Source organism: Bradyrhizobium erythrophlei (genome assembly GCF_042430365.1).
Taxonomy (GTDB): Bacteria; Pseudomonadota; Alphaproteobacteria; order Rhizobiales; family Xanthobacteraceae; genus Bradyrhizobium; species Bradyrhizobium erythrophlei.
The window spans coordinates 658,844-713,096 of record NZ_JBHMET010000274.1 but is presented as its reverse complement, the minus strand read 5'-3'; the positions used below and the strand labels follow the sequence as shown (position 1 = coordinate 713,096).

At 64.8% G+C, this 54,253-nt stretch carries 45 protein-coding genes and 1 pseudogene; 24 read left to right on the top strand and 22 right to left on the bottom strand.

The features are described from left to right. Positions 1–230 precede the first annotated feature (230 nt). The 3 genes from ACFFWD_RS45225 (at position 231) to ACFFWD_RS45215 (ending at position 7,675) form a co-directional block, all read left to right on the top strand. The gene (locus tag ACFFWD_RS45225) at positions 231–2,033 is read left to right on the top strand and encodes an adenylate/guanylate cyclase domain-containing protein (RefSeq protein ID WP_376975962.1); all 1,803 of its coding nucleotides are present in this window, start codon (positions 231–233) and stop codon (positions 2,031–2,033) included. A 290-nt stretch (positions 2,034–2,323) separates the two neighbouring features. Further along, entirely contained in the window at positions 2,324–5,686 is a 3,363-nt protein-coding gene (locus tag ACFFWD_RS45220; RefSeq protein ID WP_376975961.1) for an adenylate/guanylate cyclase domain-containing protein, read from the top strand. Between the two features lie 216 nt (positions 5,687–5,902). Beyond that, complete coding sequence (locus ACFFWD_RS45215; RefSeq protein ID WP_376975960.1) at positions 5,903–7,675, top strand: adenylate/guanylate cyclase domain-containing protein; 1,773 nt, start codon at positions 5,903–5,905, stop codon at positions 7,673–7,675. Between the two features lie 127 nt (positions 7,676–7,802). Here the strand turns inward: ACFFWD_RS45215 and ACFFWD_RS45210 are convergent, their stop codons facing one another. Both ACFFWD_RS45210 and ACFFWD_RS45205 read right to left on the bottom strand, forming a co-directional pair. Then, the gene (locus ACFFWD_RS45210) at positions 7,803–8,417 is read right to left on the bottom strand and encodes a LysE family translocator (RefSeq protein WP_376975958.1); all 615 of its coding nucleotides are present in this window, start codon (positions 8,415–8,417) and stop codon (positions 7,803–7,805) included. Positions 8,418–8,432: 15 nt separating this feature from the next. Next, positions 8,433–9,059: an FMN-binding negative transcriptional regulator gene (locus tag ACFFWD_RS45205; RefSeq protein ID WP_376975957.1), complete on the bottom strand. Its 627-nt coding sequence runs from the start codon at positions 9,057–9,059 to the stop codon at positions 8,433–8,435. An 87-nt stretch (positions 9,060–9,146) separates the two neighbouring features. Here ACFFWD_RS45205 and pdxR point away from each other — a divergent pair, with 87 nt between their 5' ends. Together pdxR and plsY are read left to right on the top strand one after the other, a co-directional pair. Further along, entirely contained in the window at positions 9,147–10,652 is a 1,506-nt protein-coding gene (gene pdxR / locus ACFFWD_RS45200; RefSeq protein ID WP_376975955.1) for a MocR-like pyridoxine biosynthesis transcription factor PdxR, read from the top strand. 190 nt (positions 10,653–10,842) lie between these two features. Continuing rightward, complete coding sequence (gene plsY / locus ACFFWD_RS45195) at positions 10,843–11,502, top strand: glycerol-3-phosphate 1-O-acyltransferase PlsY (protein ID WP_376975954.1); 660 nt, start codon at positions 10,843–10,845, stop codon at positions 11,500–11,502. Positions 11,503–11,564: 62 nt separating this feature from the next. Here the strand turns inward: plsY and rcdA are convergent, their stop codons facing one another. Together rcdA and ACFFWD_RS45185 are read right to left on the bottom strand one after the other, a co-directional pair. After that, entirely contained in the window at positions 11,565–12,077 is a 513-nt protein-coding gene (gene rcdA, locus ACFFWD_RS45190) for a protease adaptor protein RcdA (RefSeq protein ID WP_376975953.1), read from the bottom strand. Between the two features lie 576 nt (positions 12,078–12,653). Then, positions 12,654–12,845, bottom strand: a complete 192-nt coding sequence (locus ACFFWD_RS45185; protein WP_376975952.1) for a DUF1192 domain-containing protein — start codon at positions 12,843–12,845, stop codon at positions 12,654–12,656. A gap of 244 nt (positions 12,846–13,089) precedes the next feature. Here ACFFWD_RS45185 and ACFFWD_RS45180 point away from each other — a divergent pair, with 244 nt between their 5' ends. Then, the gene (locus tag ACFFWD_RS45180; protein WP_376975951.1) at positions 13,090–14,091 is read left to right on the top strand and encodes an NAD(P)H-quinone oxidoreductase; all 1,002 of its coding nucleotides are present in this window, start codon (positions 13,090–13,092) and stop codon (positions 14,089–14,091) included. 120 nt (positions 14,092–14,211) lie between these two features. Then, positions 14,212–17,088, top strand: a complete 2,877-nt coding sequence (locus ACFFWD_RS45175) for an EAL domain-containing protein (protein WP_376975949.1) — start codon at positions 14,212–14,214, stop codon at positions 17,086–17,088. A 113-nt stretch (positions 17,089–17,201) separates the two neighbouring features. On the opposite strand, the gene ACFFWD_RS45170 is transcribed toward ACFFWD_RS45175, so the two are convergent. Further along, a complete protein-coding gene (locus ACFFWD_RS45170) occupies positions 17,202–17,480 on the bottom strand; it encodes a hypothetical protein (protein ID WP_376975948.1) in 279 nt (92 codons plus the stop codon). 125 nt (positions 17,481–17,605) lie between these two features. Between ACFFWD_RS45170 and ACFFWD_RS45165 the strand changes: the two genes are divergently transcribed. Together ACFFWD_RS45165 and ACFFWD_RS45160 are read left to right on the top strand one after the other, a co-directional pair. Continuing rightward, complete coding sequence (locus ACFFWD_RS45165; RefSeq protein WP_376975947.1) at positions 17,606–19,099, top strand: sensor domain-containing diguanylate cyclase; 1,494 nt, start codon at positions 17,606–17,608, stop codon at positions 19,097–19,099. 141 nt (positions 19,100–19,240) lie between these two features. Then, positions 19,241–19,438: a hypothetical protein gene (locus ACFFWD_RS45160; RefSeq protein ID WP_376975945.1), complete on the top strand. Its 198-nt coding sequence runs from the start codon at positions 19,241–19,243 to the stop codon at positions 19,436–19,438. 129 nt (positions 19,439–19,567) lie between these two features. Here the strand turns inward: ACFFWD_RS45160 and galU are convergent, their stop codons facing one another. Next, positions 19,568–20,443 (bottom strand): UTP--glucose-1-phosphate uridylyltransferase GalU, encoded by an 876-nt coding sequence (gene galU, locus ACFFWD_RS45155; RefSeq protein WP_376975944.1) that lies wholly within the window; start codon positions 20,441–20,443, stop codon positions 19,568–19,570. A 220-nt stretch (positions 20,444–20,663) separates the two neighbouring features. Between galU and ACFFWD_RS45150 the strand changes: the two genes are divergently transcribed. After that, a complete protein-coding gene (locus ACFFWD_RS45150; protein ID WP_376975943.1) occupies positions 20,664–22,070 on the top strand; it encodes a lytic murein transglycosylase in 1,407 nt (468 codons plus the stop codon). 344 nt (positions 22,071–22,414) lie between these two features. Beyond that, positions 22,415–24,112 (top strand): SGNH/GDSL hydrolase family protein, encoded by a 1,698-nt coding sequence (locus tag ACFFWD_RS45145; protein ID WP_376975942.1) that lies wholly within the window; start codon positions 22,415–22,417, stop codon positions 24,110–24,112. Between the two features lie 153 nt (positions 24,113–24,265). Here ACFFWD_RS45145 and ACFFWD_RS45140 read toward each other — a convergent pair whose 3' ends face one another. After that, positions 24,266–25,000 (bottom strand): SDR family NAD(P)-dependent oxidoreductase, encoded by a 735-nt coding sequence (locus tag ACFFWD_RS45140; RefSeq protein ID WP_376975941.1) that lies wholly within the window; start codon positions 24,998–25,000, stop codon positions 24,266–24,268. A gap of 182 nt (positions 25,001–25,182) precedes the next feature. Between ACFFWD_RS45140 and ACFFWD_RS45135 the strand changes: the two genes are divergently transcribed. Together ACFFWD_RS45135 and ACFFWD_RS45130 are read left to right on the top strand one after the other, a co-directional pair. After that, complete coding sequence (locus ACFFWD_RS45135; protein WP_376975940.1) at positions 25,183–25,962, top strand: SDR family NAD(P)-dependent oxidoreductase; 780 nt, start codon at positions 25,183–25,185, stop codon at positions 25,960–25,962. Positions 25,963–26,064: 102 nt separating this feature from the next. Further along, complete coding sequence (locus ACFFWD_RS45130; protein WP_376975939.1) at positions 26,065–26,952, top strand: TauD/TfdA dioxygenase family protein; 888 nt, start codon at positions 26,065–26,067, stop codon at positions 26,950–26,952. A gap of 149 nt (positions 26,953–27,101) precedes the next feature. Here the strand turns inward: ACFFWD_RS45130 and ACFFWD_RS45125 are convergent, their stop codons facing one another. Continuing rightward, on the bottom strand, positions 27,102–27,761 hold the full coding sequence (locus tag ACFFWD_RS45125; RefSeq protein ID WP_376975938.1) for a YqgE/AlgH family protein: 660 nt from the start codon (positions 27,759–27,761) through the stop codon (positions 27,102–27,104). 136 nt (positions 27,762–27,897) lie between these two features. On the opposite strand from ACFFWD_RS45125, the gene ACFFWD_RS45120 reads away from it, so the two are divergent. From ACFFWD_RS45120 to ACFFWD_RS45105, 4 genes are all read left to right on the top strand, one after another. After that, positions 27,898–28,734 carry a protein-disulfide reductase DsbD domain-containing protein gene (locus ACFFWD_RS45120; RefSeq protein ID WP_376975937.1) on the top strand — a complete coding sequence of 279 codons (837 nt, stop codon included), beginning with the start codon at positions 27,898–27,900 and terminating at the stop codon, positions 28,732–28,734. A gap of 128 nt (positions 28,735–28,862) precedes the next feature. Further along, positions 28,863–30,245: a lipopolysaccharide biosynthesis protein gene (locus ACFFWD_RS45115; protein WP_376975996.1), complete on the top strand. Its 1,383-nt coding sequence runs from the start codon at positions 28,863–28,865 to the stop codon at positions 30,243–30,245. A 33-nt stretch (positions 30,246–30,278) separates the two neighbouring features. Beyond that, positions 30,279–30,515, top strand: coding sequence for a hypothetical protein (locus tag ACFFWD_RS45110; protein WP_376975935.1), 237 nt, complete (start codon positions 30,279–30,281; stop codon positions 30,513–30,515). Beyond that, positions 30,512–30,811, top strand: coding sequence for a type II toxin-antitoxin system RelE/ParE family toxin (locus ACFFWD_RS45105; RefSeq protein ID WP_376975933.1), 300 nt, complete (start codon positions 30,512–30,514; stop codon positions 30,809–30,811). Before ACFFWD_RS45110 ends, ACFFWD_RS45105 begins: the two co-directional genes overlap by 4 nt. Before the next feature lie 116 nt (positions 30,812–30,927). On the opposite strand, the gene ACFFWD_RS45100 is transcribed toward ACFFWD_RS45105, so the two are convergent. The 12 genes from ACFFWD_RS45100 to cysG all read right to left on the bottom strand — a co-directional run bounded on the left by ACFFWD_RS45100 (position 30,928) and on the right by cysG (position 42,339). Further along, positions 30,928–31,716 carry a 3-hydroxybutyrate dehydrogenase gene (locus ACFFWD_RS45100; RefSeq protein ID WP_376975931.1) on the bottom strand — a complete coding sequence of 263 codons (789 nt, stop codon included), beginning with the start codon at positions 31,714–31,716 and terminating at the stop codon, positions 30,928–30,930. A 12-nt stretch (positions 31,717–31,728) separates the two neighbouring features. After that, positions 31,729–32,898, bottom strand: coding sequence for a DUF3734 domain-containing protein (locus tag ACFFWD_RS45095; RefSeq protein ID WP_376975930.1), 1,170 nt, complete (start codon positions 32,896–32,898; stop codon positions 31,729–31,731). A gap of 104 nt (positions 32,899–33,002) precedes the next feature. Continuing rightward, complete coding sequence (locus ACFFWD_RS45090; protein WP_376975928.1) at positions 33,003–33,488, bottom strand: CAP domain-containing protein; 486 nt, start codon at positions 33,486–33,488, stop codon at positions 33,003–33,005. A gap of 208 nt (positions 33,489–33,696) precedes the next feature. Continuing rightward, positions 33,697–34,740 carry a sulfate/molybdate ABC transporter ATP-binding protein gene (locus ACFFWD_RS45085; RefSeq protein ID WP_376975927.1) on the bottom strand — a complete coding sequence of 348 codons (1,044 nt, stop codon included), beginning with the start codon at positions 34,738–34,740 and terminating at the stop codon, positions 33,697–33,699. Further along, positions 34,730–35,695: a sulfate ABC transporter permease subunit CysW gene (gene cysW / locus ACFFWD_RS45080; protein ID WP_376975926.1), complete on the bottom strand. Its 966-nt coding sequence runs from the start codon at positions 35,693–35,695 to the stop codon at positions 34,730–34,732. The genes ACFFWD_RS45085 and cysW overlap by 11 nt, the downstream gene beginning before the upstream one ends. 11 nt (positions 35,696–35,706) lie before the next feature. Next, on the bottom strand, positions 35,707–36,513 hold the full coding sequence (gene cysT, locus ACFFWD_RS45075; protein WP_376975995.1) for a sulfate ABC transporter permease subunit CysT: 807 nt from the start codon (positions 36,511–36,513) through the stop codon (positions 35,707–35,709). Between the two features lie 66 nt (positions 36,514–36,579). Then, the gene (locus tag ACFFWD_RS45070; protein ID WP_376975925.1) at positions 36,580–37,581 is read right to left on the bottom strand and encodes a sulfate ABC transporter substrate-binding protein; all 1,002 of its coding nucleotides are present in this window, start codon (positions 37,579–37,581) and stop codon (positions 36,580–36,582) included. A 109-nt stretch (positions 37,582–37,690) separates the two neighbouring features. After that, on the bottom strand, positions 37,691–38,416 hold the full coding sequence (locus ACFFWD_RS45065) for a phosphoadenylyl-sulfate reductase (RefSeq protein ID WP_376975994.1): 726 nt from the start codon (positions 38,414–38,416) through the stop codon (positions 37,691–37,693). 2 nt (positions 38,417–38,418) lie between these two features. Then, positions 38,419–38,934, bottom strand: a complete 516-nt coding sequence (locus ACFFWD_RS45060) for a DUF934 domain-containing protein (RefSeq protein ID WP_376975924.1) — start codon at positions 38,932–38,934, stop codon at positions 38,419–38,421. Beyond that, positions 38,921–40,576 carry a nitrite/sulfite reductase gene (locus ACFFWD_RS45055; RefSeq protein ID WP_376975922.1) on the bottom strand — a complete coding sequence of 552 codons (1,656 nt, stop codon included), beginning with the start codon at positions 40,574–40,576 and terminating at the stop codon, positions 38,921–38,923. Before ACFFWD_RS45055 ends, ACFFWD_RS45060 begins: the two co-directional genes overlap by 14 nt. A gap of 12 nt (positions 40,577–40,588) precedes the next feature. Beyond that, positions 40,589–40,906 carry a DUF2849 domain-containing protein gene (locus tag ACFFWD_RS45050; protein ID WP_376975921.1) on the bottom strand — a complete coding sequence of 106 codons (318 nt, stop codon included), beginning with the start codon at positions 40,904–40,906 and terminating at the stop codon, positions 40,589–40,591. Then, positions 40,903–42,339 carry a siroheme synthase CysG gene (gene cysG / locus ACFFWD_RS45045; RefSeq protein ID WP_376975920.1) on the bottom strand — a complete coding sequence of 479 codons (1,437 nt, stop codon included), beginning with the start codon at positions 42,337–42,339 and terminating at the stop codon, positions 40,903–40,905. The genes ACFFWD_RS45050 and cysG overlap by 4 nt, the downstream gene beginning before the upstream one ends. 266 nt (positions 42,340–42,605) lie before the next feature. Between cysG and cysD the strand changes: the two genes are divergently transcribed. The 4 genes from cysD (at position 42,606) to ACFFWD_RS45025 (ending at position 50,101) form a co-directional block, all read left to right on the top strand. Then, positions 42,606–43,400, top strand: coding sequence for a sulfate adenylyltransferase subunit CysD (gene cysD, locus ACFFWD_RS45040; protein ID WP_376975993.1), 795 nt, complete (start codon positions 42,606–42,608; stop codon positions 43,398–43,400). 58 nt (positions 43,401–43,458) lie between these two features. Beyond that, positions 43,459–45,378 carry an adenylyl-sulfate kinase gene (cysC, locus tag ACFFWD_RS45035; RefSeq protein WP_376975919.1) on the top strand — a complete coding sequence of 640 codons (1,920 nt, stop codon included), beginning with the start codon at positions 43,459–43,461 and terminating at the stop codon, positions 45,376–45,378. Between the two features lie 168 nt (positions 45,379–45,546). Beyond that, entirely contained in the window at positions 45,547–47,709 is a 2,163-nt protein-coding gene (locus tag ACFFWD_RS45030) for a malate synthase G (RefSeq protein WP_376975918.1), read from the top strand. A gap of 298 nt (positions 47,710–48,007) precedes the next feature. Further along, entirely contained in the window at positions 48,008–50,101 is a 2,094-nt protein-coding gene (locus tag ACFFWD_RS45025; RefSeq protein ID WP_376975917.1) for a methyl-accepting chemotaxis protein, read from the top strand. A gap of 7 nt (positions 50,102–50,108) precedes the next feature. On the opposite strand, the gene ACFFWD_RS45020 is transcribed toward ACFFWD_RS45025, so the two are convergent. After that, entirely contained in the window at positions 50,109–50,741 is a 633-nt protein-coding gene (locus tag ACFFWD_RS45020; protein ID WP_376975916.1) for a DUF2865 domain-containing protein, read from the bottom strand. 10 nt (positions 50,742–50,751) lie between these two features. Next, positions 50,752–51,548, bottom strand: a pseudogene (locus tag ACFFWD_RS45015) (L,D-transpeptidase). A 231-nt stretch (positions 51,549–51,779) separates the two neighbouring features. On the opposite strand from ACFFWD_RS45015, the gene ACFFWD_RS45010 reads away from it, so the two are divergent. From ACFFWD_RS45010 to ACFFWD_RS45000, 3 genes are all read left to right on the top strand, one after another. After that, entirely contained in the window at positions 51,780–52,892 is a 1,113-nt protein-coding gene (locus ACFFWD_RS45010) for an AI-2E family transporter (protein WP_376975915.1), read from the top strand. Positions 52,893–52,967: 75 nt separating this feature from the next. Continuing rightward, positions 52,968–53,339, top strand: coding sequence for an ElaB/YgaM/YqjD family protein (locus tag ACFFWD_RS45005; protein ID WP_376975913.1), 372 nt, complete (start codon positions 52,968–52,970; stop codon positions 53,337–53,339). A gap of 128 nt (positions 53,340–53,467) precedes the next feature. After that, positions 53,468–53,911 (top strand): hypothetical protein, encoded by a 444-nt coding sequence (locus ACFFWD_RS45000; RefSeq protein WP_376975992.1) that lies wholly within the window; start codon positions 53,468–53,470, stop codon positions 53,909–53,911. Positions 53,912–54,253 lie beyond the last annotated feature (342 nt).

Here is a 54,253-nt window from a genome sequence, read left to right as displayed (position 1 = left end):
CTCGTTGCAACATCGAGGGTGAGTCGCCTCATTTTGTGGAGGGGACATACAGTCTAGCGGTCATCTCCGTGTGTCAAGTTCGCAGAAGGCTGGGAAGCAGACGCTCGGGCCGTCGCGATCGACGAAAAGTCTTACCGGACCATCGCCTGTAGCCGCCGGACTCTGAACCTTCCCGCTGCGGGGGCCGAATGTGCTACAGTCTTTAGTGCATCTGGGGTGATCCAGGGAGGATGCGTCTGGAGCGGAAACGCACCTCAATGGCTTCGGAACCGGTCAAACGCAGGCTTGCCGCTATTCTTGCCGCCGACATCGCCGGCTATAGCCGGCTGATGGGCGCGGACGAAGAAGGCACGCTCGCCCGCCTCAAGGCCTATCGCAGCGAGCTGATCGACCCCAAGAACAAAGAGCACCGCGGTCGCATCGTGAAGACGACGGGTGATGGAATACTGATCGAATTTCCGAGCGTGGTAGAAGCGGTGCGCTGTGCAATCGAGGTGCAGCAGGGCATGCTTGAGCGTAATGCTCAGGTGCCAAAGGACAAGCGGATCGAATTTCGTGTCGGGATCAACCTCGGTGACGTGATAGTCGAGGGCCGCGATCTCTACGGCGATGGCGTCAACATCGCGGCCAGGCTTGAGGCGCTCGCCGAACCCGGCGGCATTTGCATCTCTCAGACGGTCCTCAATCATGCGCGCGATAAGGTGTCTTTCGAAGTAGAGGATGCGGGCGAGAAAACTCTGAAGAACATCGCCCGGCCTGTCCATGTTTACCGCATAATCGTCGATCCCAGCCGGCGGCAGCCGACGCCATCGGCCAGGTCCGCGCTCGCGCTGCCCGACAAGCCTTCGATCGCCGTTCTGCCCTTTACCAATCTCAGCGGCGACCCCGAGCAGGACTACTTCGCCGACGGCATCGTCGAGGACATCATCACGGCGCTCTCGCGGGTGCACTGGCTCTTCGTGATCGCGCGCAACTCGAGCTTCACCTACAAGGGCAAGGCGGTCGACGTGAAGCGGGTCGGGCGCGAGCTCGGCGTGCGCTACGTGCTCGAAGGCAGCGTGCGCAAGGCGAGTGACCGCGTGCGCATCACGGGACAGCTGGTCGATGCCATGACCGGGGCTCACGTCTGGGCCGACCACTTCGACGGCGCGCTGGACGACATTTTCGACCTCCAGGACCGAGTCGCCGCGAGCGTCGTGGGCATCATCGAGCCCAAGGTGCGTCACGCGGAGATGGAACGCGCGCGGCGCAAACCCACCGAGAACCTTGACGCCTATGACCTCTACCTGCGCGCCCAGGCACAATTCATTGTTAGCCATGAAGGTAACCGCGAGGCGCTGCGGCTCCTCCGTCACGCCATCGAGATCGATCCGCAATACGCTGCTCCGTACGGGCTCGCCGCGTGGTGCTATGTGATGCAGAAGGCGAGGGGGTGGGTGTTTCCCTCGGACCCCGCGCTTGCGGAGGGTATCCGCTTGGCGAAGCTCGCGGCCTCGCTGGGACAGGACGATTCCGAGACATTGTGGATGGCAGGGCATACGCTCGCCCTGATGAATGGCGATCTTGAGGGCGGCATCGCGCTCATCGACCGGGCGCTCGCGCTCAATCCGAACTCGGCGAATGCATGGAGAGCCAGCGGTTTGGTGCACGCGTTCCGCGGCGATACCGAGCTGGCGGTCGCTCATTTGGACCGATCCGCACGGTTGAGCCCGATGGATATGTTCGCGTATGTCGGCTCGATAGGTTTCGTGTACGCGCATTTCATGGCGGGCCGCTATGAGGAAGCTTCGGACTGGTGCGACAAGACGTTTCATCAGCAGCCGGATTATCCGACCGCGCTGCGCATGAAGGCGGCGACCTGCGGCCTGCTCGGACGGCTGGAGGAAGGGCACATATGGGTGAAACGGCTGCTCGCGGTTAATCCCGATACCACGGTTTCCAGCATGCGGCTCCTCTACGGAGTCTTCATAAAGAAGCCGGGATGCCTCCAGGCGTTCCTTGATGGCCTGCGCAAGGCGGGGTTGCCGGAGTGATCGGTCGCTGACGCAAGGCTGCGTGCAGGAGCATCAGCTCATCACTCGCTGAATTTTTCCACTCGGCCTAAGGTCCGTTCATGGCCCGAATGCGAAGTCTGGACGGGCCAATAAGCTGTCTGCTTGTCGAGTTAGACCGGAAACGGCAAGCCGCCCGTCTGAATGGCGCTGATGACCCTGACCGGACATGCAACCCGCCTTGCGGGCGCTGCAATAAGTCGGCACGCGTGATAGACTTTCTGTTCTCGTCGATACGGACCGGATAGCGCAAAAATCCGTAGGGGTCCGCGATGCAGCAGATTGCCGAATGGCTCGAAAAGCTCGGCATGGCCGAATACGCCCAACGTTTTGCCGAAAACCGCATTGATTTCTCGGTCCTTCGCGACCTGACCGATCAGGACCTGAAAGAACTCGGTGTCGTCCTCGGTGATCGCCGAAAAATATTGCGCGCCATTGCCGACATCGACGGCATCGAAAAGAACGCGCCGGCCGCGCCCGCCAAGGCAACTGCCGCGCCGCGTCGCACAACCGTCGCGGCAGAGCCAATCCCGACCGCGACACCACCGCCGATCTCCGCCGCGGCTGAGGCCAGCGGCGAGCGCCGCTACATCACGGTGATGTTCTGTGATCTCGTCGGCTCGACCAGCATTGCCGCGCAGCTCGATGCCGAGGAATGGCGCGACCTCGTCAGCGCTTATCTCGATGCTGCCTGCGCTGCCGTGACCGAGATGGGCGGCCATGTCGCCAAGAAGTTGGGCGACGGGCTAATGGTGTTGTTCGGTTACCCGGTGGCGCAGGAGAACGACGCCGAACGCGCGGCGCGGGCGGCGCTCTCGATCCAACAGGCCCTCGTTGGGTTGAACCGCAAGAGCGCTGACGCAGGCAAGCCGGTGCTTAACGCGCGCATCGGGATTGAAACCGGACCGGTCGTGATCGATACGGCGGGCGAGATATACGGTGACGCGCCTAACATTGCGGCGCGGGTGCAGGCGCTAGCAGAGCCAGGCACGGCGGTGGTGACAGCACGGGTGCAGCATCAGGTCGCCGGTCTGTTTGTCGTTGAGGAGCGCGGCAGCCATGAACTTAAGGGTGTGCCGGAGCCAGTGACGCTCTACCGGTTGGTACGAGCGAGCGGTGGCGGACGCCGCGGGAGACAGCGCCATCTCACGCCGCTGGTGGGTCGCGAGGAGGAGATCGCGATGCTAGTGCGGCGCTGGGAAAGGGCTCGGCGGGGCGAAGGTCAGTTGGTGATGATCGTGGGCGAGCCAGGATTGGGGAAATCCCGCCTGATCGAGGAATTCCATCCCCGGCTGCGCGAGGTGCCCCACACTTGGGTAGAATGGAGTTGCTCGCAGCTTCTGCAAAACACGCCGCTGCACCCGATCGGTGATTGGGGCCGCCAGCGCTTCGGCGGCGCCGATGTACCCGCTGAGCAGCGTCTCGCCGACTTAGAGAATACGCTGGCACTGGTCAGGCTCGACCCGGCGGAGAATGCTCCCTTACTGGCGCCATTATTGGACATCCCCTTGCCGCAGGACCGTGCAGCGAACTTAGAGCCCGAGGTGTTGCGCCGCCGCCAGCTGACAGCACTCACTAATTGGGTCATGGCTGGCGCGCGAACTCAGCCGGCGGTGCTGGCATTTGAAGATGTGCATTGGGCTGATCCGACCACGCTCGATGTCTTGCGCGGCATCGCCGAGCGCGGTGCGCTAGCGCCTCTCTTCGTTGTGATCACCGCCCGACCTGAGTTCCGGCCGCCATGGGACATGCGCTCGCATCACACCACGATCTCCTTGGCTCCGCTTGATCGCTCGCAGGTGCGCCACATGGTTGGCGAGCTCGCGGCCCGCCATGCGCTGCCGAAGGAGGTGGTTGATGACGTGGCCGAGCGCACCAGCGGTGTACCGCTATTCGTCGAAGAGGTGACGCGACTTTTGTTGGAGCGCGGCGATCAAGGCGCCGCCCAAGGAGTTCCGCCGACACTCCAGCAGTCGTTGATGGCGCGGCTCGATCGCCTCGGCTCTGCGCGTGAAGTGGTGCAGATTGGCTCAATCATCGGCCGTGGCTTCTCCTATCCGTTGCTGCGCGCTGTTGCCGGCATGGATGACGCACCCCTTCAGGTGGCACTTGAAAAGCTCGCTGAAGCCGACATCTTCCTGGTACAGGGCCTGCCGCCGGACACCGGCTATCGCTTCAAGCACGCCCTCATTCAGGACGCCGCCTACGAAAATCTTCTGAAAAGCCGCCGTCACGTTTTGCATCGTCGCGTGGCGGAAATTCTGCGCGACCGCTTTGCCGCGGCGGCCGACGCCGAGCCGGAAGTGATGGCGCATCACTTCACGCAAGCGGGCATGACCGACGCGGCGATCGAGTGGTGGGGCAAGGCCGGCGACCAGGCGCTGCGCCGCTCCGCCTTTCAGGAGGCGATTGCACATCTCGGCAAAGCTATCGAGATGGCTGACAAGAGTGCGGGTACCACAACGCCCGAAGTCGCACGGGCAAGGCTCCAGACTAGTTTCGGCCATGCGTTACTCGCGGCACGCGGCGACGCCGCGCTTGAAACGACGGCCGCCTTTGCGCGTGCCCGGGAGTTGGCCGCTTCGGTTGATGACTTAATTGAACAGCTCTCAGCCAATTACGGCCTTTGGGTCGGGTATCTCAGCCGCGGAGAGGCCGGCCCATTGCGGGCAATCACCGAAGTCATCCTGCGCGACATCGAGGGCAAGCCGCTGTCGCCAGAAGCCGCCGTGGCGCACTGCCTTGCCGGCGTGACGGAGTGGTATCTTGGAAATTTCGAGCTGGCGCGCGCCCACATGGAGCAGACGCTCGCCGTGTTCGATGCGCAGCGCGACCGTGATCTGGCCTACCGCTTCGGCCGGGACACGGGCGTCCGTGCGATGGTGTTTATGGCTTTGGCGCTGTGGCCGCTGGGCGAGACCGACCATGCGCGGCGGATTGGCGAGAAAGCGCTCGCCCGGGCGGTGGCAAGCGGCCATATGCTGACAATGGTCTACGGGCATTTTCAATATGCGCTGCTCCATGTCGCCCGGCGGGATGCGGCCACAACGGCGCCCCTAGCCGAGACGGTGGTGAGGTTGGCGCGCGAACATGGCATGCCACTCTACAGCGCCTATGGCGAGTTCCTGCAGCCATGGGCGCGGTGGCACCTTGGCGATCGGGAGGGCGGTCTTGACGCAATGCGCCGCGGCATCGCCGCGTGCCACGATATGGGCAACCTCCTCTTTACGACACTCTTAGAAACGGCCCTTGCTGAGGCAGAAGCAGAAGCGGGCGAGATCGAAGCGGCGCTCGCTCGTATCGATCACGCCGTTGCCCTGACAGAACGCACCGGCCAGCGCTGGAATGAAGCCGACACCCATCGCGTCCACGGCGAGATTTTATTGAAGCGCGATCTGGCGAACACGGGGCCTGCCGAAAACGCGTTCCTTACTGCCATTGCCATCGCGCAGCAGCAAAAGGCAAAGAGCTTCGAGCTGCGTGCGGCGCTGTCGCTGGCCAAGCTTTACCAATCGACCGGCCGTCTCGCCGATGCGCACGCCGTGCTCGCGCCTGCGCTGGAAGGCTTTTCGCCGACGCCGGAATTTCCGGAGATCGCGGAAGCTCAAGCGCTGCTTACCACGTTGCCGTCATAAGCCATCAAAGGGAGGCGACGACTTCCGGGTTTGGCCCGATGGCGAAGTCCACCATCGGGCTGAGGTGGTCTGGTTTTTGGTGAACACCGGAAGAGGCCAACTGATGCCCAAAACGACGGGATTGACCCACAGCGGTCATTGCTGCGAGGGGATGGACACACCCCGATATTGCCCCATAGACTTGAGCCGTTATTGCCTTGGACCGGAGCACACCGGATGGCCGAAGCGCGGGTCGGACGCAGGTTGGCGGCGATAGTGGCCGCTGACGTGGCGGGCTACTCGCGGCTCATGGGGCTCGACGAGGTCGGCACCGCCCGCACACTCCGCGAACACCGCAAGGTCACCGATGCGCTAGTTGCAAAGCATGGCGGTCGCATCGTCAAGACCACGGGAGACGGCGTGCTCCTAGAGTTTCCCTCCGTGGTCGATGCTGTTGAATGCGCAGTAGCTGTGCAAGCCGTGATGGCCCAGAGGAACGAAGGTGTCCCACAGGACCGGCGAATGCTCTTTCGGATCGGGGTCAATCTCGGAGATATTCTGATCGAGGGCGATGACATTCTTGGCGATGGCGTCAATGTCGCGGCTCGGCTTGAGGGGATCGCTGAGCCAGGGGGCATCTGTATCTCGTCGTCAGCTTATGAACAGGTTCGCGGCAAGGTCCCGGTCGAGTTCACTGACCTTGGCGAGCAAACCCTCAAAAACATTGCCTGTCCGATCCGCGCCTATTCGGTTGGCCCGAGCGCAAGTGTTCATCAAACGGCACCGTTGCGGTCTTTAGCTCCGCGTTTGTCCATAGTGGTGCTGCCGTTCGCAAACATTGGCGGCGGTCCCGAGCAGGAATATTTCGTCGATGGGGTGACCGAGAGCCTGACTACGGACCTGTCGCGTATCCGTGGCGCGTTCGTGATTGCGCGAAACACTGCGTTCACGTTCAAGGGCAAAGCTGTGGACGTGAAGAAGCTGGGACGTGAGCTGACCATCCGCTATGTGCTTGAAGGTTCGGTGCAACGCGGCGGCGATCGTCTCCGGGTCAACGTGCAATTGATCGACGCCGAAAACGGAGAACACCTGTGGGCTGAGCGTTTTGATAAGCCGGTCGCCGACCTCTTCGACATGCAGGACGAAATTGTATCCAGACTGGCAAACCAGCTACAGGCTGAACTCGTTGCAGCAGAGGCGCGGAGAGCAGAGCGTTCGTTGCATCCGGACTGCATGGATCTGGTTTTCCAAGGCAGGGCTCGGTTGAACAAGGGATTGACCGCGGAAAACTTACCGCAAGCGCGCAGCTTCTTCGAGCGGGCCATGTCCATCGATCCTGGCAACATCGAGGCAATGGTGGGCTTAGGGATGGTCGATGCGTCAGTTGCGGCGGTGCTCACGACTGACGACTGGTCGGGGCGGTGCAAGACAGCAGAGGCGAGCTTGACCAAGGCCTTGTCCCTCGCACCGAACTACGCTGTCGTGCACGTATATTTGGGCCTGATCTACATGTACACGAGACGCATAGCTCAGGGCATCGCTGAGTGCGAGCTGGCCTTGGAATTGGACCCCAATCTGGCGGGTGCTCACGGTCTCATCGGGTACGCCAAATTTCTCCTTGGACGGGGAGCAGAAACCGAGGCCCACATCAACGAAGCATTCCGTCTTTCTCCTCACGACACACTGTCGCACAGATGGTTGGTATGGATCGGCTTGGCCAAAGCACAGCTCAATTTGGATGAGGAAGCCGTTATCTGGCTGCGCCGAGGCATCGACGTGAACCGAAATTATTCCCTCGCGCACTTCCATCTAGCTTCTGCGCTGGCGCGGCTCGGAGAGTTGGACCTCGCGCGAGAGGCGGTGCAAGCGGGCCTTGAGGTCGACCCAACTTTCACAGTGCGCCGATACATCGACGGCACTGGTGTATGGGCATTGTCCGATCCGACCTACCTCGCAGGGCGCGAGCGCGCGATCAAGGGTATGCGCTTGGCCGGGGCGCCTGAGGGCTGACGTTCAAGGAGACCCGTTCTGCTTGTTGCAGTGCATGAGTCCAGGCCCAAGGCCGACATAGGCTGTGTCGGCTTCAACGTCGCCTTCCGAGAGTAAAGTGGACGCGACGAGTTCATGAGTACACGACCTAGCGATCCAGCGCGAGCCGCGCGCCGAGCCCGACTAGGATGCCGCCGCCGATCCGCTGCATGATCCGCCGCGAGGAGCGCGAGCGCTCAAGCTTCGCCATCACGGCGCTCGCGAAGCACACGCAGACGACGTCGACCAGCGAGAAGGTCAGATTGACGGTCGTGCCGAGCAGGAAGAGCTGCGCCCATACCGGCAGGCTCGCCGAGGCATGGATGAACTGCGGCAGGAAAGCGAGGAAAAAGATCGCGGTCTTCGGATTGAGCACCTCGACGACGATGCTCTGCACGAAGGCGCGCCGCGCGGACACCGGCGCAAGCGCGACGGGCGCTGTGCCGTCGCGATCGCGAAACAGCGACAGCCCAAGCCAGACCAGATAGGCCGCGCCGGCGAACTTCATCGCCATGAACAGCGGCGGCACCGCGTGAAACAGGAACGCCAGCCCGGCGGCCGCCGCGATCACATGGACATAGCCGCCGAGATGAAGGCCGAGCGAGGCCATCAGGCCCGCCCGCCTGCCGCCCGCCAGCGTGCGCGCCGCGGCGTAGAGCATCGCCGGCCCCGGCATCAACGCGAAGGTCGCGGTCGTGACGGCGAAAGCGAGATACAATTCCATTCGCAGTCACTCGCCTCAGGTGGTCGGGATCATTGCCGCGACCTCGCGGTCGAGCGGATCGTTGCTTGCTCTGAGGCCCGCGGCGACACCTGCGCGATCCTCAAGCTTGCGGTTCTGGCTCATCTTCTTCTTGGCGTCGATCCGCGTGATCGGCAACCGGAAGCCGACAATGCCGCGCAGTTGCGCGCGGATGAAGTCGTCGGGCGCATCGGTGACCTGCCAGGCTTCTGCGCGCGAACTTTCGTGCAGATTGGTCAGCCGTGTCACCACATCAAGCAAGCGATCGGCATCCTCGAAGAATTCCGCCACGCCATAGGCGTGTACGGCGACATAGTTCCAGGTCGGCACGACCTTGCCGTGCTCGGCCTTGGTCACGTACCAGGACGGCGTCACATAGGCGTCGGGCCCGCTGAAAATCGCCATCGCCTCGCCAACTGCCGGCGTCTTCCACTGCGGATTCGGCCGCGCGACATGGCCATAGAGCGTGCCGTACTGGCCCTCGCGCTCATCGAGGATCAGCGGCAGCGGCGTCCCGATCAGCCCGTCCGCGGTCGCGGTGACCAGCGTCGTCAACCGCGACGCCCGCATCGCGGCGTGGATCGCGGCCAACTCGTCCATCTTGAAGTGCGGCGGCAGATACATGGCAAACCTCGTGCGTTATTGGCTCGCACATTAGCGCCGAAGTGGCCTATCATAAGGTCCACTTTCAACAAATCTGACTGGTCCACTATGCCACGCAGTCGCGCCACATCGGACATTCCCTCGCTCGGAGCGGTCGACCGCGCCGCCGGCGGGGTCGGCCGCCAGATTGCGCGGGCCCTGCGCGCGGCCATCGCCAGGGGCGAATTGAAGGCCGGCGAATTGCTGCCGTCGACGCGGGCGTTGGCGGCAGCGCTCGGCATCGCGCGCGGCACGGTGACGGAGGCCTTCGATCAGCTCCGCGCCGAGGGCTATCTGGAATCGCAAATCGGCGCCGGCACCCGCGTCGCACCGACACTTGCCGACCAGCCGCCTGTGGCGCGCCCGCCGCGCAGCCGTGGACCGCAGATCGCTCCGGTGCAACTGCCGCCGCGCGCAAGCCGGCTGGCGGAGGTCGCCCGTGCCTTCACGCCGATGCCGGAAGTCCCCTTTGCGATCGCGGTCCCCGGCGGCAGCGTCGCGCCCGATGACAATTGGCGGCGTCTCGGCAACCGGGTGCGGGCATCGCGTGCGGCGGCGCCATCGAGCTACGGCGATCCGCGCGGCCTGAAGGAATTGCGCCAAGCGATCGCCGATTATGTGCGCAAGTCGCGCGCGGTGCATTGCGAGCCCGACCAGGTCGTGATCACGGCCGGCACGCAGCAGGGCCTTTACCTCACGGGCCGCGTGCTGCTGTTGCGCGGCGATCATGTCTGGGCGGAGGATCCCGCCTATCCGGGCATGACGGCCGTGCTCGACGACCTCGACCTCATCACGACGCGCGTGCCGGTCGACGCGCAGGGCATCGACGTCGATGCCGGCGTCACCGCGTGCCCGCATGCGCGTGCGGCGTTCGTGACGCCGTCGCATCAATATCCGCTGGGCATGCCGATGAGCATGGCGCGGCGCAACGCGCTGCTCGCATGGGCACAGCGCCGCGATGCCTGGATCGTCGAGGACGATTACGACAGCGAGTTGCGCTATGCCGGGCATCCCTTCCCGTCGCTGCAGGGTCTCGATCCCCCGCGCGTGATCTATCTGGGCACACTGAGCAAGGTGCTGTTCCCCTCGCTGCGGCTCGGCTACGTCGTTGCACCGGCGCCGCTGGTCGATGCCTTTGCCGGCGCGCGGGCGTTGCTCGACCGGCATTCGCCGACCTCCGACCAGCACGTGCTCACGGCCTACATGCGGGAGGGATTCTTCGAAGCCCATATCCGGCGCATCCGCGCCGTCTACGCGGCGCGACGCGCGACGCTGATCGCGGCGCTCGAACGCCACATGCCTGGTGATGTCACCTTGCAGCCGAGCGATCAGGGCATGCATCTGCTGCTGTGGCTGCCAAAGGGCACGGACGATGTGCGACTGGTGAAGGCCGCGCTTGCCGATGGCATCGTCGCGCGGCCGATCTCGCCGATGTACAAGGCCGCACCGCTGCCCGGCCTGATGCTCGGCTTCGGCGGATTCGCGCCGGAGGAACTGGAGGCGGCGGCGATGCGTCTGCGCAGGATCATGGATCGATACGGATCGCAGCGGAGTGCCAAGGCGTGGGCTCGCTAGAGCCATTTCCGTTCCGATGGAATCGGAACGGGGCTCTAGATTCTTGTTTTGACGCGTTTTCTTTACGCGAACCGGTATCCACTTCGCTCGAAAACGCTCTTAAAGCGCGATGGGATCGGAATGCCCCATCGCGGAAGACGTAGACAACCAGATGACATTCGCCTGAAATGAAAGCGTCGAGGTGAATCCCATGGTTTTTTGGATTGCCAGTATCGCCGGATTAGCGGTCGCTTATCTCTTCGGGTCTACGCCCACCGGCTATCTGGCGGGCAGACTGCTCAAGGGCATTGATATCCGCCAGCATGGCTCCAAATCCACCGGGGCGACGAATGTCTTGCGCACCCTGGGGACATGGCCTGCGTTGGTGGTTCTGCTGGTCGATGTGCTGAAAGGTGCGGGGGCGATCGTCTTTGCGCGCTGGTTCTATCCTTGGCTCGCTACTGTCACGCCACCGACCGCTCTTGATCAGCAGAGCTGGGCGCCTTGGGCTGTCGGCCTGGCCGGACTTGCCGTGTTGCTGGGGCACGGCCGTTCGATTTGGTTGAATTTTACAGGCGGCAAATCCGCTGCGACGGGGCTCGGCGTGTTGCTGGCGCTGTCCTGGCCAGTGGGCTTGGCGGCTGCGACCGTCTTTGGCGTTGTGCTGGCTATCTTTCGGATCGTGTCCCTGAGCTCGATGCTGGCGGCGTTGACTGCGATTGCCCTCATCTGCGGCCTGGAGCAACCGTTGCCGTACCGCTTGCTGGTGATTGCAGGCGGCCTTTACGTGATTGCGCGCCATCGCGCCAACATCCAGCGGCTAAAGGCCGGGACAGAGCCACGCCTGGGGCAAAGTGCACGCCCGACCTGATTCATCAGGGCACGGCCCACGCCGCGCGGCGCGGCACGTCGCGACGACGCCTCACGCTGGCCTTACTGCTCGAACGCCGCCTTCAGGCGGTTGAGCTGCGGCACCAGCGGATTGCCGATCGTGGAACGATCGGGCGCCGGCGCATGGATCGTGATGTCGAGCCGGCAAACCCGCGACTGCAGGTCCATCGAGCGCGCGATCAGGTCCTGCAATTGCTGCGGCAGTTTCGCGATCATGTCGGCTGGGCCGGGATCGGCGGCCGAAAGCTTGACCTTGGTCTTCTCGCGATTGGCCTGGGTCAGCGTCATCTCGCCTTCCTTGACCGCGCGATGCAGCAGCAGCCAGGACGCAAGCTGCATCAGCCGCGTGGTCAGGCGCATGCTTTCAGTTGCGTAAGTCAGGCTGACCGAACGTTCGAGCGCCTTGGCCTCGTTGCGACCGTCGCCGTCGAGATAGGCGGCGGTCTGTTCGACCAGATCCATGCCTTCCCGGAACAGCACTCCGAATGCCGCAGAATTGGTCAGCCGTTCACTGAACAGCACAAGCCCGGATTCGCCCAGCGAACGATCCGCCATGGTTAACGCCCTCACACCACTATTACCCGGGCCGGCGTCTTTGCGCGCCGGCTTATGATGAACAAATCATTGCGCGGGCGCAGCGAAGAGTCCAGCCGCAACCCGAATTATGGTTTCCAGCTGATGGGGCGCACAAAAAAGAGCCGCCGTTTCCGGCGGCTTTTGAAGTTGATAACAGGGAGGCGTCAAACAGAGTGGACAGGAGCCACTCGGTGTCCAAACGAGGACAATGTAGTCATAATCGAGAAAGCTTAATCGATCGTAAATGAACGGCTTTCTTTATGTTTTGTTTGCCATGTCGGCCATTGGCCTAGTTTGGGACGGCGCGGCGTAGCGCGGATGAGTGCGTACCCCGGATGCAGCGAAGCTAGATCCGGGCTGCGATTCTTCTCCTTCCCCCTGCAAGGGGGAAGGTCGGGATGGGGGTCAGCCGCAGGCAACGGTGCATGCGGAGAGACCAGATCCCCACCCGCTTTGCTCGGACGAGCAAAGCGACCTCCCCTTTTCAAGGGGAGGTTGGAGCTCTTACGACCCGGTGGCCCGCTTGTCCGCGACGACGTAACTTGAGATCGCGCGCTACGACTTGAAGAAGCTGTTCGCGGCATCCTTGGACGCCCGCTTCTTAGTCATCGCCTCCTTCAGGCGATCGACCTCCGCGTTCAACAGCGCGATGCGCTCGGTCAATTCCTCGACCGACAACAGCGAGAGATCCTGCCCGATCTCGTGGCTGATCTTCTTGCGCGGCCGGTCCTCGTCCTCAATCGGCATACTGTCCTCCGGCAGTGATCTGGCGCCTTGCGTCCAGAGATCAAAAATCATTGGCAAGAGGAATTTTGCAGTGCCTTTCACGCGCGCGCAACGTCGGAGCAAATGCCCCGGGCCACTGGTTGAGAAGATCACGTCTGAGAAAGCCAGCCATTTGGCGGCACGGTTCGGCGCTTAATGGCGTTCCACTCCGGCGGAAAAGGCGATATGCCATCCGCCAATCCTCATCACAGACCAAGGACGAACCATGCCCAAGCTGCCCGCGCAAATGACCGTTGTCGGCATCAGCAAGCCCGGTGGCCCCGAGGTGCTGGTACCGGAGACCCGCGCGGTGCCGGTTCCGGGTCCCGGCGAGATCCTGGTCAAGGTCGAGGCCGCCGGCGTCAACCGGCCCGACGTTGCGCAGCGCTCCGGCGCCTATCCGCCGCCGCCCGGTGCAAGCGACCTGCCCGGCCTCGAAATCGCAGGCGAAGTGGTGGCGCTCGGCGAAGGCGCGACGCGGCACAAGATCGGCGACAAGGTGATGTCGCTCGTCGCCGGCGGCGGCTATGCGCAGTATTGCATCGCGCAGGACGCACAGGCGATGACGGTGCCGCCGGCACTCTCGATGCAGGAAGCCGGCGCGCTTCCGGAAACGTTGATGACGGTCTGGCACAATGTGTTCGAGCGCGGCGCGCTGAAGCCGGGCGAGACGCTGCTGATCCATGGCGGCTCGTCGGGCATCGGCACGTTGGCGATCCAGCTTGCCAAAGCGTTCGGCTCCAAGGTGATCGTCACCGTCGGCGCGCAGGACAAGGCCGATGCCTGTCTCAAGCTCGGCGCCGATCACGCCGTGAACTACAAGACCGAGGATTTCGTCGACGCGGTGAAGAAGCTCACCGGCGGCGCCGGCGTCAATGTCATCCTCGACATGGTGGGCGGCGACTACATCGATCGGAACTATGACGCCGCCGCTATCGAGGGCCGCATCGTCCAGATCGCGTTCCTGTCGGGCCCCCCCAAGGCGACGGCGAATTTCGCCAAACTGATGACCAAGCGGCTGCATCACACCGGCTCGACACTGCGCCCCCGCAGTCATGCGGACAAGGCGGCGATGGTCGCGGCGATCGAGGCCAGAGTGATGCCGCTGCTGCGCGACGGCCGCATCAAACCGCTGATGGACAGCACTTTCCCGCTGGAAAAGGCGGCGGACGCGCACCGGCGCATGGAGACGTCAGCACATATTGGCAAAATTGTGTTGGTGGTTTAACGATCGCGACCGAAGCAAGGGCGGAAACCCTTTGATTTCCTTCGCTTTCGTGTCATTTATCGCGCCAATGCCGGGCCGGTCGCCGAGCCCGGCCCTCTTGTCGATCGCGGAGTACTGACATTGCGTCTGATCAGGTGCCTTGCGCTCATGGCGCTGGGTCTCATGATTTTTGCCGCTGCGCCTGACGCGTATGCGATTGACGCCGTCAGCGTCCGTAGCGACGCGCCTGCGATCGACCTCACCGCCGTCCTCGACCATCAGCGCAGCGAAACCGACCGCATCCAGGTGTCCACCGCACCCGGCACCGACGGCATCGTGCGCCGCATCGAGGTTCGCGCCCGCGAAGGCGGCCAGAACTGGGTGGTGTTCGCGCTTGCCAACAACACCGACGACCAGCTCGACCGCCTGATCGTTGCACCGCACTATCGCATCGTGTCGTCGGGCCTGTTGTGGCCGGACCTCGGGCTGTCGCGCATCGCGACCATCACGCCATCGGTCGGCGACCGCCCCGAGCGGCAGGAGAGCCCGACCGCCGACGTGTTCCGTATCACGCTCGATCCCGGAGCTGTCGTCACCTATGTCGCGGAACTGCGCACCGACAAGCTGCCGCAGCTCTATCTCTGGGAACCCGACGCCTACAAGGACAAGGTCAACTCGTTCACGCTCTACCAGGGCATCGTGATCGGCATCTCCGGCCTGTTGGCGCTGGTGCTCACCATCCTGTTCGTGGTGAAGGGCTCGATCATGTTCCCGGCCGCCGCGGCGCTGGCCTGGGCGGTGCTGGTCTATATCGGCGTCGATTTCGGCTTCTGGGGCAAGGTGCTCGACATGTCGAACAACGCCGAGCGCGTCTGGCGCGCGGCGGGCGAGGCGATCCTCGCGGCAACGCTGCTTGTGTTCCTGTTCGCCTATCTCAACCTGAGCCGCTGGCACGTGCGCTACTCGCACATCACCATCGGCTGGCTCGCCTTCCTCGGCTCGCTGGTGGCGCTCGCGCTGTTCGATCCGGCGGTCGCCTCCGGCATCGCGCGCATGTCGCTCGTCATGATCGCCTTCGCCGGCTTTGCGCTGATCGTCTATCTCTCGACCCACGGCTTCGACCGTGCGGTGCTGTTGATCCCGACCTGGTTCCTGCTGGTGGTCTGGGTGGTCGCGGCCGGCATGACGGTCGCGGGCTCGGTCACCAACGACATCGTCGGCCCGGCGCTGCTCGGCGGCCTCGTGCTGATCGTGATGCTGATCGGGTTTACGGTGATGCAGCACGCCTTCGCTGGCGGCGGCGCCACCACCGGCGTCGTCTCCGACGTCGAGCGCCGCGCCTTGGCGCTGACCGGCTCGGGCGATTTGATCTGGGACTGGGACGTCTCCGCCGACAAGGTGTTCACCAGCCCGGAGACCGAGGCTCTGCTCGGATTGAAGCGCGGCACGCTGGAAGGCCCGGCCGCGAAATGGCTCGAGGTCTTGCACCCGCTCGATCAGGACCGTTTCCGCGCGGCGCTCGACAGCGTGCTCGACCAGCGCCGCGGCCGCCTGGTGCAGGATTTCCGCCTGCGCACGCCGGACGGCCACTTCATGTGGTTTGCGCTCAAGGCGCGCCCCGTGGTCGGCTCCGACGGCGAGGTCTCACGCGTGGTCGGCACGCTGACCGATGTCACCGAGATCAAGAATGCCGAAGAGCGCATGCTTCATGACTCCGTTCATGACAACCTCACCGGCCTGCCGAACCGCAAGCTGTTCATGGACCGTCTCAGCGCGGTGGCGAACCTTGCCAAGACCATGCCGACGCTGCGGCCGACGCTGATGGTGATCGACCTCGACCGCTTCAAGCAGGTCAACGATTCCGTCGGCATCGCGGTCGGCGATTCCATCCTGCTGACGCTGGCGCGGCGGCTGACCCGCATCCTGAAACCGCAGGACACGCTGGCGCGGCTCGCCGGCGACCAGTTCGGCCTGATCCTGTTGTCGGAGCAGGACCCGGCGCGGATCACCAATTTCGCGGAGACCATCCGCAAGACCATCCGCGCGCCGATCGCGTTCAACGACCGCGAGATCTTCCTGACCGCCTCGATCGGGCTAGCGCTGTCCGACCCGCAGGCGCCGCTGACCGACGAGATCATCAAGGACGCCGAGCTTGCGATGTATCACTCCAAGCGGATCGGCGGCGACCGCATCGACGTCTACAAGCCGGCGATGCGCGCGCGGAAGACCGACCGCCTGACGCTGGAAAGCGAACTGCGCCGCGCCATCGAGCGGCAGGAGATCACGATCCTTTACCAGCCGATCGTGCGGCTGGAGGATCGCTCGATCGCCGGGTTCGAGGCGCTGGCACGCTGGGACCATCCCAAGCTCGGGCGGATGTCGCCGTCGGAGTTCATCTCGATCGCCGAGGAGATCGGGCTGATCGTCGACCTCGGTATGTTCGTGATGGACCAGACCGCGCGCCAGCTCGCGGTGTGGCAGCGCGCGATGCGCTCGCGCGAGCCGATCTTCGCCTCCGTCAACGTCTCGTCGCGGCAATTGCTGCGCCACGACCTGATCCACGATATCAGAACCGTGCTGTCGCGCTCGTCGGTGGCGCGCGGCACGCTGAAGCTGGAATTGACGGAATCGCTGGTCATGGAGAACCCGGAGCACGCCGCCCAGATGCTGGCGCGGATCCGCGAGCTCGGCACCGGGCTGTCGCTCGACGATTTCGGCACCGGCCATTCTTCGCTGTCCTACCTGCAGCGCTTCCCGTTCGACACCATCAAGATCGACCAGTCCTTCGTCCGCACCACCAGCCGCGGCACCCGCCCGGTGATCCTGAAATCGATCATCGCGCTCGCGCACGACCTCGGCATGGAGGTGGTCGCCGAGGGCGCCGAGACCGATTCGGATGCGGTCGAGCTCTACCAGCTCGGTTGCGAATACGCGCAGGGCTTTGCCTTCGGCGAACCGATGGACGCCGACGCCGCGATGCGGCTCCTGACCGAGGAGCGGCTCGAGGCCGCGAACTAGGTCTTGTCGTCCCGGCATCGTGCGCAATTGCGCACGGGAGCCGGGACCCATACGCCGCGGCCCATCCATGACATGCTGGGGCCTGCGGCCTTCGCGACAACAACGCCCTGTGGTTATTGGTCCCGGCGTTCGCCGGGACGACGGTTGGGGATCTTCTTGAACTTGACGCTCTTGCCGTCCGCCTGGCGCGTCGCGATATAGCCGCCGTCGAGGCAGGCTTCGCGCTGCGGCATCTTCTCCTGCGGGCTGCGCAGCGTGTCCCACCACGACGCACGGTGCGCGGCGCGCGGCAGCGCCGCATCGATGATCGCCTCGATCTCGTCGAAGGTCAGCACGAATTCGGGAAGGTGCTGCTTCTTCAGATAGTCCCGCAGCGCGTCGTAGTCGTTCACGTCAGCCCTCGAATGCGCAGAACCGGCAATCCCGGCAACCACCCGTTAACTCATTCGGAGATCGCTGTCGCCACTTAAGGCGTCAACAATGTTTGGCGTGCATGACGGGCGCTTCGGAGCGGTCCATGGCATTTCGACGGGTACGAGACGTAAGGCGGCACTGGCGGCTGTCGGCAAAACTGCTGATTGCCTCGTCGGTTGCTACCGTCATCGGCTTCTCCGCGATCTGCGCCAGCGTGATGCTCGACATGCGCCGCGGCGAGGAAGAACTGGCCCGCCAGACGCTGGAGAATCTCGCCTCGGGCATCGATGCCGACATCAGTCGCAACATCGAGCTCAACGACCTGTCGCTGCGCGCCGTCGTCAGCAACCTGGTCATGCCGGAGATCAGCCGCGTCAGCAAGGAGCTCCGCCACCTGATCCTGTTCGATCATGCCGCGACCGCCAAGCATTTCGGCGTGATCCAGGTGTTCGATGGCGAGGGCAATCTGACCATCGACGCTGCGAGCCTCGATCCGAGGCCGGAGAACCGTAGTGACGAGGAATATTTCACGGTTCACCGCGACCATCCCGATGCCGGGCTGTTCATCAGCCGCCCGATGTTGCATCGCGGGGCCTATTCCATCGTGCTGAGCCGCCGCATCACCGGCGACAACGGCCGCTTCCTCGGCGTCGTCGTCGGCGCGATCCGCTTCAGCTATTTCCACGAGCTGTTCGAGCGGCTGAACCTCGCCCCCGGCGACACCATCACCGTGCTGCGCCGCGACCGCACCATCATCATGCGGACGCCGTTCGACCTCGACGTCATCGGCAGACGCCTCGCGGAGCAGACGAACTGGAAGGCGGAGAATCTGAAGGAGGGCACGTCGTTTGCCGGCAAGGGACCGGTCGACGCGACGCCCCGGCTCTATGTCAGGCGGATCGGCACCAGCCCGCTCTATGTCGTGGTCGGAAAGCCGCTGGAGAGCATCTTCAACCTCTGGCGCACCGAGGCGATACGGATCGGCGCCATCATGGCCGCCCTGGTTGCGTTCGTGGTCGGCACCGCATTGTTCCTCGCCCGCGAGATCGGCCGTCGCGCCGACGCCGAGGACAGGCTCGAGGAGCTGGCGACGACCGACGCCCTCACCGGCCTGAAGAACCGCCGCAAGTTCGACGCCGAGATCGAGCTGGAATGGCGCCGTGCAACGCGACAGGGCCTCCCGATCGCGCTGTTGATGATCGATGCCGATCACTTCAAGGCCTACAACGACACAAACGGGCATCAGGCCGGCGACCAGGTGCTGGTCGGGATCGCGATCTGCATCTCGGATTCGGTGCGCCGCGCCGGCGATTGCCCCGCCCGTTTCGGCGGCGAGGAATTTGCCGTGCTGCTCCCCGGGACCAACGCGGTCGACGCGCTCAATGTCGCCGAGTCGATCCGCCTCAAGGTGCAGCAATGGTCCGAGGGCGAGACCATCACGACGGTGAGCGTCGGCGTCGCCAGCATGAAGCCCAGCGCGGGCCAGCAATGGTCCGACCTCGTCGAAGCCGCCGACCGGGCGCTCTACGCCGCCAAGGCCAACGGCCGCAACCAGTCGGTGGTCGCCAGCATGCCGAAATTCTCGCTGGTGGCCTAGACCGCGGATTGCGCGCGATGACAGGCCCCGAGGCAGCCAGCAGCATCGGCGTTAACCATCATGGGCTATAGCGGTGGGCGGCCGGCCGGCGTAGGCTGATACTCGTGGGCGCGTATTCATCAACGGCAGCGAGGTGTCGCCATGCCATTGTTGGAATTGCCACACTGGCTGATCATTGCCGGAGCCCTTCTTGTGGTGGTTGGGCTCGTTGGGCTGGCCTTCGGCCCAAGGAAGGACGCTGATGCTGAGCTCGAACCCGAGCTGCTTCCCGGCGACCTCGAGGCCTGGAAGGCCGAGCAGCACCGATCACCGGAGGAGCACCACAGAAGTGCAGCCTGACCGGCTTGTGCCCGGTCGGACGCGTGGTGCGTAGGGCGGATTCGCCGAAGGCGTAATCCGCCATTTCCTGTTCAGCCGGTGGCGGATTACGCTTACGCTAATCCGCCCTACAGAGTCGCGCTCACCGATTCACGTCTCCAGATACTTCTTCATCTCGGCGCGCAGGCCATCGCGCAGATCGTCGCGCTTGAGGCCGTAGGCGATGTTGGCGCGAAGGAAGCCGGCTTTCGAGCCGCAATCGTGGCGCTCGCCCTCGAACTCGACGCCATAGAATTTCTGCGTCTTCGCAAGCCCGATCATCGCGTCGGTGAGCTGGATCTCGCCGCCGGCGCCGCGCTCCTGGGTCTCCAGGATCTTGAAGATCTCGGGCTGCAGGATGTAGCGGCCGGTGATGGAAAGGTTGGAGGGCGCGGTGCCCTTCGGCGGCTTCTCCACCATGCCGTCGGCCTCGAAGATCTTGCCGGTGCGTTTTCCCACGCCGACGATGCCGTATTGGTGGGTGAGATGGTCGGGCACCGCCTCGACCGCGATCAGATTGGACTTGTCCCCGAGCTTGGCCGCCGCCTCGATCATCTGCTTGAGGCAGCCCGGCGTGTTCAGCACCAGTTCGTCAGGCAGCACCACCGCGAACGGTTCGTTGCCGACGATGTCGCGCGCGCACCACACCGCGTGCCCGAGGCCGAGCGGGGCCTGCTGGCGGGTGAAGCTCATCGCGCCGGCGTCCGGCTGGTTCGCGGCGAGGATTTCCTGCTCGGCCTTCTTGCCGCGCGCGGCGAGTGTGGTGTCGAGCTCGAACATGCGGTCGAAGTGATCCTCGATCACGCCCTTGTTGCGCCCGGTGACGAACACGAAATGTTCGATGCCGGCTTCCTTCGCCTCGTCGACCACGTACTGGATCAACGGCTTGTCGACGATGGTCAGCATCTCCTTCGGCATCGCCTTGGTGGCGGGCAGCACGCGGGTGCCGAGACCGGCGACGGGAAAAACGGCTTTGCGGATTTTCATGGGATTATCGGAAGCCTTGAAACGAGTGGGACGGCACGAAAGTAATCGCACCTTGGTAACCGGTTTGCAGCCGGTAACAAAGGCGGATGTGTGGTGCGGATGACCTCCACCGCCTTGAGCCTGCCAAATAGAGGCGACATCAAAATCTCGCCTTTGTTAAGTTATTGGAAACCGTGACAGGGCCTTCTGAAACGTCACGTTTTAAAGGCAGGCGCACCCCATGCGGTCGACGGGAACATCGAGGACCAACCTGAACTGCGCGGTTGTGATCGCGCTGGCGCTCGTGGTGCCCGGCGCGATCCTTGCCGTGCCCGGCGCGGCCCTTGCCCAATCGCCGGGCAGCAACGGGCTTTCGAACCTGTTTGGCAACATCTTTTCCGGACCGAAAGCCGCAAGCCCCGCGCAAACCGCGCCCGGACCGGACGGCGCGCCGCCGCCCTGGAGCGGCGAGGACGGCGCATCGGGCCATCCCCTGATGACGGCGGATGCGATCCGCCAGTCGGCAGCCAATTTTCAAAATTGTGTCGCATCGATGTGGCCAGATGCCGCACGGCGCAACATCAGCCAGCAGAATTTCGAACGCTTCACCGCGGGGCTCGAGCCAGACCTGCGGATCATGGACCTCTTGGATTCTCAGCCCGAATTCACCAAGGCGATCTGGGACTATCTCGACATCCTCGTGAACGATAACCGGCTCGCCAAGGGGCGGGAGATCCTCGCCAAGTACAAGGCGCAGTTCGATGCGACCGAGAAGGCCTACGGCGTCGATCGCTACATCATCGCGTCGATCTGGGGCATCGAGTCGAATTACTCGACGCAGATGGGCGACCGCAGCGTGGTGCAGTCGACCGCAACGCTGGCCTGCATCGGCCGCCGCCAGGCCTATTTCAAGGACGAATTCCTCTCCGCGCTGGAGATCCTCAATCGCGGCGACCTGCGCCCCGAACAGATGCGCGGCTCCTGGGCCGGCGCATTCGGCCCGACCCAGTTCATGCCGACCGCGTTCAAGCGCTTCGCGGTCGATGGCGATGGCGACGGCCGCCGCGACGTCGTCGACAATCCGACCGACCTGATCGCGTCCACCGCCAACAACCTGAAGAAGGACGGCTGGCAGAGCGGGGCAAGCTGGGGCTATGAGGTCGTGGTGCCGCAGGGCTTCAACTACATGCTGGCCGACCGCGCCAAGGCGATGCCGCTGTCGCAGTGGGAGCATCTCGGCCTGAAGCGCGCCAACAACCAGCCGTTCCCGCACCCCGCCGAGAAGGCCTATCTGCTGGCGCCGGCCGGCGCGTCCGGCCCTGGTTTCCTGATGCTGCAAAATTTCCGGGTGATCATGAAATACAACCCTGCCGAGGCCTATGCGCTCGCCATCGGCCATTTCGCCGACCGGCTGCGCGGCGGGCCGCCCTTCGTGCAGCCCTGGCCGCGCCAGGAGCGGGTGCTGTCGCGAGCCGAGCGGCTGGAACTGCAACAGCTGCTCGCCCAGCGCGGTTACTACCGCGGCACGCCCGACGGCCAGCTCGGCGGCCAGACCCGCGAGGCGCTGCGCGGCTTCCAGGCCTCGATCGGGGCCCCGGCCGACGGATTTGCCTCGGCTGAGGTCCTCGAGCGGCTGCGGGGCCGGTAGGGCGCGGGTTGTTCAAGGCTCGCCCTGTCCACGATCTCGCTCCACCTCTCCCGCTTGCGGGGGAGGTCGGATTGCATCGAAGATGCAATCCGGGTGGGGGCTCTCCACTAGGTGACTCGCGGCGACACCCCCACCCCAGCCCTCCCCCGCAAGCGGGAGAGGGGGCGCAGTTCCGCCGCGGCGACATCAGGCCTCATCAACTCTCAAAAGTAACTGTGAAATCCGATATTTGGCCGGCGTCTTGACGGCAGGCAGCCGGAACCATTTATGATGGAAAACCTGCCCGCTTGCGGCCCGATTCCGCTATTATGTCTGGCACTTCCAGACCATTGCGACCGAACTCAATGCCGAAGCCGAAATCCTTCTTGCGCGTGTTCACCGAAGCCGGCCCGCTGGTCACGCTTCTGGTTGCGGTCGCGCTGCTGCTTGGTGTCGCCGCGCCCGCCTCCGCGCAGTTCTTCAACTTCCCGAGCTTTGGCGGACCACCGCAGCGCCCGGCGCCGCAGCGCGGTGGCGGTGGCGGCTGGTTCGGGTCCGACTTCTTCTCGCCGTTCCAGCAGCCGCAACAGCAACAACAGGCACCGCGCCAGGATTTCTCCCGCGCGCCGCCGCCGGCCAAGCGCGAGACGGTGCCGGAGCGCAACGTGCTGGTGCTAGGCGATGCGATGGCCGACTGGCTCGCCTACGGCCTCGAGGACGCCTATTCCGAACAGCCCGACATGGGCGTGATCCGCAAGCACAAGACGGTGTCCGGCCTGATCAAGTATCAGCCCAAGGGCGAGCCGGCGGATTGGGCCGCCGCCGCAAGGGGCATTCTCGCGACCGAGAAGGCCGACGCGATCGTCGTCATGCTCGGCCTCAACGACCGCACCGCGATCCGCGAGCCGGTCGTCGACAAGTCGAACGACAAGAAGGGCGACAAGGACAAGAAGGACGCCCGCGCCAAGCCGGACGCCAAGCCCGGCGAGGCCAAGCCGGACGCTGCGGCCAAGGCTGACGACAAGCCAGTCGACACCGAGCTGTCGCCCGACGACGCTGAGAACGACACGGCGCAGCACACAGCACCGGAAAAGACCGCGCGCACGCCGAACGGCCTCTATGAATTCCGCGACGACCGCTGGGTCGAGCTCTACAGCAAGAAGATCGAGGAGATGATCAACGTGCTGAAGAGCAAGGGCGTGCCGGTGCTGTGGGTCGGCCTGCCCGCGATCCGCGGCCAGAAGGGCACGGCCGACATGCTGTTCCTCGACGCGCTGTATCGTGACGCCGCCGGCAAGGCCGGCATCACCTATGTCGACGTCTGGGACGGTTTCGTCGACGAGGCCGGCCGCTTCATGCAGAAGGGCCCTGACTTCGAAGGCCAGATCCGCCAGCTGCGCAGCTATGACGGCGTGTTCTTCACCAAGCCAGGCGCGCGCAAGCTCGCGCATTATGTCGAGCGTGAGGTGACGCGCCTGCTCGCGGCACGCTCCGGTCCGATCGCGCTGCCGAGCGAGCCGGCGACGCCCGAGGTCAGTGCCGAGCCCGGCAAGCCGGCGCCGCGTCCGCTCGCCGGACCGATCCTGCCGCTGGTCGCCTCCTCGGTCGGCACCGATCAACTGCTCGGCGGCCCCGGCTCCCGGCCGGCCGCCGTCGATGCGCTCGCCGCGCGCACGCTGGTGAAGGGTGAAGCCCTGGCGGCGCCCGCCGGCCGCGCCGACGACTTCGCCTGGCCGCGGCGCGAGATCGGCCGCGAGCAGGCCAGGGGCGATACGCCGGTTGCCGCGACCACCCCGACGACGCCGGCCTCGCCCGGCAGCGCGAATCCGCCACCGACGACCACGGCGATCGCGCCCGACGGCAGCATCATCACGACGCCGCAGAAGCCGGCGCAGAAGAAGCTGTTCCGGCCGGCCCAGACCCAGCCCGCGACGCCGTCGCTGCGCGATTTCTTCGGCTTCGGCTCGCCGCCGCAGCGGCCGCTGGTGACCCCGCCGCCGCGGGCGCCGGGAGGCCCACCGCGCCCGCCGGCCAATGTCGGCCGCTCCGCCGCCGTGCAGTGAGTGCCACACGAAGTGGCGTAATCGTAGCAAGCGTAGGGCGGATTAGCGCAGCGTAATCCGCCGATACCGCCCCGCGTGACAGCAAGGCGGGTTACGCGGAGCCTGTCATCGGGCCGCGCGTTCGCGCGGACCCGCTGGCTAACTCGCCCACAGCTACAGGATCAGCCCGCCGTCGACCACGATGGTCTGGCCGACGATATAGGACGACAGCGGCGAGGCCAGGAACAGCGCGGCGCCGGCCATGTCGGCGGGTGTGCCGAGACGCTTGAGCGGAATGCGCTCGAGCGCGCCTTCGAGACGTTTGGGATTTGCCGTCGTCACCTTGGTCATCTTGGTGTCGACGAGGCCCGGCGCGATGCCGTTGACCCGGATACCGTCCTCGGCCCAGGCCTCGCCGAGCGTGCGCGTCAAACCGACCGCGCCGGTCTTGGAGGCGTTGTAAGCGGGATTGCCCATCGTGGAGTGATAGGCCGCGGTCGAGCTCACGATGATCAGCGAGCCCTTGGCCGCGCTCAGCATCGCGTGGAATTTGGTGGCGCAGGCCATCAAGCTCATCAGGTTGACCTCCATCACCTTGCGGAAGCCCTCCATCGCGAATTCCCCGCGGCGGTAAATCACCGCACCTTGCGCAAGCACCAGCACGTCAAGCCTGTCGAAGGACGGCTTGAACGCCTCGATCGCCTGCGGATTGGCGACATCGAGCTGCGCATAGGCGAGGCCTTCGAGATACGAACCGTCCTCAGTGGAATAATCGCTCGCGCTCGCGCGGGTGCCGCAGACGCTCACGCGCGCTCCCCTGGCGCGGAACGCCTGCGCAATGCCGTTGCCGATCCCGCTGGAACCGCCAACCACCAATACCTGCTTGCCGCTGAAATCGAGCTCGTTCATCGCGCGTTCCTCTCTCGTCTGCGCTTCCTTTTACGCATGATCCTTTTCGAAAAACCAATGCCGGACTTGCGTTAATGCGCTGCCATGCCGCCCGGATCAATTCATCGGTTTGACCTGTCTTCCGATCGGTGCCAGCTTTGCCGGCCTTGCAGCGCGCCACGCATCCTTCCACGAGTACCATCATGTCCGAATTCAAGCAGCTCAGCCGCTCGGTGAAGGGTCTCACCGTTCTCGTCACCGGCGCCGCCAGCGGCATGGGCCGCGCCACCGCGCGCGTGTTCGCCGACGAAGGCGCCAATGTCGCGGTGACCGACCTGACCGCCGACGGCACACAAGCGGTGGCGAACGAGATCACCGCCGCGGGCGGCTCTGCAAGGGCATGGGTGCTCGATGTCGCCGATCGCGACGCGATCACGACAGTCGTCAACGACGTTGCCGCGCAGTTCGGCGGGCTCGACATCATCGTCAACAACGCCGGCATTTCGGTGCGCGTTCCGATCGACGACGAAACCTATGACGACGCCTGGACCAGGGGCATCGCCGTGATGCTCACCTCGCATCAGCGCATCATCCGCGCCGCCCTGCCTTATCTGCGCAGGTCGAAGTCACCGCGCATCGTCAACATCGCCTCCACCGAGGCGCTCGGCGCGACCGCGCTGCACAGTCCCTATTCGGCGGCGAAAGCCGGCGTCACCGGGCTCACGCGCTCGCTCGCGGTGGAGCTGGGCCGCGACGGCATCACCGTGAACTGCATCTGCCCGGGCCCGATCCGCACCGCGATCACCGATCGTATCTCCGAAGAGCACAAGACGATCTATGCCAAGCGCCGCACGGCGCTCGGCCGCTACGGCGATCCGGAAGAGGTCGCGCATATGACGCTGAGCCTGTGCCTGCCCGCCGCATCCTTCCTGACCGGCGCGGTCATTCCGGTGGACGGCGGGTTGATGGCGCGGAATGCCTGATCCGCGTTGGCGCCGCAAGCGTTGACAGGCTTCCGTCGCGGAGTAGCCTTTTGGTCAAACGAAGCGGGAGAAACCGCCCGCGCGCCACGGGAGAGATACGCCATGACGGTCCTGATCCGGCAGCTCCACAAGCATTTCGCCGGCGAAGTGTCCGGCGTCGATCTGCGCAGGCCGCTGACGAAGCAGGAGGCGATCGACATCGAGGCCGGCATGGACAAATACGCCGTGCTGATCTTCCACGGCCAGGACATCACCGACGAGCAGCAGTTGGCGTTCGCGCTGAATTTCGGCGAGCGGGAAAAGTCGCGCGGCGGCACGGTGACCAAGAAGGAAGACTACCGCCTCGGCTCCGGGCTGAACGATGTCTCAAATCTCGGCAAGGACGGCAAGCCGCTGCCGAAGGACCACCGCACCCATCTGTTCAACCTCGGCAACTGCCTGTGGCACTCCGACAGCTCGTTCCGTCCGATCCCGGCAAAATTCTCGCTGCTGTCGGCGCGCGTGGTGAACCCGAAGGGCGGCAACACCGAATTCGCCGACATGCGCGCGGCCTATGACGCGCTCGACGACGAGACCAGGGCCGAAATCGAGGACATGATCTGCGAGCACTCGCTGATGTATTCGCGTGGATCACTCGGCTTCCTCGACTACACCGACGAGGAGAAGCAGATGTTCAAGCCGGTGCTGCAGCGCCTGGTGCGGACACATCCGGTGCACGGCCGCAAGTCGCTGTATCTGTCGTCGCATGCCGGCGCGATCAGGGGCATGAGCGTGCCGGAGGCACGGCTGTTGCTGCGCGACCTCACCGAGCACGCAACGCAACCGGAATTCGTCTACGTCCACAAATGGACCGTGCATGACCTCGTGATGTGGGACAACCGCCAGACCATGCATCGCGTGCGCCGCTACGACCAGTCGCAACCCCGTGACATGCGCCGCGCGACCGTGGCTGGCACCGCACCGACGGTCGCGCAGGAGGCGGCGGAGTAATTCTCGTCGTCGTCCCGGCGAAGGCCGGGACCCATAACCACGACTGCACGTGGCCGCACGAGGTGGTGGCCCCAGCGCGGTATAACAACAATGACCTGTGGCTATGGGTCACGGCCTTCGCCGGGACGACACTGGGGATGTGGCAACGGCTACGCGTGCCCCGCGTCGTTCGACAGCATGCCTGCCTCGATCCCGATCTTGCGCAGCGCGCGGTCGTACTTCTCGTCGACGTCATCGCCGAAGATCAGGTCGGGATCGGCGTCGCAATGCAGCCAGCCATTGTGCTGGATCTCGTTCTCGAGCTGGCCGGGCGCCCAGCCGGCATAGCCGAGCGCGAGGATCGCGTGCTTGGGACCGGCGCCCTTGGCGATCGCCTTGAGGATGTCGACGGTTGCGGTCAACGAGATGTCCTCGTCGATGTTGAGCGTCGCATCCTGGATGTAGAAATCGCTCGAATGCAGCACGAAGCCGCGGCCGGTATCGACCGGGCCGCCCTTCATCACTTTCATCATCTCGGCATTCTCAGGCAGCTTGATCTGGTCTGCCTTCTCGATGATGTCGAGCTGCACGAGGAGCCCGGGGAAATCGATGCTGCCGGCCGGACGGTTGACGATGATGCCCATCGCGCCTTCCGACGAATGGGCGCACATGTAGATCACGGAGCGCTCGAAACGCGGATCGCTCATGACCGGCATTGCGATCAGCAACTGGCCGTCGAGATAGCCTTCGTCGGACACATTGTGGCCGAGGCCGGCGCCCTGGCCGCCGATAGTCCTGCGTGTCTTACCTTCTTTGCCTTCCGCACTCATCGGCAAAGACCTTTCCTGCTGGTTTGGCATCCTGATATTGGGTTGCGGTTCTGTCAATCAAGCTTCGCGCCTATCGCCGCGTTGCATCACAAGCAATTCAATGGTTTGCAACGAAAGTTGCAGGTAAAGACGTGTCATGATCGTCATGGTTCCAATGCGGGCGTTTTTTGGCGCTGCCGCAATCGTCTTCGTCGCATGTATGGCGGCAGAGGTTCGTGCCGACGACGCCTCGCCCTGGCAGAAGGACGCGCATTCCGCGATCAGGCTGCTCGCAGGCTCGCGCAGCGGCACCGTGCTGCTCGGCGGCATCGCCATCCAGCTGCAGGACGGATGGAAGACCTATTGGCGGACGCCCGGCGATTCCGGGGTACCTCCGCGGTTCGATTTCTCCAAGTCGGAAAATGTCGAAGCGGTGACCGTGATGTGGCCGGCGCCGCGACAATTTGACGACGGCGCCGGCGGCACATCGCTCGGCTACAAGCACCAGGTGGTGCTGCCGCTGCGTATCGTCGCGAAGAATCCCGACAAGCCGCTGACGCTGCGCGCCGACATCAGCTATGCAGTGTGCGAGAAGCTCTGCATTCCGGTGGAGGCGAAGGCCGAGCTCGCCTTCGCGAGCGTCGCAAGCACCGAGGACGGCGCGTTGTCGGAGGCGCTGAATGCAGTGCCCAAGCCCGCCAATATCGGCGACCCCAACCCGCTCACCGTCCGCGACGTGAAGCGCGAGGGGAAGACCGGCGTGGTGGTCGACGTCACGGCACCGGAGGCGAAGGAGGTCAGCCTGTTCGTCGAGGGACCGACGCCGGATTGGGCGCTGCCGGTGCCGAAGCTGGTCGGGCAATCGCCGGGCGTGAAGCGTTTCGCGTTCGAGCTCGAGGGGCTGCCCCCCGGCGCCAGCCCTGATGGCGCCGCGCTGAAGCTGACGCTGGTCGGCGGCGACAAGAGCTACGAGTTCAATGTCAATCTGAACTGACCGGCCGTCGTCCCGCCCTGGGCCGGGACGACACGGCAGCCACCCAACCTAATCTTAACGTTTCGTTGATAGGTCAGGCGGTTGCCGCCGCTTCGCGGCGCTCGAGGGATGTTCCCGCCTTGGCCGTGATGGACACGCAACCCGCAACCGCTCTGCCGTCGAGCCTGATCGCGCGCCTGCGCGCGCTCGTTGCGCGCGGGCTTGGCGGCACCAGCGAGGCGTCGGTGACAAAGCGGCTCGCCGGCACGATTTTCATCATCCGCGTCGGCAGCGCGGCACTTGCCTATCTCGCGCAGATCCTGCTCGCGCGCTGGATGGGCGGCTCCGACTACGGCATCTACGTCTACGTCTGGACCTGGGTCCTGCTGCTCGGCAGCATGCTGGATTTTGGCATCGCGGCGTCGGCGCAGAAGATCATCCCGGAATACCGCGCCAGCGGCGACCTTGCGCTGCTGCGCGGTTTCCTCTCCGGCAGCCGCTGGCTGACGCTCGCCAGCTCCACGGTGGTGTCGCTGCTGCTGGCCGGCCTGGTCCGGTTGCTGTCACCCTGGATCGACGCCAACACGGTCCTGCCGCTCTACATCGGCTGCCTGACGCTGCCCCCCTTCGTCGTCGCCAACACCCAGGACGGCATAGCGCGCTCGCACGACTGGATGCAGCTCGGCCTGATGCCGCAATTCATCGTCCGGCAAGGGCTGATCATCGGCCTCACCGCCGGCGCGCTGGCGCTCGGCCTGCATCTCGGCGCCACCGTTGCGATGGCTGCGAGCGCGGCTGCGGTGTGGATCGCCGCGATCGGCCAGATGGTCGTGCTGAACCGCCGCCTCGCCGCCCACATCGAACCGGGCGAGAGGGCCTACGATGTCAGAGGCTGGCTCGCGGTCTCGCTGCCGATCCTTTTGGTCGAGAGCTTCTATCTGCTGCTGTCCTACACCGACGTGCTGATGCTGCAGCAATTCCGTTCCTCCGAGGAGGTCGGCGTCTACTTTGCCGTGGTGAAGACGCTGGCGCTGGTCTCCTTCATCCACTACGCGATGTCGGCAACGACGGCGCACCGCTTCGCCGAATACAATGCGCTCGGCGACAAGGACCGCCTGTCGGCCTATGTCGCGCACGCGATCAGCTGGACGTTCTGGCCGTCGCTGTTTGCAACCGTCGCGCTGCTGGCGTTCGGCAAGCCGCTGTTGTGGCTGTTCGGCCCGCATTTCGTGGTCGGTTACGACATCATGTTCGTCGCCGCGGTCGGGCTTTTGGTGCGCTCGGCGATCGGACCGGTCGAACGTCTCCTGAACATGCTCGGCCACCAACACATCTGCGCAACCGCCTATGCGGTGGCCTTTGTCATGAACGTCGGGCTGTGCATCGCACTGGTGCCGCGCTACGGCGGCATGGGCGCTGCGGCCGCGACCTCGCTGTCGCTGGCCTTCGAGACGGTCCTGCTGTTCTGGATCGTGCGCGAGCGGCTCGGGCTGCACGTGCTGGCGTTCGGGAAGTCACACCCGGCGCCATAGATTTTCCGGCAACCGCGACATATATTCTTTGCCATGACTACCGCCGAACTGAAGAAGCTGCTCGACCGCGTTCAATCCTGGCCCGAAGCGGCCCAGGATGAGCTTGTATCCATCGCAAATCAGATCGAAAGCGAACTGCGTGGCGACGAATATGTCGCGACACATGAGGAGCTGCGCATCATCGATGCCGCGATGACCTCCATCGATACCGGAAATGTCGCGACCGATGGCGAGATCGAAGCTGCGTTCGCGAAGTTTCGCCGGAAATGAAGCTCGTCTTTTCGCGGCAGGCGCTGGCTGATCTGGACGAGATTGCGACCTACTATTCAGTCAACGCGAGCCCGGCAGTTGCCGCGGCCATTGAACATCGTTTCCGAAGCGTCATCGACCGCATTTGCAAGGCCCCTGAGGCCGCTCCGCGCGTATCGGGCCGCGACACGGTCCGTGTGGTTACCGTCCTGCGTTATCCGTTCCGAATTTTCTATCGGGTTCGCGGCGACACAGTCGACATTCTGCACATCAGGCACACGTCGCGCGCGCCATTTTCGCCACCCGAAATCAACTAGGCGATCCTGATCGTTCCCAAGACGAGAGCCGGCCCTGATATTGATCAGAACCGGCTCCCGCCGCGCGTGCGCATGATACTCCGCGCCCAACCCGGCGGCGGGACGTTCGACGATGGCTACTCCGCGGTCCAGCCGCCGTCGATCGAGAGGTTGGCGCCGGTGATCTGGGCGGCCTCGTCGCCGCACAGGAACAGCGCCAAGGCTGCGACCTGCTCCGAGGTCACGAACTCCTTGGTCGGCTGCGCGGCGAGCAGCACGTCCTTGATCACCTGCTCCTTGGTCAGGTTGCGCGCCTTCATCGTCTCCGGAATCTGGTGCTCGACCAGCGGCGTCCAGACATAACCGGGGCTGATGCAGTTGCAGGTGATCTTGAACTGGGCAAGCTCGAGCGCAACCGTCTTGGTGAGGCCGGCGATGCCATGCTTGGCCGAGACATAGGCCGACTTGAACGGCGAAGCGACCAGCGAATGCGCGGACGCGGTGTTGATGATGCGGCCCCAGCCGCGCTTCTTCATGCCGGGCACCGCGGCGCGGATGCCGTAGAACGCCGACGACAGGTTGATCGCGATGATCGCTTCCCACTTCTCCGGCGGAAACTCCTCGATCGGCGAGACGAACTGGATGCCGGCGTTGTTGACGAGGATGTCGACCGAGCCGAAGGTCTTCTCGCCAAGCGCAACCATCTCGGCGATCTCGGCCGGCTTGGTCATGTCGGCCGGCGAATACACCGCCTTGACCTTGAAATCGGTCTCGATGCCGGAGCGCTCCTTCTCGATGTCGGCAGGCACGCCCATGCCGTTGAGGACGATGTTGGCGCCGGCGCCGGCGAAGGCGCGCGCATAGGCCAATCCGATGCCGCTGGTCGAGCCGGTCACAACGGCGGTCTTGCCTGTCAACGTACCCATTCTACTTCGCTCCTATTTGCTTTCGGGGGGCTTGGGGTCGTCCCCCGTGAGGTCGTAAGTCACCATGGTTTCCCCGGACTGCGGCCGTTCCAGCCATTCCTTGTGACGCATCGACAAGTGAACATCGCGAACGCCGGCGCCCCAGTGCTCGACCATCGCGAAATGGGAGAAGTCGTAGTCCTTGGAATTGGTCTCGTAGTTCTTGCTCTTGTAGATCAGGTGAACCACCGTGACGGTGTTCTCCTTCGACGCCTCGCGCAGCAATTCGACGGAGGGATCGTTCTTGAGATAGTCGGGCAGCTTGCCGATCAAGTCGCGCACGGCCATGCGCGCGTTGTGAATCTGCTTGTTCTTGTCGGTGTTCATCCGCGTGCGGCTGGAGTAGCGGATATCCTTCTCGCGCTCGGCGGCTTCCAGCAGCGTCTCCGGCAGCGCGCCGCGGGCGCTGAACAGGTCGACCTGGAAGATCAGCAGATCGCGCTTGGTCTCCTCGTCCAGCACGAAATCGAGCGGCGTGTTGGAGGCGATGCCGCCGTCCCAATAATGCTCGCCGTCGATGACGACGGAGGGAAAGCCGGGCGGCAGCGCGCCCGACGCCATGATGTGCTCGGGACCAATCTTCTTGCCGAGCTTCTTGAACTCGTAATTGTCGAAGTAGCGAAAATTGCCGGAGGTGACGCCGACCGCGCCGACCGACAGCCGCGTCTTCAGATCGTTGATGCGGTCGAAATCGACGAGGCGCTCGAGCGTCCTCTTCAGCGGCGCGGTGTCGTAATAGCTTTGCGCCTGCGGCATGCCGGGCGGCCACACCGGCGCCGGCGGAATGCGCGGGACGAAGAAGCCAGGCACGCCGAAGGTCGCGATCAGGGCGGCGCTGGTCTCGTTGAAGACCGAGCGGGCGCGGTCGCCGGAGACCACGGGATTCCAGGGCACCGGCGACGACACCATCTCCCAGAATTCCTTCAAGCGCGGCACACGCTTGCTCGGCTCGTTGCCGGCGATGATCGCGGCATTGATGGCGCCGATCGAGATGCCGGCGATCCATTCCGGCTCGAACCCTGCATGACAGAGCGCCTGGAAGGCGCCGGCCTGATAGGAGCCCAACGCACCGCCGCCTTGCAGGACCAGCACGCGCTGCGAGTTCGCAGGTACACAGGCTGGCGCGGAATCCGAGGTATCCATTCGTATCCGTTCGGTCAGGACATGAATTGGGGGCACCGTGGCGGCTGTTCGCTGCGGCGTCAATCAGCGAGATGATGGGTCAGATCACGCGGAGTTTATCGAATTCACGTTGCCGCAAGAATGAGCGTCCAGAACACCTTGTATTTGGTGTTTGGAGCATAGACGGCCGCGATGCCCATTTTTGTGACACCGCCCTTGAGCATGTTGGACCGGTGCGGCGGCGAATCGCGCCAGCCGGAAAACGCTTCCGCCAGCGTATGATAGCCGGCCGAGATGTTCTCGACCGCCGCCGTTGCGGGATAACCCCCGGCCTCCAGCCGCTTGCCAAGCGGAGCCTTGACGTCATGGTCCATCTTGTTGCGGACGGCCATCGCCTGCGACTGTTGCTCGGCAAGCTTCACCAGGTCCGGGTCCACCACCAGGGTGCCGAGACCATTGTTCTGGCGATACTGGGAAAACATGATCGCGGCCGCCTGCGTATCCAGAACGGCGCCCGGCTGAGCCATGTTCATATACATGGCCGGTTGATCCGGGATTTTGGTGTCCGCGGCGCAGCCGGCAAGCACCAGAAGCCCGAAAAGGGCGACCATCGTCCGTTTCACTGAAAAACCCCCAAGGTTGGCCTGCCGTTGTTGCATACCAACCGTGGCTGAATGGTGAACAGGGAGGAAATTTTGGGGCGGCCCATCAAACGGTAGCCCGGATGGAGCGAAGCGAAATCCGGGATCAGCCTTGGCCCCTTGGTGCGGTCTCCCCGGATTGCGCTTCGCTCCATCCGGGCTACGCGGGCCCTTACTCCTAGGCCGCGAAGATCCGGTAGCGGCGGGGCTGCAGCGAGACGATCTCGCCGGCCTGGAGTTCGCGGTCGCGGGGGGCGTCGATCTCGATCACGGTCTTGCCCTCGCCGGCCGACAGCGCAACCTCGGCGCGCTGGATCGGGCCGAACGAGCGGACATGGCGGACCGCGCCTTCCAGCGAGCCGGTGCCGGCGGGCCCGATCGCCATGTCATGGCGCCGCACGAACAGCTTGGACGCGCCGGACGCGGCGCCGAGCGCCGCAATGTTCAGCGGACGACCGTCGAGCTGCACGGCGTCGCCACTGACATCGACCGGCAGCACGATGGATTCGCCGATGAAGCCGTGCACGAAGGCGGTCGCCGGATTGTCGTAGACCTCACCGGGCGTGCCGACCTGCTCGATCCTGCCCTTGTCCATCACCACTACGCGGTTGGCGACTTCGAGCGCCTCCTCCTGGTCGTGGGTGACGAAGATCGAGGTGACGTGGATCTCGTTGTGCAGCGAACGCAGCCATTGCCGCAATTCCTTCCGCACCTTCGCATCGAGCGCACCGAAGGGCTCGTCGAGCAGCAGGATGCGCGGCTCGATCGCGAGCGCACGCGCCAGCGCGATGCGCTGCCGCTGGCCACCGGACAACTGGCTCGGATAGCGGTTGGCGAGCCAGTCGAGTTGCACGAGATCGAGCAGCTCCTTGACGCGGGCGCGGATCGTTGCCTCGTCCTTGCGGATCGCGCGCGGCTGCACGCGCAGGCCGAAGGCGACGTTCTCGAACACGGTCATGTGGCGGAACAGCGCGTAGTGCTGGAACACGAAGCCGACCTGGCGCTCGCTCGCGCCGCGCGTCAGCGCATTTTCGCCGTCGATCGACACGTCGCCGGTGTCAGGCCAGTCGAGGCCGGCGATGATCCGAAGCAGCGTCGTCTTGCCGGAGCCGGAGGGGCCGAGCAGCGCCAAAAGCTCGCCGTCGGCGACCTTGAGATCGACATTGTCGAGCGCGGCAAAGCTGCCGAACTTCTTGACGATATTCCTGACTTCAATCGCCATCGCTCACCTGTGCTTCATCGTCCAGACGCCGTTCGAGGATGGTCTTCGCCACCAGCGTGATCAGCGCCAGCATGGCGAGCAGCGACGCGATCGCAAACGACGATACGAACTGATATTCGTTGTAGAGAATCTCGACCAGCAGCGGCATCGTGTTGGTCTCGCCGCGGACATGGCCGGAGACGACCGACACCGCGCCGAACTCGCCCATCGCGCGCGCATTGCAGAGCAGCACGCCGTAGAGCAGGCCCCATTTGATATTGGGCAGCGTGACGCGGAAGAAGGTCTGCAGGCCGGAGGCGCCGAGCGAGATCGCCGCCTCCTCCTCCTGCGTACCCTGCTCCTGCATCAAGGGGATCAGCGCGCGCGCCACGAAGGGGAAGGTGACGAAGATGGTCGCGAGCGCAATGCCGGGCACCGCGAACAGGATGTGGACATTGTGCGCCTGCAGCCACGGGCCGAAGAAGCCCTGCGCGCCGAACAGGAGCACGAAGACGAGGCCCGAGATCACGGGAGAGACCGAGAACGGCAGATCGATCAGCGTGATCAGGAATGTCTTGCCGGAAAACTCGAACTTCGAGATTGCCCAGGCCGCGATCACCCCGAACACCAGATTCAACGTGACCGAGATCGCGGCGACCAAAAGCGTCAGCTTGATCGCGGCGAGCGCCTCCGGCTCGGCCAGCGCCGAGAAATAGGCGCCTATGCCCTTCGAGAAGGAAGAGGCAAACACAACGACCAGCGGCAGCACGACGAAGACCGTGAGGAAGGTCACCGCCAGCGCGATTATGACGAAGCGCACCGGCCCCGGCTCGGTGCGCGGGTTCCTTCTCGCCGGAAGCGGCAGCGGATGCGCGGCCTCCTTGCGGGTCGCCGGCGTGGCGACGCTGACATCGGCCGCGGGCGCATAGGTCCGCAGCTGCGTCGTCGAGGTCGCCAGTCCTGATTGCACCGACATTGCCTGCACCCTCAATGCACGGGAATGCGGGCTTGCGCCCAGTGCTGCAGGCGATTGATCAGGAAGATGATCAGGAACGAAGCCACCAGCATCACGACCGCGATTGCGGTGGCATCGGCATAGCGGAATTCGGACAGCCGGATCACGATCAACAGCGGCGCAATCTCCGAGACGTTCGGCAGATTGCCGGCGATGAAGATCACCGAGCCGTATTCACCGATGGCGCGCGCGAAGGCGAGCGCAAACCCGGTGAGCAGCGCCGGGATCAGGCTCGGCAGAATGACGCGGAACACGGTGTGCCAGCGGTTGGCGCCGAGGCTCGCGGCTGCTTCCTCGATCTCCGGGTCGAGATCGATCAGCACCGGCTGCACCGTGCGCACGACAAAGGGAATGCCGATGAAGATCATCGCGATGAAGATCCCGATCGGCGTGAACGCGACCTTGATGCCGAGTTCGGCGAGCGGCGCACCAAGCCAGCCCTTTTGCGCAAACAGCTGCGTCAGCGCGACGCCGGCGACCGCGGTCGGCAGCGCGAAGGGAACGTCGACGATGGCATCGAACAGCCGGCGGCCGGGAAAGCGGTAGCGCACCAGCGCCCAGACGATGATCGTGCCCATCACCAGATTGACCAGCGCCGCCGCAAAGGAGAGACCGAAGGAAATCTTCAGCGCATTCAGCGTGCGGCGGCTGGTGACGATGCCCCAGAATAGGTCGAGGCTGAGCTCGAAGGTCTTGAGGAACAGGCCGGCCAGCGGAATCAGGATGATGACGGAGAGCCAGGTCAGGGTCAGCCCCATGGTGAGACCGAACCCCGGCAAGGTGCTCCGCCGTGCAACCGCTGTGCTCACAAATCCCCCTGCTCTCGCGTTCGGCCAACCCTTCGATCAGTTCTTGTAGATCTGATCGAAGATGCCGCCCTCGGCGAAGTGATCCTTCTGCGCCTCGGTCCAGCCACCGAAAACGTCGTCGATAGTGAAAAGTTCAACCTTGGCGAAGGATTTTTCGTACTCCTTGGCGATCTCGGGATCGCGCGGGCGATAGGAGTTGCGCGCGGCGATCTCCTGACCTTCCCTGGTGTACCAATACTTCAAGTAGGCTTCGGCGACGGCGCGCGTGCCCTTTTTGTCGGCAACCTTGTCGACGATTGCGAGCGGCGGCTCGGCTAGGATCGACAGCGGTGGCGACACGATCTCGAACTTGTCCTTGCCGAATTCGCGTTGCGCCAGAAAGGCTTCATTCTCCCAAGCGAGCAGCACGTCGCCGACGCCGCGCTCGACGAAGGTGACCGTCGAGCCGCGCGCGCCGGTATCGAGCACCGGCACATTCTGGTAGAGATCGGCGACGAACTTCTTCGCCTTGTCCGCCGAACCGAACTTCTTCTGCGCATAGCCCCAGGCGGCAAGATAGTTCCAGCGCGCGCCGCCCGAAGTCTTCGGGTTCGGCGTGATGACGGCGACACCAGGTTTAATCAAATCGTCCCAATCCTTGATACCCTTGGGATTGCCCTTGCGCACCAGGAACACGATCGTCGAGGTATAGGGCGAGGCATTCAACGGCAGCCGCTTCTGCCAGTCGGCAGCGATCAAGCCCTTGCCCGCGATCGCGTCGATGTCGTAGGCGAGCGCCAGCGTGACGACATCGGCCTGCAGCCCGTCGATCACGGCGCGCGCCTGCGAGCCGGAGCCGCCATGCGACTGCTTGATCTCGACGCTCTTGCCGGTTTCCTTCTGATAGGCGGCTGCGAACGCCTTGTTGAAATCAACATAGAGCTCGCGGGTCGGATCGTAGGACACGTTGAGCAGCGAGTAATCGGCAGCGAAAGCCGAGCTTGCCCACAACAGCCCCGCGACGAGCGGCAGGATACGACGGACCATTTCAATCTCCATTCCACCTGATCGATGAGATCAGGGAACACGCAAGACATAACTCGCGGTGAAGTGGTCTTGAGTCAACGAAACCGCATTTCATTGTTTGCGGCGGCGCAGCGGCATTGTGCTACGAAGTCTTGATGGTGTGGATGCCGCATTCTGTCTTCGCCTGGCCACGCCAACGGCCAGCGCGTGCATCTTCGCCGGATATGGCCCGGCTGCTGCAAGGCATACACCCAACCGACAGATAACCCGATGCGACAAGTGGATGCGGCGGCAGCTTGCCGAGCTTGTAGATCGCCTCGATGTCCTCGCGCGAGACATTGGCGAAGGGATTGAACTTCAGCCGTGCACCGTCGTCCTCGACGACGGGAATATCGGCGCGGGCACCGCCCTGGAAGCGCTTGCGGCCGTTGATCCAGGCCGAGAAAGGCTTCAATGCGCGCGCCAGCGGCTCCACTTTGCGGATGCGGCAGCAAGCGTCGGGATCGGAGAACCACAGCTCGCGGTCGGAATCCTCGCGCGACAGCGTTTCCTCAAGCGGCTTGATCGAACGCACGTCGGTGAGGCCGAGCGTCTCGATCAGCGTGTCGCGATAGGCGAGCGTCTCCTCGAACAGCCAGCCGGTGTCGAGGAAGATCACCGGGATCGCGGGATCGACGTCCGCCATCACCTTGAGCAGCGCGGCCGATTCCGTACCGAACGACGACACCAGTGCGAGCCGCTCGCGGCCGACCGTCTTCAGCGCGGTCGCGATCACTTCGGCGGGCGAGGCGGCGCGCAGCGCGCGATCGAGGACGTCAGCAGGAGGCAACGCGTCCGACTGCGATAGCGACAACTCTGGTGCAAGCATGCTCACTGACCGGCGCTCTCCGAATGGCGCAACTGCATGCGCCGGTTGAGCGCGGTGACGCGACCGTCGCCGGTCGGCTGATAGAACACCGAATAGCGCGTCATGGTGTCGGCGAAAGCGTCCGCATCGGCATCCTTCTTCACCTCGAAGGCGTCGAAGCCGGCGCGTGTCATGAACACGAACTGGTCGCGCAGCACCTGGCCGGTGGCCCGCAATTCGCGGTCATAGCCGTGGCGCTCGCGCAGGAGACGCGCCTGGCTGTAGGCGCGGCCATCACGGAACGTCGGGAACACCAGCGCGACCGCCGCAAGCCGATCGAGATACGGCACGAGATCGTCGAGATCACGATTGTTCGGCCAGATCACGCCGACCTTGCCCGGGCGCCGCAGCAGCGCCTCGGGATCGGCGAGAAAGCGCTCGGCCGGAACCAGGACCGCGCCGTCGCCTGGCAGCTCCGCGCCGTCGGCGACATGGACGAACAGATCGTTGGTAATTCTTGCGTTCTTAACGAGTGGCATAGACCCGCTCCCTGAAAGGTTCGACACCGAGGCGCTTCACCGTATCGACGAACAGCTCCTCGGGACGGTCGCGCAGCGCGAGATAGGCTTCGACAATGTCTTCGATCACATCGGCGACTTCCGCATAGGGAACGGCCGGGCCGATCAGAGTGCCCATCTGCGCGTTCTCGTCGGCGCGGCCGCCGATCGTGATCTGGTAGAATTCCTCGCCGTTCTTCTCGACGCCAAGGATGCCGATATGGCCGACATGGTGATGGCCGCAGGCATTGATGCAGCCGGAGATGTTGATGTGCAGGCGACCGATCAGGTCGGCGGTGTCGTGATTGGCGAAACGCCGCGTCAGCTCCTGCGCGATCGGAATCGAGCGCGCATTCGCCAGCGAGCAGTAGTCCAGTCCCGGGCAGGCGATGATGTCGGTGACGAGATTGACGTTCGGCGTCGCGAGCCCGATGCGGTCGAGCGCCTTGAACAGCGCCGGCAGATCGCGCTTGGCGACGTGCGGCAGCGCGAGGTTCTGCTCATGGCCGACGCGGATTTCGCCGAACGAATATTTGTCGGCGAGATCGGCGACGGTATCCATCTGCTCGGCCGTGGCGTCGCCGGGCGGGCCACCGACCGGCTTCAGCGACAGCGTCACGATCGAATAGCCCTGCACCTTGTGCGGCGACACCGAATTCTTGCGCCAACGCTCGAACAGCGGATCATGCGCGGCCTGCTTCAGCTCGTCCGGCATGTGCGGCAGCTTTTCGTAGGCCGGATAGGAGAAGCGCGAACGGACCTCCTCGATGGCGGCATGATCGAGCGTCAGCCCGACGTCGCCCATCTGCTTCCATTCCTCCTCGACCTCCTTCGCGAACTTCTCGATGCCGAGCTCGTGCACCAGGATCTTGATGCGCGCCTTGTAGATGTTGTCGCGGCGGCCGTACTGGTTGTAGACGCGCAGGATCGCCTCGACATAGCTCAGGATGTCGCGGCCGTGCACGAACGGCTTGATGGTCTTGGCGATGAACGGCGTGCGGCCGAGGCCGCCGCCGACCAGGACTTCGAAGCCGGTTTCGCCGTCGGCGTTCTTGTGCAGGCGCAGGCCGATGTCGTGGATCTTGATCGCGGCACGATCGTGCTCGGAGGCCGTGATCGCGATCTTGAACTTGCGCGGCAGGAACGAGAATTCCGGATGCAGCGTGGTGTGCTGGCGGAGCAGCTCCGACCAGATGCGGGGATCCTCGATCTCGCCCGGCGCGACGCCGGCCCACTGGTCCGAGGTCACGTTGCGCATGTTGTTGCCAGAGGTCTGCATCGCGTGGATGCCGACATCGGCGAGATCGGCCAGCGCATCCGGCAATTCGGCGAGCTTGATCCAGTTGAACTGGATGTTCTGCCGCGTGGTGAAGTGGCCGTAGCCGCGGTCATAGCGGCGCGCGACGTGGGCAAGCCGGCGCAACTGCTTCGACGACAGCGTGCCGTAGGGGATCGCGACGCGAAACATGTAGGCGTGCAATTGCAGGTACACGCCGTTCTGCAGCCGCAGGATCTTGAATTCGTCCTCGGTGAGCTCGCCCGAAAGGCGGCGCTTCACCTGGTCGCGGAATTCCGAAACACGCTCGTTGATCAGCGTGCGGTCGAGTTCGTCATATGCATACATGATTGATGAACCTTACGCCGGCACGCGGAGATCGATGGTGACGCCCTTGGCGCGGATATGTTCGCGGAGATTGCCGGGCTTGATCTTGCCGCCGTCATTGACTTCGACCGGCGCGATATAGGCGCCGACCGCGCCGACATCGTCGGCAACGCCTTCGGCGAGCAGCGCGCGCGCATCATCCGACGTGCTCACGATCGCCGCATCGGACAGCTCGGTGGACCAGCCCTGTTGCGCGGTGCGGTACACCACGGCGCCATCCCAGGTGCGGTTGGCGGTGACCATCGACGGGCCCGTGATTCTGATTTTCTTCTGTTCAAGCGGAGAGGTCATTGGGCAGCTTCCAGCAGGTCCGAGATCACTTGGTTGAGGTTGGATTGGCGCCACGGCGCGGAATGCGCGACGACGTCGCCAATGATAAGGACGGCGGGACCGCCACCGATTTTCTTGACCAGGTCGGGCAGCCGCTCGAGCGTGCCGACGGCGGCCTGAGCATCCGGCCGCGTTACGCGCGCGAACACGCCGACCGGCGTCTCCGGCGAGCGTCCCGCGGCGAGCAGGCCGGCGCGGATCGACGGCGCCGCGGTCATGCCCATGTAGACGACGACCGTCATCTTCTTGTCGGTGAGCACGGACCCGTCGACCGTCTCGGCGTCCCGCGCCTTGTGCGCGGTCAGGAAGGTGATGCGCAGCGCCTCGTGACGATAGGTCAGCGGCGCTTCGAACTGCGCAGCCGCACCAAGGCCTGCCGTGATGCCGGGGATGATCGTGTAGGCGACGCCGGCGGCGCGCAGCACCTCGATCTCCTCGCCGCCACGGCCGAAGATGAAGGGATCGCCGCCCTTCAGCCGCACCGCGCGCTGGCCGGATTTGGCGGCCTCGATCATCAGTTTGTTGGTGGCATCCTGGCCGATGCCTGGCTTGCCGACGCGACGGCCGACCGGGATGCGTGCGGCATCCCGGCGGGCGCGATCCAGAACCTCCGGCGACACCAGCTCGTCGTAGAACACGACATCGGCGTCCTGCAGCGCGCGCAGCGCCTTCACGGTCAACAAATCCGGGTCGCCCGGACCGGCGCCAACCAGCGTCACATGACCTTCCGACTTGCCCGCTATGTTCGCACCGGCGAATGCGGCGTGATCCGCAATGTCGGCGAGCGCCTTCTCGGCTTCGTCCTTGCGGCCGGCCAGCACCAGCGCGCCGATCGGACCATCGACGATGCGCTCCCAGAAACGGCGGCGCAGCGGAAACTCGGGAATGCGTTCGTGGATCGATTTGCGGAAACGTCCGATGAAGCCTGCGAGATCGCCGATGCGCGCCGGCAGCACCGCCTCGATGCGCTCGCGGACACGGCGTGCCACGACCGGGGAAGCGCCACCGGTGCCGACGGCGACCACGACGTCGCCGCGATCGACGATGGCGGGAACGATGAAGGTCGAATGCGCGAGGTCATCCATCACATTGATGGGCAGGCCGACCGCCTTGGCACGCGCCGACATCGCGACGCCGACGTCGCCCGCGCCGGCGCAGAGAACTGCAATGATGCCTTTCAGGTCGGCCGCGAGCGGATCGCCCTCGGCGCGCTCGACGCGCGCGGCATCGTCGGGCGCAAGACCGGCGACGTCATGATGGCCGTCGGTCGCATACCAGCGAACTTGCGCTCCGGCCGCCGCGAGCAGGCGCAGCTTGGCCCGCGCGAGCTCGCCAGCTCCCACAAGCAGCACCTTGCCGCTTTGCAGATCCAAAAATACGGGCAGATATCGCATCAAGCACTCGCTTCCCCAACTTCGGGGTTGACTGAAATTATTTTCTATTTATCTCTCGATCAAGGCCGGCAAAGAGAAAATTATTTCTTCTCTATTGCGGCGCAACTTTAGAATTTCCGCCTCCAGAGTCCAAGGGCCGGTAGATGCATCTTCTCAACAACGAATCCGCCAGGGACGGGTTGTCGTCCGCAGTCTTCAACTCAGCCCGCAACCAAGCATCATCCGTGCCGAAAATTTTGCCCGACCAGGGGCTGTCGGCGCCCTCGATGGATCACCTCGACGAGCTCGAGGCGCAGAGCATCTACATTTTGCGTGAAGCCTTCGCGCGATTGAAGAAGCTCGCGCTGCTCTGGTCGCTCGGCAAGGACTCCAATGTGATGATCTGGCTGGCGCGGAAAGCGTTCTTCGGCCGCGTCCCGTTCCCGGCGCTGCATGTCGACACCGGCAAGAAGTTTCCGGAGATGTATGCGTTTCGCGATCGCTTCGGCACGGAATGGGATCTCGACCTGCGCGTCGAGCCCTGCCCGCCGATCGACAGCGTCGACCCGACCCTGCCGCCGGCGGCGCGCTCCGCCGCGCGCAAGACCGAGGGTCTCAAGCTTGCGTTGAACAAATTCGGCTTCGACGGCTTGATCGCCGGCATCCGCCGCGATGAAGAGGCAACGCGCGCCAAGGAGCGGGTGTTCTCGCCGCGCGGGCTCGAGGGCGAATGGGACGTGCGCGACCAGCCGCCGGAATTCTGGGATCACTTCAACGCCTCACCGCCGCAAGGCGCTCATCTGCGCATCCATCCGATCCTGCATTGGACCGAGGCCGACATCTGGGCCTACACCAAGCGCGAGAACATTCCGATCATCCCGCTCTATTTGACCAAGGACGGCAAGCGCTACCGCTCGCTGGGCGACGCCGACATCACCTTCCCGGTCGCCTCGACCGCGTCGAACATCGACGAAATCCTCACCGAGCTCGACGGCACCAAGGTGCCGGAGCGCGCCGGTCGCGCGCTCGATCACGAGACCGAGGATGCGTTCGAGCGGCTGCGTGTCGCCGGCTATCTCTGATCCACCCTCGTTGTCTCTGATTTCCGATCCCTGATCCAAACTTGGCGTGAGCGTTCCGATGAACATGATCCTTCCCACTGCCTCGATCTCGGCAACGCCCAACGGCACGACGCGGCCGCAGGTGCGCATCGTCATCGTCGGCCACGTCGATCACGGCAAGTCCACGCTGGTCGGCCGCCTGCTGCACGAGACCGGCAGCCTGCCGGACGGCAAGCTGGAGATGCTGAAGGCGGTGAGCGCACGGCGCGGCATGCCGTTCGAATGGTCGTTCCTGCTCGACGCGCTGCAGACCGAGCGCGACCAGGGCATCACCATCGACACCACACAAATCCGCTTCCGCACCCGTTCGCGCGACGTCGTGCTGATCGACGCGCCCGGCCACGCCGAATTCCTGCGCAACATGATCACCGGCGCCTCGCAAGCCGACGGCGCCGTGCTGATCATCGACGCGCTCGAGGGCGTGCGCGACCAGACGCGGCGGCACGGCTATCTCCTGCATCTGCTCGGCGTGAAGCAGGTCGCGGTCGTCGTCAACAAGATGGACCGCGTCGATTTCAGCGCCGATCGCTTCAAGGAGATCAGCGACGAGATTTCGGCGCATCTGACCGGCCTCGGCGTGACGCCGTCGGCGGTGATCCCGATCTCGGCGCGCGACGGCGACGGCGTTGCCGAGCACACGCCGCGGATCAGTTGGTACAAGGGGCCGAGCGTCGTCGAGGCGCTCGATGCACTGGAGCCGGCACGGCCGCTGGCACAGCTTCCGCTGCGGCTGCCGGTGCAGGCGATCTACAAATTCGACGACCGCCGCATCGTCGCGGGACGCATCGAGTCCGGCGGACTGAAGGCCGGCGACGAGATCGTGATCATGCCGACCGGCAAGATCGCCAGGATCAAGACCGTCGAGAGCTGGCCGGTGACGCCGCTCGACGGCCCGCAGACCGCGGGACGTTCGGTCGGCATCACGCTGGACCGCGAGCTGTTCATCGAGCGCGGCGACGTCATCGGTCACATCGGGCAAAGCCCGCGCGACACCCGCCGCATCCGCGCGCGGATCTTCTGGCTGCACGACAAGCCGCTGACCAAGGGCGAGCAGATCCTGATCCGGCTCGGCACGAGGGAAAGCCGCGCCACCGTGGTCGCAATCGAGAAGGCGATCGATCCCGGCGCGCTGTCCAACGAGGAGAACAAGGCGATCGCGCGCAACCATGTCGGCGAGATCGACATCTCGCTGGCGCAGCCGGTCGCGACCGATCCCTACACCGAGAATCCGCGCACCGGGCGCCTGGTGATCGAGGTCAACGGCCGCATCGCCGGCGGTGGCCTCGTGCTGTCGGTCGATGCCGGCCAGCGCGCGGTGCCCGTCGATATCGTGCCGGTCGAGTCCGCGCTGCGGCCCGACGAGCGCTCGGCACGCTATCGCCACAACGGCGCGGTGGTCTGGCTGACCGGCCTGCCCGGCTCCGGCAAGTCGACGCTGGCACGCGCGCTGGAGCGGCGGCTGTTCGGCATCGGCGGCTCGCCGATCCTGCTCGACGGCGACACCCTGCGCGCCGGCCTCAACAATGATCTCGGCTTCTCGCCGCAGGACCGCAGCGAGAACATCCGCCGGCTCGCCGAAGTCGCGACCCATCTCGCGCGCAACGGCCACATCGCAATCGTCGCCGCGGTCTCGCCATCGGCCGCCGACCGCGCCGCCGCGCGCCGCATTGCCGACAGCGCGTTCCGCGAGGTCTATGTCGCAACCCCTGCCGAGGTCTGCGAGACCCGCGACCCGAAGGGCCACTACGCCAAGGCCCGCGCCGGTAGCTTGCCGTCCTTCACCGGCATCACCAACGATTACCAGCCGCCGACGAGCAGCGAGCTCACGATCGACACCTCGACCCGCCCGGTCGCCGATGCCGCCGACGAGATCGAACGGATGCTGGCGAAGACCGGCGTGCTGTTCGACGAGCTGGTCGATCTCGCGGCTAACATCTAGGCCGGTTTTCACCCCCCGATCGATCTCGGAGATGGCCCCCTCAGGGGGCCTTCTCAGAGCTGTAAGTTTAGGGCTAAAAGGGCCGTGAACGCGGCCCTTTGGCGCATTTTTTGCTGCTTTCGGCCGAAAACAGCCTCTAAACGCCCGATTCTTTCGAGAAAGCCCATCATGACTCGTGTCGATGCCCACGGATTGAAGATCGCCCCTGTCCTGTTCGATTTCATCGCCAAGGAGGCGGCCCCCAAAACCGGGATTGCTCCCGACGCATTCTGGGCCGGACTGGCCGCCATCATCCAGAAGCTCGGGCCGCGGAATCGCGAGCTGCTCGCGGTCCGCGACACACTGCAGGCCAGGATCGACGACTGGCATCGCGCCCACAAGGGCAAGGCGTTCGACATCAACGCCTACACCGCCTTCCTGAAGGAGATCGGTTATCTTCTGCCGGAGCCCGCCACCCACAAGGTCGAGACCGCCAATGTCGACGACGAGATCGGCAAGATCTGCGGCCCGCAGCTGGTGGTGCCTCTCACCAACGCCCGCTACGCGCTGAATGCGGCGAATGCGCGCTGGGGCTCGCTCTACGACGCCTTCTACGGCACCGACGCGATCCCGCATGACCCGAGCGAGACCGGCCGCGGCTACAACAAGGCGCGTGGCGACAAGGTGATCGCCAAGGCGAAGGCCTTCCTTGATTCCGCGGCGCCGCTCGCGACCGCAAGCCACACCGACGTCGTTTCCTACAGCGTGATCGCGGGTCAGCTCTCGGCCAAGCTGAAGAGCGGCAACGCCACCGCGCTCAAGGACGGCGCGCAGTTCGCCGGCTATCAGGGCGATGCGGCCGCGCCCAGCGCGATCCTGCTGGTCAACAACGGCATGCATGTCGAGATCAAGATCGACCGCAACAACGTCATCGGCAAGGACGACCCGGCGGGTGTCGCCGACATGATTCTGGAATCGGCGGTCTCCACCATTCTCGACATGGAAGACTCGGTCGCCGCCGTCGATGCCGAGGACAAGGTGCTGGTCTATCGCAACACACTCGGCCTGATGAACGGCACGCTGTCGGCCGATTTCGAGAAGGGCGGCAAGACCATGACCCGCTCGCTCAACGCCGACCGGGTCTACAAGACGCCTGATGGCGGCGAGCTCAAGCTGCACGGCCGCAGCCTGCTCCTGATGCGCAATGTCGGCCACCACATGTTCACCGACGCCGTGCTCGATGCGAAGGGCGAGGAGATTCCCGAAGGCCTGCTGGACGCGGCGGTCGCGGGCCTGCTCGCGATCCACGACCTCAAGGGCAATTCGAAGGTCAAGAACAGCCGCACCGGCTCGGCCTACATCGTCAAGCCGAAGATGCACGGTCCCGACGAGGTGACGCTGACCTGTGATCTGTTCGCCGAGGTCGAGAAGCTGCTCGGACTGCCGGAGAACACACTGAAGGTCGGCATCATGGACGAGGAGCGCCGCACCACGGTCAACCTCAAGGCCTGCATCCAGCGCGCCTCGAAGCGCATCATGTTCATCAACACCGGCTTCCTCGACCGCACCGGCGACGAGATCCATACCTCGATGGAAGCAGGTCCGATGATCCGCAAGAACGACATGAAGGCGCAGCCCTGGATCAAGGCCTATGAGGACTGGAACGTCGACACCGGCCTCGTCGACGGCCTGCCCGGCCACGCCCAGATCGGCAAGGGCATGTGGGCCGCGCCCGACAAGATGGCGGACATGCTGGCGCAGAAGCTCGCACATCCGCAGGCCGGCGCCACCACCGCCTGGGTGCCGTCGCCGACCGCGGCCACGCTGCACGCCCTGCACTATCACCAGGTCAACGTAACAGCCCGCCAGCAGGAGCTCGCCAAGGGCGGCCCGCGCGCCAAGCTCTCCGACATCCTCACGATCCCGGTCTCCAAGTCGAACTGGGCGCCCGACGACGTGAAGCAGGAGATCGACAACAACTGCCAGGGCATTTTGGGCTACGTCGTGCGCTGGATCGACCAGGGCGTCGGCTGCTCCAAGGTCCCCGACATCCACGATGTCGGCCTGATGGAAGATCGCGCCACCCTGCGCATCTCGAGCCAGCATCTGGCGAACTGGCTGGAGCACGGCGTCGTCAGCAAGGACCAGGTGATGGAATCGCTGAAGCGCATGGCCGTCGTCGTCGACAAGCAGAACGCCGGCGATCCGCTCTACAAGCCAATGGCCCCGTTGTTCGATGGCGTCGCCTTCCAGGCCGCATGCGACCTCGTCTTCAAGGGCCGCACGCAGCCGAACGGCTACACCGAATACATCCTCACCGCGCGCCGCCGCGAAGCGAAGGCCGCGGGCTGATCTGAGGAAAGCGCGACGATACGAAAGCCCCCGGCGCAACGTCGGGGCTTTTTTGTTGCGCCACGCGCAGCTCAGAACACGGCCTTAGCGAGCTCACGCCGAGCACGGTCACTACCGCGCCCAGAAAGCGTTGAACGTACGTTCCCTTCAACGTGCAGACGGTAGCCCCGCTCCTCCGCAATCCACGGTCATCAGAAAAGCGCAAGGAATTCAAATGGTTCAGTAGTACTACGACCGTGAAACTGTCGAAGTGTTTACCCTTCTTGTCCCAAATGGCGACAGCTTTGGGGGAAGCACGATGCTCAATCGCCTGACCGTATCCGCGCTGCTGAAGACCGTCATCCTTGTCACCTCGTTCTGCGTGGTGATGGCGATTTCGCTGAATGCCTGGGAGTCCTGGGAACGCCTGCAGGTCGCAAGCCGCATCTCCGTCATCGCGGACGCCTCCGCCAGCCTGTTCAAGGCGATGCACAATCTGCGCACCGACCGCTCGACGACGAGCCGCCTCCTGAACTCCGATGCGCCGATCGAAGCGGACATCGAGAAATACCTGCGCAACATCCGCGACACCGAGATGCCGGCGATGGCCAATGCGCTCGCCGTGCTCGGCACCTTCGATTTCGCGCAACAGAAGGCGCTCGTGCCCGAGCTCGACCGCCGGTTCAAGACGGCGAGTGCGCAGCAGAGCGAGTTCTGGGACGCGATGGGCAAGCCGAAGGCCTCGCGCCGCCCGACGCTCGCCAAGGACTACACCGACACGGTGAATGCCCTTCTCGACAACATGGACAAGCTGTCCGGCGTGCTCGCCGCCGACGTCAATCACAAGGACGCCACGATCGACCAGCTGCTTGCGATCAAGCAGATCGCCTGGCTGTTGCGCAACACCGCCGGCGAAGCATCGCTGATCGTCTCGACCGGGCTGAACAGCGGCAAGATGACGGCTGACATCAAGGGCAACTACGCCAGGTTCCTCGGCGGCATCGATGCCGCATGGAATGCGATGGAGTTGACCACCAGGGGCATGCAGCTGCCGCCGGCGCTGTCGAACGCGATGGCTGCGAACAAGACCGCCTACTTCGACCCGCAATATGTCGCGCTGCGCGATCGGCTCGTGAACGCGCTGGTCACCGGCGAGAAGCCGGAGCTGACGACAAACCAGTGGACGCCGGTCACCGTCGGACGCCTCGGCGCCGCGGTCGGCGTCGCCGAAGCGGCGCTCGATGCCGCCAAGGCGCACGCCGCCGGTCAGTACGCCACGGCGCTGCATACCCTGATCATGCAGGTTGGCCTGCTCGCCGCCGCGATCGGCCTGACCGTCGGCGCGATGCTCCTGGTCGGCCGCCGCGTCATCGCGCCGCTGCATACGATGCGCGACGCCATGCTGAAGGTCGCAGCCGGCGACCTCTCGGTCGATACCGGCTATGCCGCGCGCGGCGACGAGATCGGTGCGCTGGCGGGCGCGCTGGAGACCTTCAAGCAACAGGCGGAGGAGAAGGTCCGGATCGAGGCGCAGGAGCGCGAACGCAACGCCGGAGCCGCGGCGCGCCAGCTCGCGATCGAGGGTTATGTCGGCGAGTTCGAGGGCCTGGTGCGCCAGACGCTCGGCCAGCTTGGCGACGCCTCCGGCCAGATGCGCAGCACCTCGACCGGTCTGTCGACGGTGTCGCGCCAGACCAACGAACGCGTCCAGGTCGCCGAGAAGGCGTCGGGCGAGGCCTCGATGAGCGTCGAGACTGTCGCGGCTGCAGCCGAGGAGCTCTCTGCCTCGATCAACGACATCAGCCAGCAGGCCGCGCACGCCGCCGGCATCGCTAGCCGCGCGGTGGACCAGGCCCGCGAGACCGACGGCACCGTGCAGGGGCTTGCCGCATCCGCCGGGCGCATCGGCGAGGTGGTCGGCCTGATCAACAGCATCGCCGCGCAGACCAACCTGCTCGCGCTGAACGCGACCATCGAGGCCGCGCGCGCCGGCGACGCCGGCCGCGGCTTTGCGGTGGTGGCCTCCGAGGTCAAATCGCTGGCGAGCCAGACCGCGAAGGCGACCGAGGATATCTCCGAGCAGATCGCCGACATCCAGAAGGTGGCGGGCGAAGCGATCGACGCCATCAAGGGCATCGGCAGCATCATCGGCGAGGTCAACGAGGTCGCAACCGCCATCGCCGCCGCCGTGCAGGAACAGGGCGCCGCGACCCAGGAGATCACGCGGAGCACGCAGTTCGCGGCGCAGGGCACCAAGAACGTCTCCGAGAACATCACCGGCGTGAAGCTCGACGCCGATGCGTCGGCCGCAGCCGCCGAGGACGTCAAGCGCGCCTCCGAGACGCTGGAGACCCAGAGCCAGCAGCTCGGCCATCAGGTCACCCAGTTCTTGGGCAAGATCCGCGCCGCCTGATCGGGGTCTACTCCCGCGCCACCACGGGCGGACGCTGGTACTTGGCGCGGATGCGCTCGGGCACCGGGGTGAAGTTCAACGACGCGCCGCGGCGATCGGGACCGCGGCCGACCGCCATCAGCCCGTTCTCGCCGGCCACGATGTCTCCCTTGCGCAGCGTCGGATCGTCCTCGATCTTGATCGAGGCAAGCCCGACCGGATCCTTGCCGTTACAGGTGCAGCCCGCGACGAGTTCGCTGCGATAGCGGAAGGCATTCGGCAGCTCCGAATAGGCCTCACCGTTCTCGGTCACGGCATTGTCGATGCCGCTGCCGTACACAATCTCGGTCTCGCTCGCCGGACAGAAGCTGTTGCAGGATTCTGCCTTGCTCTGGTTGCCGGACGTCGAGATCGGAAAATAGCGCCCATCGCAGGTGCGCACGCAATAGGCCTGGCCGCCGCCATAGCGCGGACGCACGACCTGCGGCATCACCGGCGCATTGCCGTCGTCGAACGGCATCCGGATCACCGGCGGGCGGCCCCGGACCAGATTGCCGAACAGCTCAGAGAAGAAATCCTGGGCCTGCGCGGCGGGCGCGAGCGAGAGGCAGAGCAGAGCCGCCGTCCCGAGCACCCACCGTTTCCTTTCACGCTTCACCATGCACTTTCCTTCAGTACAGTGACGACATCGAGATGTTCGTCGCCTGGCGGCCCGAGGGCAGCATCATCGCGGCCGGGCGCGGTTGCACCGGCGCGGGACGGACCGAAACCTGCGTCGTCGTATTGAGCTCGCGCGCGGCGAGGTGCGGCGCGCCCTTCGCAAGCACCACCACCCTGGTGCCGACATCACGCGGCCGAACAGGTCGCTGACGTCCTCATTGGTGAGGCGGATGCAGCCCGACGACACGAATTTGCCGATCGTCGTGGGATCGTTGGTGCCGTGGATGCGGTACTCGCTGGTGCCGAGATACATCGCCCGCGCGCCGAGCGGATTGCCCGGCCCGCCGGCCATGAAGCGCGGCAGATAGGGCTGGCGCCTGATCATCTCGGCCGGCGGATGCCAATCCGGCCACTCCGCCTTGCGGCTGATGCTCTGCACGCCGGACCAGGTGAACCCCTCGCGGCCGACGCCGACGCCGTAACGGATCGCACGGCCCTGGCCGAGCACGTAGTAAAGCGTCGTGTTGCCGGTATCGATGATGATGGTGCCGGGCGCTTCCGTCATGTTGAGCGCGACGACGGCGCGGCGCAGCCGCTCCGGCATGGTGCCGGGGTCGCTGAGCACCTCGTCGGTCGGAAACGCGCTCGCCTGGCTCGCGGCATAGCCGAGCACGCGCGTGCCGACTTGCGCGTTGGCAGAGCCGGCGACCGCGAACGGCGCGACGAACAGGATGCCGACGACGGCAAAGGCGCGGCCTGCGCGCAACGACGATCGGCGGCTGGATCCGGATAGAGACTGCTGTGTCATGTGCTGCCCCTGTAATGAACGCGCATCGTGACGATGCTCTGCCTCAGCAAACGCGGAGCGCCATCGGCCGGTTCCGCCGCGAATCGTCGCAAGGCTGCGACTGTCAACCCGCACGCCCTCACAACCCCGCGATGGAACCAGTCCGCCCCTCCGCCGTTGACGGAGGACAATTTGGCGCGCGGGGCGACTTCGCGGGCGTATGTTGGCCCGTGATCGGGCCGGAGATTCGTTGTGCGTGTCCTTCCCAGTGACCGTGTGGTCGCGACCGCGCCCGAAGGCGCGCCAGTCCCCGACAGCAAGGTTGAACTGCCCCCGGCCATCCGGCGCACCGAGGTCATGGCCTTCGCGCTGGTCGGCCTTCTCGTGATTACCGTCGTCGCGGTACTCTACGTCGCGAAAGCGTTCTTCCTTCCGATCACGATGGCCTTCATCGTCGGCACCATGCTGTCGCCGGCGGCAAGCTTCCTGGAGCGCCACCGAATTCCTCGCCCGCTCGGCGCCGTCCTGATCGTGGCCGCGGTCGGCGCCGGCGCCGTCTTCATGGTCGGCCTGATCTCCTCGCCGGTGATGGAATGGCGTTCGAAGCTTCCCGAGCTCGGCGCGATGCTGAAGGAGAAGCTGCATGTGTTCGATCGGCCGCTGGCACTCTGGCACGAGCTGCAGAGCATGGTCGGCGGCTCCGACATGCTGACATCGTTTCAGATACCGAAATTCGAGTGGGTGCAGCCGACGTTGGAATTCCTGTCGCCGACCTTCGCCGAATTCCTGCTGTTCGTCGTCACCCTGATCCTGTTCATTGCGAGCTGGCGGGATCTGCGCCGCACGCTGGTCATGACCTTCCGCGACCGTGCTGCACGAATTCGCATGCTGCGGATCATCAACGAGATCGAGGAGCATCTCGGCAAGTACCTGCTCACGGTGACGACGATCAATGTCGGCGTCGGCATCGTCACCGGCACGATTTGCGTGATAACGGGCATGCCCAATCCTGCCGGGCTCGGCGCGCTTGCCGCGACGTTGAACTTCATTCCGATCATCGGCCCGGTCGCCACGTTCACAGTGCTGGCGATCATCGGTGTCATTGTCTTTCCGACCATCGTCGGCGGACTGATCACAGCGGCCTGTTTTACCGGGCTCTCTTTCATGGAAGGGTATTTCATTACACCGACCATCATCGGGCGCCGGCTCGCGCTGAATGCGCTGGCGGTCTTCCTGTCGCTCGCATTCTGGACCTGGCTGTGGGGTCCGATCGGCGCGTTCCTGTCGTCGCCGCTCCTGATCGTGGCGCTGATCGTCAAGGAGCATTTGATGCCGGTCAATTCGCCGCAGCTCCCCGAGGAATAACGTCCGCTTGCACGGAGGAACTTCGGCAACAGCCGAACGTTTTCCCCTCAGCACAGATTTCTCCGGGAGCTTTCGATGTCGGGTACGGACAGCACATTTGGAATCAAGAACATGGCCGACAAGGCGACCTATGAGCGTCTCGAGAAGGATGTCACCGCCGTGAAGGACGATATCGCCGCCCTCGCCCGACAGCTCAGCGACGCGCTCAACTCGCTGGCCGGCAGCGCGGGCAAGCAGGCGCGCCGCCGCTACGACGAAGCGCGCGCCAACGCCGAGACCGCAATGGACGACGTGTCGGTGCGCGGCAGCGCGATGCTGGGTACCGCCAAGGAAGCGGCGTCCTCGATCGAGGACACGCTGGAAGACGTGATCACGCAGCGGCCGCTCGCGACCGTCGGCCTGGCGCTCGGCCTCGGCTTCCTGATCGGCGTCACCTGGCGCCGGTAGCAGGCGATCTGTCCAACCGATGAGGCCAGCAATGGCGGTCATACGCAAACCAGCCTTGTGGGCGAGATGGCAACGCTGGCGGGCTGCCGCGAATTTTGTCGACGCTCTCTTCAAGGCAAGGCATGTCCATGCTTCAGCGCCTGATCGATGACATCAAGCGGTCGGCCGGCGGCGCGCTGCAACTGACGTCGCTGGCCGGCGCAGTGGCGATCGCACTGTTCATCGCCGCCGCCTTCCTGTGCGCGGCCGCCTTCGTGTTCGTGCTGCAGAACTACGGCCTGGTGCAGGCATGTCTTGCGGGCGCCGCGCTCTTCTTCGTGATCACCCTGATCGCCGTGGCCTGCTACGCGGTGCGCAAGCGCGAGCTGCAGCGGCAGGCCGAGCAAGCCGCGAAGGCGCGCGCCGCCGCCACATCCTTGCTGGCCGACCCCGTCGTGATCGCCACCGGGTTGCAGATCGTCCGAGCGATCGGCGTCAAGCGGCTGCTCCCGATCCTGGCCGTCGGCGGCATCGCGCTCGGCCTGATGGCAAGCCGCAGTGCCGCGAGTGACAACGCCGAGGCCGCGGAGTAGGCCACGTTGTCGTCCTGCGAAAGCCAGGACCCACGTTTCCCCGCTCAATGTGTTTTGCGTCACTATCAGTCCCGTCATCCCCGCGCAAAGGCTCCGCCTTTGTCGCTGGAGGTGCGAGCCTTGCGGCGCACTTGCGCCGCTGGGCGAGCCTCGAAGGATGCGCGGCCCGGCTGGTGGCCGTGCATCCTTCGAGACGCGCGCAAGAGCGCGCTCCTCCAGCGACAACGGCGAAGCCGTTGCGCGGGGATGACGGGATTGGCTGATTCAAATGAGCGATGAGGATATGAATTCGCGTTCTCGCGGCGCGATGCGTCCGAGGTTTGCGACACTTTACACCCCCCC

Bases quoted from the DNA above. Each gene is read 5' to 3' on its own strand.
- ACFFWD_RS45220 (WP_376975961.1), top strand. From the start codon at position 2,324: ATGCAGCAGATTGCCGAATGGCTCGAAAAGCTCGGCATGGCCGAATAC.
- ACFFWD_RS45165 (WP_376975947.1), top strand. From the start codon at position 17,606: ATGGCATTTCGACGGGTACGAGACGTAAGGCGGCACTGGCGGCTGTCG.
- ACFFWD_RS45140 (WP_376975941.1), bottom strand. From the start codon at position 25,000: ATGAACGAGCTCGATTTCAGCGGCAAGCAGGTATTGGTGGTTGGCGGT.
- pdxR (WP_376975955.1), top strand. From the start codon at position 9,147: ATGCCACGCAGTCGCGCCACATCGGACATTCCCTCGCTCGGAGCGGTC.
- ACFFWD_RS45110 (WP_376975935.1), top strand. From the start codon at position 30,279: ATGACTACCGCCGAACTGAAGAAGCTGCTCGACCGCGTTCAATCCTGG.
- ACFFWD_RS45060 (WP_376975924.1), bottom strand. From the start codon at position 38,934: ATGCCACTCGTTAAGAACGCAAGAATTACCAACGATCTGTTCGTCCAT.
- ACFFWD_RS45115 (WP_376975996.1), top strand. From the start codon at position 28,863: ATGGACACGCAACCCGCAACCGCTCTGCCGTCGAGCCTGATCGCGCGC.
- ACFFWD_RS45095 (WP_376975930.1), bottom strand. From the start codon at position 32,898: ATGGATACCTCGGATTCCGCGCCAGCCTGTGTACCTGCGAACTCGCAG.
- ACFFWD_RS45105 (WP_376975933.1), top strand. From the start codon at position 30,512: ATGAAGCTCGTCTTTTCGCGGCAGGCGCTGGCTGATCTGGACGAGATT.
- ACFFWD_RS45065 (WP_376975994.1), bottom strand. From the start codon at position 38,416: ATGCTTGCACCAGAGTTGTCGCTATCGCAGTCGGACGCGTTGCCTCCT.
- cysD (WP_376975993.1), top strand. From the start codon at position 42,606: ATGGATCACCTCGACGAGCTCGAGGCGCAGAGCATCTACATTTTGCGT.
- galU (WP_376975944.1), bottom strand. From the start codon at position 20,443: ATGAAAATCCGCAAAGCCGTTTTTCCCGTCGCCGGTCTCGGCACCCGC.
- ACFFWD_RS45130 (WP_376975939.1), top strand. From the start codon at position 26,065: ATGACGGTCCTGATCCGGCAGCTCCACAAGCATTTCGCCGGCGAAGTG.
- plsY (WP_376975954.1), top strand. From the start codon at position 10,843: ATGGTTTTTTGGATTGCCAGTATCGCCGGATTAGCGGTCGCTTATCTC.
- ACFFWD_RS45100 (WP_376975931.1), bottom strand. From the start codon at position 31,716: ATGGGTACGTTGACAGGCAAGACCGCCGTTGTGACCGGCTCGACCAGC.
- ACFFWD_RS45025 (WP_376975917.1), top strand. From the start codon at position 48,008: ATGCTCAATCGCCTGACCGTATCCGCGCTGCTGAAGACCGTCATCCTT.
- ACFFWD_RS45210 (WP_376975958.1), bottom strand. From the start codon at position 8,417: ATGGAATTGTATCTCGCTTTCGCCGTCACGACCGCGACCTTCGCGTTG.
- ACFFWD_RS45020 (WP_376975916.1), bottom strand. From the start codon at position 50,741: ATGGTGAAGCGTGAAAGGAAACGGTGGGTGCTCGGGACGGCGGCTCTG.
- ACFFWD_RS45215 (WP_376975960.1), top strand. From the start codon at position 5,903: ATGGCCGAAGCGCGGGTCGGACGCAGGTTGGCGGCGATAGTGGCCGCT.
- ACFFWD_RS45135 (WP_376975940.1), top strand. From the start codon at position 25,183: ATGTCCGAATTCAAGCAGCTCAGCCGCTCGGTGAAGGGTCTCACCGTT.
- ACFFWD_RS45205 (WP_376975957.1), bottom strand. From the start codon at position 9,059: ATGTATCTGCCGCCGCACTTCAAGATGGACGAGTTGGCCGCGATCCAC.
- ACFFWD_RS45225 (WP_376975962.1), top strand. From the start codon at position 231: ATGCGTCTGGAGCGGAAACGCACCTCAATGGCTTCGGAACCGGTCAAA.
- ACFFWD_RS45055 (WP_376975922.1), bottom strand. From the start codon at position 40,576: ATGTATGCATATGACGAACTCGACCGCACGCTGATCAACGAGCGTGTT.
- ACFFWD_RS45070 (WP_376975925.1), bottom strand. From the start codon at position 37,581: ATGGAGATTGAAATGGTCCGTCGTATCCTGCCGCTCGTCGCGGGGCTG.
- rcdA (WP_376975953.1), bottom strand. From the start codon at position 12,077: ATGGCGGATCGTTCGCTGGGCGAATCCGGGCTTGTGCTGTTCAGTGAA.
- ACFFWD_RS45050 (WP_376975921.1), bottom strand. From the start codon at position 40,906: ATGACCTCTCCGCTTGAACAGAAGAAAATCAGAATCACGGGCCCGTCG.
- ACFFWD_RS45000 (WP_376975992.1), top strand. From the start codon at position 53,468: ATGCTTCAGCGCCTGATCGATGACATCAAGCGGTCGGCCGGCGGCGCG.
- ACFFWD_RS45085 (WP_376975927.1), bottom strand. From the start codon at position 34,740: ATGGCGATTGAAGTCAGGAATATCGTCAAGAAGTTCGGCAGCTTTGCC.
- ACFFWD_RS45005 (WP_376975913.1), top strand. From the start codon at position 52,968: ATGTCGGGTACGGACAGCACATTTGGAATCAAGAACATGGCCGACAAG.
- cysG (WP_376975920.1), bottom strand. From the start codon at position 42,339: ATGCGATATCTGCCCGTATTTTTGGATCTGCAAAGCGGCAAGGTGCTG.
- ACFFWD_RS45125 (WP_376975938.1), bottom strand. From the start codon at position 27,761: ATGAGTGCGGAAGGCAAAGAAGGTAAGACACGCAGGACTATCGGCGGC.
- ACFFWD_RS45150 (WP_376975943.1), top strand. From the start codon at position 20,664: ATGCGGTCGACGGGAACATCGAGGACCAACCTGAACTGCGCGGTTGTG.
- ACFFWD_RS45180 (WP_376975951.1), top strand. From the start codon at position 13,090: ATGCCCAAGCTGCCCGCGCAAATGACCGTTGTCGGCATCAGCAAGCCC.
- ACFFWD_RS45030 (WP_376975918.1), top strand. From the start codon at position 45,547: ATGACTCGTGTCGATGCCCACGGATTGAAGATCGCCCCTGTCCTGTTC.
- ACFFWD_RS45160 (WP_376975945.1), top strand. From the start codon at position 19,241: ATGCCATTGTTGGAATTGCCACACTGGCTGATCATTGCCGGAGCCCTT.
- cysW (WP_376975926.1), bottom strand. From the start codon at position 35,695: ATGTCGGTGCAATCAGGACTGGCGACCTCGACGACGCAGCTGCGGACC.
- ACFFWD_RS45185 (WP_376975952.1), bottom strand. From the start codon at position 12,845: ATGCCGATTGAGGACGAGGACCGGCCGCGCAAGAAGATCAGCCACGAG.
- cysC (WP_376975919.1), top strand. From the start codon at position 43,459: ATGAACATGATCCTTCCCACTGCCTCGATCTCGGCAACGCCCAACGGC.
- ACFFWD_RS45120 (WP_376975937.1), top strand. From the start codon at position 27,898: ATGATCGTCATGGTTCCAATGCGGGCGTTTTTTGGCGCTGCCGCAATC.
- ACFFWD_RS45090 (WP_376975928.1), bottom strand. From the start codon at position 33,488: ATGGTCGCCCTTTTCGGGCTTCTGGTGCTTGCCGGCTGCGCCGCGGAC.
- ACFFWD_RS45145 (WP_376975942.1), top strand. From the start codon at position 22,415: ATGCCGAAGCCGAAATCCTTCTTGCGCGTGTTCACCGAAGCCGGCCCG.